We start from the raw sequence: 44616 nt of genomic DNA on the forward strand, positions 1-44616 counted from the left end.
CTCGCACCATCAGGCGGGCAAGAAAGCTGGCCGCCAGGTTGGCCGTGGCTCGGGTGTGGACTTCCGCAAGGGAGAAACGGGTGAAGAGGTCGACGGCCGAGAAGTGCTGGATCCTCTCCCCAGGGCCCAGGGTCACGGTGAGGGTATCCACCTGGATAAGGTCGCCAGGGTGACCCACCTCGTATCCCTTGGGCTTCCTTTGCGCATAGGGCCTCCTGGGCCTTCCCCCCCCCTTCCCCCGCCCCCCCCGGGCCAAAAAACCCGCCACGCTCTCCACGCGGCCGCGCCCTTCAAGGTAGACCAGGATCCGCCCCACGGTGCGCTCGCTCACCGCAAAGCCCTCCTTCCTTAGGGTCAGCCAAATCGGCCAGCGGCCCCAGGTGGGGTTCTCCTTCCTTAGGGCTTCCACCCGGATCAGCAGATCGGAAGACCAGTAAATCCTCCGCCGCAAGCGCTGCGGTTCATTTGGGGTAGGGGCCCCAAAGCGGACGTCTTGACCGAGGCTTAAGACCGGCAAGGCCCTCCTCCTGGAGGCGTTTCCGCCAGCGGTAATAGGTGGCCCGGCTGATCCCCAAAAGCTCCTGGATCTCGGGCCAGCCCACCCGGTATTTCCTGAGCGCCTCCACCTGTTTGAGCTTCCATAAGCGGTCCTGGACTGTGGGATCGCCGGCCCCGGCCTCAAGGTAGCCCTTCGGGCTGACCCGCGCTCCCCGCAAAACCTCTTTGCCAACCGTGGTAAGCTGCATCCGTGGGGACCCCCTCTCTTCTGGAGTGGTCCCCACATTTTTACTCGTCCAGTCTCACATGTGTCTGTCCGGGTTCAGAAGCTTTCAAGAAGGTGCAATCCCCCACCCCGCCCGTCCGGGACTGGCGAGAGGGGAGAAGGCGCCGAGAAGCTTAGTACGCCTTGGCGAAGACCACCCGCTTGCCGTAGGCGGAGGGCCTACCGCAACGGACGCAAAAGCCTTCTTCGGGTTCGGCCTCAAAGGGCACGCAGCGGGTGGTGGCGGTGGTTTCCTCCTGGATGGCCTTCTCGCAGGCCCGATCCCCACAGTGGAAGGCCAGGGCGAAGCCCTCCTGCACCGCCTCCTTGAACTCCTCGTAGGTGTCCACCTTGCGGGTGTGGGCCTCCCGGAAATCCAGGGCCCTTTGATAGAGGGCCTGGTGGAAGGCATCCAGCTTCTCGGGTAGCACGGTGGGGAGGGCTTCTAGAGCCAGGCGCTCCTTCCCCCCCAGGCGGCTGGCCAGCACGGCCTCGCCCGCCTCGAGGTCCTTGGGTCCAAGCTCGATGCGGAAGGGGACCCCTTTAAGCTCCCACTCGTGGAACTTGTACCCGGGGGTGTGCTGGTCCCGGTCGTCCAAATGCACGCGAAGCCCCGCCGCCAAGAGGCGCCGCTTCAGCTCAAAGGCCGCCTCCAGGACCCTTTCCCGGCTTTCCTCCCGGTAGATGGGCACGACCACCACCTGGATGGGGGCCAGGCGGGGAGGCAGGATGAGCCCTTGGTCGTCCCCGTGGGTCATGATGATGGCCCCGATGAAGCGCCAGGAAAGCCCCCAGCTGGTGGTGTGCACGTACTTCACCTGGAGGTCCTTGTCCTGGAACTTGATGTCAAAGGCCCGGGCGAAGTTCTCCCCCAGGTAGTGGCTGGTACCCGACTGCAGGGCCTTGCCATCCCGCATCAAGGCCTCGATGGTGGTGGTGTAGACGGCCCCGGCGAACTTCTCCTTTTCCGTCTTCATGCCCTCCACCACGGGAATGGCCGCGTACTCCCGGGCCAACTTGGCGTAGATGGAAAGCATCCTGCGCACCTCCTCCTCCGCCTCCTCCCGGGTGGCATGAGCGGTATGCCCCTCCTGCCACAGGAACTCGCTGGTGCGCAGGAAGGGCCGGGTGCGAAGCTCCCAGCGCACCACGTTGCCCCACTGGTTGAGAAGCTGGGGCAGGTCCCTATAGCTTTTGATCCACTTGGACCACATGTAGCCGATCACGGTTTCCGAGGTGGGGCGCACGGCCAAGGGCTCCTCCAGCTCCTCCCCGCCCGCGTGGGTCACCACGGCCAGCTCCGGGGAAAACCCCTCCACGTGCTCGGCTTCCTTCTTCAGGAAGCTCATGGGGATGAAGAGGGGAAAGTAGGCGTTTTGGTGGCCGGTTTCCTTGAACATGCGGTCCAAAACCCCCTGGATGTTTTCCCAAAGGGCATAGCCATAGGGACGCACCACGATGGTGCCCCGGACCGGTCCGTAGTCGGCGAGCTCCGCCTTCTGGATGACCTCGAGGTACCACTCGCTGAAGTCCTGGCTTTGCGGGGTTAGGCCCTTCTCCTTCGCCATACCCGCCCATCTTATCAAGGCTATAAAATGGCGGCATGGACCTCTTCGCCGTGTTCAAGGAGCTTCAGCAAAAAAGCGACACCAAGATCCTGCTGGTGGTCCTGGACGGGGTAGGGGGGCTTCCCCTCGAGCCCGGGGGGCCCACGGAGCTGGAGGCCGCCAGAACCCCGAACCTGGACCGGTTGGCGGGGGAAAGCGCCCTCGGCCTCCTCACCCTCGTCTACCCTGGCCTTACCCCAGGCTCCGGCCCCGGGCACCTGGCCCTTTTCGGCTACGACCCCTTCCGCTACCTGGTGGGCCGGGGAGCCCTAAGCGCCCTGGGCCTCGGTGTGGACTTCCGGGATGGGGACGTGGCCTTAAGGGGGAACTTCGCCACCTTAGGCCCAGATGGACAGGTTCTGGACCGCCGGGCGGGCCGCCCCAGCACGGAGGAGAACCAACGGGTGGTGGCCAAACTCCAGGAGGCCATCCCCCGCATTGAGGACGTGGCGGTCTACTTCTACACGGAAAGCGAACACCGCTTCCTGGTGGTCCTCCGAGGCGAGGGCCTGGGGGATGGCCTCACGGACACCGACCCCCAGAAGACCGGCCTCCCTCCCCTCGAGGCCCAGGCCCTGGACGAAGCCTCCAGGAAAACTGCCCGGGTGGTGAACCTCCTTTCGGCGCGCATCCGGGAGGTGCTCAGGGACGAGCCCAAGATCAACGGGGCGCTTTTCCGGGGCGCCTCAAGAAGGCCTTCCTTTCCCAGCATGGCGGAGGTCTACGGGGTCAGGGCGGCCGCCATCGCCAGCTACCCCATGTACAAGGGCCTGGCCAGCCTGGTGGGCATGGAGGTCCTGCCCGTGGAAGGGGAAGGCGATGCCCACGAGGGGAAGCTTAAGGCCCTAAGGGAAAACTGGGAGGGCTACGACTTCTTCTACCTTCACTTCAAGAAGACCGACGCCAAGGGGGAAGATGGGGATTTCCCGGGCAAGGTGGCGGAGATCGAGCGCTTCGACGCCCTTCTTCCGGAAATCCTTGCCCTAAAGCCGGACGTTCTGGCCATCACCGGGGACCACTCCACCCCTGCCCTTCTAAGGGCCCACTCCTGGCACCCTGTGCCCCTCCTCCTCAAGGCCCCTTACCTGCGAAGGGATGCTGCCCAGCGCTTCACGGAAAGCGAGGCTACCAAGGGAAGCCTGGGCCACCTGAGAGGGATGGAGCTCATGCCCCTCCTCCTCGCCCATGCGGGAAAACTTCTCAAGTACGGGGCCTAGATCCTGGTAAACTGGGAGAACATGGTTCGCCACCGCATCCGCAAGGAGGAGTTTGAAGCCCTCCTTAAGGAGGTGCCGGAAGGGGTGCGGCTTGAGCTCCTGGACGGGGAGGCCTTTACCGCCTAAAGCGCCTGGTGAAACCAGGAGAGGAGGTGGCACCCGAGGGCCTAGGGGCCCCCTCCCTCGTCTGGCGCCCCCCCGGGCCCTAGAGGTACCCTGCCCGCCGAAGCTCTTCCGCCACCGCCTCGAGGACCAGCTCGTAGGCCCGGTCCAGGTCAACGTCCTTTAAGGTGGCCCCGGCAGCGGGCACATGCCCCCCACCCCCAAGCTTCAGGGCGATGTTCTGGGCGGAAACCCCACCCCGGGAGCGGATGGACACCTTCACCCCTTCCTCCCGCTTGCGCAGGAAGACGGAAACCACGCTCCCCTCCACGTAGCGGATGAGCCCCACGAAGTCGTCGGAGTCCTCCTCCTCCCGCTTGGCATCCTCGGGAAGGTGGGCGGTGACGAGAAGCCCCCCAAAGTGGAAGGCCACGGTGGAAAGCACCTGTCCCATGAGGCGGAAGTAGGAGGGGGGGCGGAACTGAAGCCGATCCGTAAGCTCGGCCAGCTTCACCCCGTACCCCACCAACTCCGCCGCCACCCGCAGAACCTCGGGGGTGGTGTTGGCGAAGCGGAAGTTGCCGGTGTCGGTGAGGATGCCGGTGAGAACGGGGGTAGCGATCTCCGCCGTCCACTCCACCCCCAGGAGATCAATGAGGTCCTTCACCATCTGGGCGGTGGCCGCCTTGGAGGGATCCACCACGGCGATATGCCCGAAACGGGGATTGGTGCCGTGATGGTCAATGTTGATCACAAAACCCTCCACCGGCACCCCCACCACCCGGCTAGGCTCGGCGCTGTCCAGGGCCACCAAGGTAGCCCCCACGGGAAGCTTGTCCACGGGATCCGAGTACTCCTCCTCCTTCGGCAAAAAGCGCAGGAACCTAGGGGGCTCGGCCACCCAGTAGGCCTCTTTGCCCAGGGCCTTAAGGGACCGGTATAAGCCTAAGGAGCTTCCTATAGCATCCCCATCGGGGTCCACGTGGGTGGCGATGTAGATGGGGCCTTCCACCGCCTTCAAGACCTCGGCCACCAGGCGCATCTTTTCCCAGTACCTGGGATCGGGAGCGTTCCCGTCCATAGGCTATACCCTATCACGCATGGCGGGCCACCTCCGGGGAAAGAGGGGCTTGGAGCTTACAGGTGGTGACCACGTAAAACTCCTGGAGCACTTGAAGGGGGTATGCCCCCGGCATCCAGGATTCCCTGACGCATCCAGGAAAGTTGACGGCTAAAGGCCTCTTCTAGACCCTCCTCCCGCTCCACCTCCTTCTCCAAAAGCTCCGCCACCCAGGCGTTTAGGCTCAAGCCCCGCTTCAGGGCCAAGGCCCGGGCCCGGCGCACCAGCTCTGGGGAAAGCCTTAAGGTTAAGTTTCTAGAGGTTCCACCCCCCCGCCACCTCGAGGACCTGCCCGGTCACGTAGGGCTCCCGCACGAAGAAGAGCACCGCCCGAGCGATCTCCTCGAGCAGGGCCAGACGGGCCATGGGGATCTCCTGAAGGGGTTTGGACACGGAGTTTTCCGCCACCCCCGGGGCCACCACGTTGGCGGTAATCCCCGCCTGGGCAAACCGCTTGGCGATGGCCTTGGTGTAGAGGATCACCCCGGTCTTGGCGATGGCGTAGGGGGTGATGTGAGTCCGGGCGAGAAGGTTCTGGGCCCCGGCGTAGCCCAGGTTCACGATGCGCCCATACCCCTGGGCCACCATGAGGGGAAGGACCTTCTGGGTGAGGAGGAAGGTGCTGGTGAGGTTGGAGTCCAGGATCCACCGCCACTCCTCCAACGAAACCTCCTCTATGGGCTTATAGAGGTAATCCCCCACGTTGTTCACCAAAACGCCGATCCCCCCCAGGTGGTAGCGCACCTCCTCCACCAGGGCCAAGACCTCCTCCTCCCGGGTGAGATCAGCCCGCACCTTGATGGCCTTAACTCCCAGGGCCTCCGCCTCGAGGCGGGTGGCCTCCGCCAGGCCCTCCGAGGTGCGGTAGTGCACCACCACGTGAAAACCCTCCTTGGCCAAGGCCAGGAGGATGGCCCGGCCAATGCCCTTGGCGCTCCCTGTGACCAAGGCAACCCTCATCTCCCCCCTTTTACCACCAGGTGGGTTTCCAGCAAAACCCGGGTGAAGCTATTCAGCGGAAAGGAAAGGCCCTCTTCCGGCCTTACCCAGGCCCACTCCAGAATCTCCTCGCCCGGCCGCACCTCCCCTTCCCCTTGGGCAAAGTAGTTGAAGAGGAGCATGTGGGTGGGCTTGTAGAACTCCGGGCTGAAGATGGCCTCCTGCACCAGGGCGAAGCGCACCTCCCTAAGGTCAAGGCCCACTTCCTCCCGGAACTCCCGCCTTAAGGCTTTCTCGAGGCTTTCGCCCCACTCCACCTTTCCCCCGGGCACCCCCCATAGCCCCCGCCACTTCGGGGTGCGCACCAGAAGCACCCGGCCCCCTTGCTCCACCAGGGCCCCTACCGTGGGGATGGGATACTGCGGGCGATCCTCCATAGGTACCAGGCCCCAAGGTACACCGCCTGGAGGAGGACGAAGGTGAGGTAGGCCCCAGGCTGGTGAAGGGCCAGGAAGACCCCAAGAAAGAAGAGCTGGGTGGTGAGGCCCAGGTTGACCACTCCCGCCAGGGCGGCCTCGTCCCAAAAGCGCAAGGGGTCAAGGCCAAGGCGGCGGGCCAGGGCCTCCTCGAGGGCGGTCACGGCCCGGTCCTGGGGCAGGAAGAGGAAGCGGTAAACCCCCCTCAAGAGGGCGAGGAGGGGGGTCTCGGGGTCTTGGGGCTCTGGGGGAAGGAAAAGCCCCCGGGCCTTTCGGTATAGCCTTTCCAGATTAAAGTCCCAGGTCTGGACGAGGGTAAAGACCAAGAAGGCGGCAAAGGCCCACCCCCAAGCCCCGGTCCGAAAGCCCAGGGCCAGGAAGAGGAAGAGGTTCCCCAGGAAGTCCAGCTCCGTATCCAGATAGCGCCCAAGCTCCGTGACCTCCCCCCTGAGGCGCGCCAGCTGGCCATCGGCGTTGTCCAAAACGGTTTTTAGCTGGAGAAGAAAGGCTGCGGGCACATCCTGGCCCAGATGGATCAACCTGGCGGCGAGCAGGACCAAGAGCGTATGGAAGAGGACCAGGTGGTGAGGCCTAACGCGGGTGCGGTACAGCAAGAGGACCACCAGGTGGGCCAAGGGGCGGAAGAGAAGGACGTTAAGGAACTCCTGTACCGGCCTTTCCTTGGCTCCCGGTACCATGATCAGTCCTGGATGTGGGAGAGCACCCGGGCCACCACCTCCTCGAGGGTCATCCCGCTGGTATCAATCACGATGGCCTCGGGAGCAGGGACGCTTTGGGCCCGGTCTAGCTCGTCCCGCCGGATCAACTCCTTCAGCACCTCCTGGTAATCCTGTGGCCGCTCCAGGGTGCGCCGCCTGGCCCGCACCTCCGGCGTGGCCGTGAGGTAGAACTTGTGGGGCGCCTGGGGAAAGACCGCCGTACCCATGTCCCGCCCCTCGGCCACGAAGGGAGGCGGCACTTCCCTAAGCCTCTCGTTCACCCAGGCCCGCACCCCGGGATGGCGCGCCACCTGGGAAACCACGCGATCCACCTCCGGGGTGTGGAGGTAAGGGGTCAGGTCCTCCAAAGTGGAAGCCTTCTCGGCCACCACCCGGTTGCCCTGAACCTCGGGGAGCAAACGCACCCGGTAAGTTTCCAAAAGAGCCAGGATACCCGGCTCATCCCCGGGGTCCACCCCCACCCTCCGGGCCAGGTAGGCGGCGGCGCGGTAGAGGAGGCCGCTACTCAGGTAGGGCACCCCCAAGGCCTCCGCCACCTTTTTAGCCACGGAGCTTTTCCCCGAGGCGGAAGGCCCGTCGATGGTCACGATGCCCCGCATAGCCGCTTCAGGTCCTGGAAGAACCCAGGGTAAGAGATCTCCGCCCAATGGGGCTCCCAAATCCTAACCCCCACGGGGAGCGCCGCCACGGCGAAGGCCATGGCGATGCGGTGGTCGTGGAAGGGTTCCACCTCCCCCGGCTTCACCCCACCGCCTTGGATCCTAAGCCAGTCCGGCCCCTCCTCCACCCCCACCCCTAAAGCCCTGAGGTTATGGGCGATGGCGGCGACGCGGTCCGATTCCTTCACCCGTAGCTCGGAAAGGTTTGGAATATAGGTTTCCCCTTCCGCCCAGGCGGCCGCCGCCGCCAGGACGGGCACCTCGTCCACCATGAGGGGAATCAACCCCGGGTCCACGGAAACTCCCTTCAGGGGGCTATAGCGAGCCCGTATCCAGCCCACGGGCTCCCCCGCCTCCCCTTCCACCACCTGCCACTCCAGATCCGCCCCCATCTCCCGGAGCACCTTGAGAAGACCAGTACGGGTGGTGTTCAAGCCCACGCCCTCCACGGTGACCTCGGAACCCGGGGTGAGGAGGGCCGCCACCAGGAAAAAGGCGGCAGAGGAGAAATCCCCGGGCACGGTGAGGTCCCTGGCCGGAAAGGGCTCGGCCCTGCGGGTGCGGACGCGCGGGCCCTCGGCTTCCAAGGGAAGCCCGAAGTGACGGAAGAGCCTTTCCGTGTGGTCCCGGGTGGGAACAGGCTCCACCACCTCCGTGACGCCCTCGGCAAAAAGCCCGGCCAGGAGAAGGGCGCTTTTCACCTGGGCGCTGGGCACGGGAAGGGTGTAGGAAACTCCCTTTAAACCTCCACCCCGCACCGCCAGGGGGGCCTTCTTACCCCCTTCCCTTCCGTCTATAGAGGCCCCCATAGCCCGGAGAGGCTCCACCACCCGGCCCATGGGACGACGGCGCAGGGAAGCGTCCCCCGTCAAAACGGCAAAAAGGCCCCCCTGCCCGGAAAGGATGCCCAGAAGGAGGCGCATGAGGGTGCCGGCGTTGCCGCAGTCCACCACATCCTCGGGTTCCCTCAAGCGTAGCCCCTGCCCCCGCACCCGGAAGTGGGGGCCCTCCTCGAGGACCTCCGCCCCCAAGGCCTGCATGGCCCGGGCGGTGGAAAGGGTGTCCCCCGCCTTCAAAGGGTAAAAAAGCCTTCCCTCCCCCTGGGCCAAGGCGAGGAGCATGAGGCCCCGGTGGGTCACAGACTTGTCCCCGGGGACCCTCAGGCTCCCCCGCAAGGGGCCGCAGGGGGCAAGGTCCAGAAAAGGTCGGTCCATGCCCCCTAGTCTTGGGGCGAAGAAGGGGTTTGGTCAAGGCCGGAGCTAGCCCAGAAGGGAGGCCGAGCCTATGCGTGCCCTCCTCCGGAGCCTTCAGGGCTAGTCCCCAGGAGAAGGCCTGCCCCTTCCAGGAGGGCTTCCTCCCCCGGCTCCAGAAGCAAAGTGGCGAAGGGGTGGAGAACCTCATCCCCCAAGCGGGCTTCCCCCGCAAGGAGGGTGAGGATAAGAGGGGCCCCCGGCCTTAGGGCCAGCCGCCCCTTCAGGGGGTAGCGGTAGAGGCGGAAGTAGGGGGTGGAAAGGAGGACCTCCCCCCCGGGCACGGGCTTAGGAGCAAAGGAGGGAAGGGGGGTGGGCTCCAGGAGGGCCACCTCCAGGGCCTTCTCCAGGTGGAGCTCCCGGGGGCGGCCGTAATCGTAAAGCCGGTAGGTGAGGTCCGAGGGCGTCTGCACCTCGTAGACCCTCACCCCCGGGCCCAAGGCATGCACCACCCCGGCGGGCAGGTAGAGCACCTGGCCCGGGGCCACGGGAATCCGGTTCAGGATAGGGTCCAGGTTCCCGCTGGCCACAGCATCCCTAAGCTCCTCGGGGCCCACCCGCCGGGAAAAGCCGTAAACCACCTCCCCCGGGGTGAGCACGTACCAGGCCTCGTATTTGCCAGGCCTCCCTTCCTTCTCTAGGGCATAGGCATGGGGCGGGTGAACCTGCACGGAAAGCCATTCCGCTGGGTCCAGGATCTTCACCAGGAGGGGCTCCTCCGAAAGCCACACCTCTCCCACCCCTAGGCCGAAGCCCAGGGCACCTCCCCCCCAGGGACGCAGCACCGGCTTAGGACGGAAAAGCCGCACGAGGGTTAGCATAAGGGGTATGCGCGACCTGGACCGCGAGGAAACCTATCTCTCGGACCGCCGGGGCCTGGCCCTGGAGCTTCGCGACCTGGTAGGCACGGGTCCCGTGCCCACCAGGTCCTACCCCGCACCCCACGCCGCCTTGGGCTATGGGGAGGGTCACTTCGCCGCCCGGCTGTCCGGCCTCCCCGACTGGACGGAGGAGGGAACCCTGTTCGTGCTGGAAGGAGGGTACGACCTGGGAGAGGCCGCTGCCCTTTCCCTTCTGGCAGAAACGGAGCGGGTGCAGGTGGTCAAGGTGGGCCTCCGCCCCGGGGTGGAGGTCTATCTGTCCCCTAGCCCCCTGAACCCTTACCGCTACCTGCGCTTCCTCCTTCTGGCCACAGGACAGGAGGAAGCCCTCTCGGAGGTGGACAGGGCTTTGCTGGAGGAACGAAAACGCCTCACCCCGGAAATCCCCCTCGAGGAGAACCCCGCCAAGTTCCTGGCCTATACCCTGGTGGAGCGGATCCCCCTCCTCTACGCTCCCTTTCACCGCCCCTTGGAGGAAGCGGCGCAGAGCCTTTTTGCCCGCATCGGGAAAAGCCTGGCCCTCACCCCACCCCATAGCGCCCTGGAGTTTTTCCTCACGGGCCTCGAGGCCCGCCACGAGCAGGGAGACCCCCTGGCCGCCCTCCTTCTGGGAGAAGGGGAAGCGGTACGGCTGGCCAAGGAAATCCTGGAAACCCGGGTGGACGCCATCGCCGAGGTGCCCGCTCCCACGGGAAGCCGCCTGGCCCAGGCCCTGGCCCTCTGGTACCGGCTGGCCTGGACCGCCTACTACCTGGCCTTGCTCTACGGGGTGGATCCCTCCGACCCCGAGGTCCTAAAGCGCCTGCGGGAGGCCACCTGAGCCCTTGAAAGCCCATGGGGCCCTTTCCCGAGCCCAAAGACCTGCAAACGGCCATGGCCCTGCAAAGAAGCCTGGCGGAGAGGGTGGTGTTGGAAGGAAGCCTCGAGGGTGTCCGGCGGATCGCCGCCCTGGACGCCTCCCACCGGCGGGGCAAGCCCCTGGTGGCCGTGGCTGTGCTTTACCACCTGGAAAAGGGGCTCCTCTGCGTAGGCCTAGAGGTGGTACCCGAGGAAGCCCTCTTCCCCTACATCCCGGGCTTCCTCTCCTTCCGCGAGGCCCCCGCCTACCTGGAGGCTTTAAAGAACCTTCCTGAACCCCCCGAAGCCCTCCTGGTGGACGGCCAGGGCATCGCCCATCCCCGGGGCCTGGGCATCGCCAGCCACCTGGGGGTCCACCTGGACCTCCCCAGCATCGGGGTGGCCAAAAGCTTGCTCTACGGCCGCCTCGAGGCTCCCTTGCCCCTGGAGGCGGGAAGTGCGGTAAGGATTCTCTCCCCGGAAGGCCGCCCCCTGGGCTACGCCTACCGCAGCCGAAAGGGGGTCAAGCCCCTTTTCATCTCCCCGGGGCACCGGGTGGGCCTGGAGGAAGCCTTGGCCTTCGTGAAGCACCTTCCCACCCGCTTCCGCCTGCCGGAACCCTTGCGCCTGGCCCACCTCGAGGCGGGAAAAGCCCTGCGCCGGCTGGACCCGTAAACTGAAGGCCGTGGAAGCGCATCGGCCGAATCCCGTCTACCGGGCCGCCTGGTATCTGGCCCGGTTTCTCCTTCACCTCCTCTTCGGCTATCGGGCAGAGGGCGCGGAAAACGTGCCCAAAGAAGGCCCGGTCATCCTAGCCGCCAACCATCTTTCCATCCTAGATCCCATCGCCATTGGGGCTGGGATACGGCGCCCGGTAAGCTTTTTAGCCCGGGCTGATGTCTTCCGCCTGCCCTTCCTCTCCTGGCTTTTACCCCGGCTTTACGCCATTCCCGTGGAGCGGGGGCAAAGCGACCTTTCCGCCATCAAGGGCGCCATCCGCGCCCTTGAACGGGGCATGGCCTTCGGCATCTTCCCGGAAGGAACTAGAAGCCGCACGGGCAAGCTCCAGCCCTTCAAGACCGGGGTGGCAGCCATCGCCCTGCGCACCGGAAGCCCGGTGGTACCCGTGGCCGTGGTGGGCACCGACCAGGCCTGGCCCGTGGGCCGAAAGCTCTTCCGTCTGCGCAGGCCCATCCGGGTGATCTACGGCAAACCTATACCGGTTCCGAGGCTCTCCCGCTTTACCCACCAGGAGCTGGAAAGCCTGACCCGGGAGATAGAGGCCCGGGTACGGGAACTCCTGCCACCCCAGTACCGCTAGAGCCAATACTTCCGCTATCACACATTGCTATACACAGGTATACAAATAGGTCAGAGTATTGCGTGGCTGCATTCAGGCGTGCTATAGTCCTTGCGGAAGGGGAAAGAGGAAGGAGGTGAAGAATGGCAGCAAAGAAAACAGTCACCAAAGCGGATCTGGTGGATCAGGTGGCTGCCGCCACGGGCCTCAAGAAGAAGGACGTGAAGGTAGCGGTGGATGCGTTCCTCTCCAAGGTGGAAGAGGCCCTCTCGGGGGGGAACAAGGTCCAGCTCACCGGCTTCGGCACCTTTGAGGTGCGCAAGCGCAAGGCCCGCACCGGCGTGAAGCCCGGCACCAAGGAGAAGATCAAGATCCCCGCCACCCAGTATCCCGCCTTCAAGCCGGGCAAGGCCCTCAAGGAAAAGGTCAAGAAGTAAGGTATTCCCTTCCCCCGGGGGGCTAAAGCCCCCCGGGTTTATTTCGCCTCCTACCCTTTCTCTCTCTGCCGTGCCCCTAGGTATCCCAGAACACCGCGGGGGCGAGGATTTTCCGGGGCCCCCACCTGGGCTTTCGCCAAGGCGAGGGGGTATCAAGCTCCGCCCAGGGCTCCCCCTGGTTTGACCTTGGGCACCACCCGGGGGGTTTCCTTTTCCGGGCGCTCCTGGGGGGTGCTTTCCTCCTCCTCCAGGGGCAGGCCCTCCACCACCTTCTGGAACTCCTCGGCGGTGAGGGTTTCCCGCTCCAAGAGGGTCTCCGCCACCCGCTCCAGGATCTCCCGCTTCTCCTGAAGGAGATTCTTCACCCGCTGGTACTGCTCCTCAATGAGGCGGCGCACCGCCTCGTCGATGCGCTTGGCGGTTTCCTCAGAGTACTGGCGCACGTCGTACCCGCCCAGGTAGGTATCCTCCCGCACGGCGTAGGCCACCGGCCCGAACTCAGGGTGCATGCCCCACTCGGTGATCATGCGCCGGGCCAGCTCCGTGGCCTGGCGGAAGTCGTTTTCTGCCCCCGTGGTCACGTCCTCAAAGATGAGCTCCTCCGCCGCCCGCCCAGCCAGGGCCACGGCGATCTGGTCCAGGAGGCGGTTCCGGCTCCAGTGGAGCATATCCTCCCGCCTGGGCATCATGAAGCCCAAAGCCCGGCCCCTGGGCACGATGGTCACCTTGTGCACCCCGTCGGCATGCTCCAGGAAGTGGGCGGCCAGGGCATGCCCCGCCTCATGGTAGGCGGTGATCTTGCGGTCGCGGGGGGTGAGGACCAGGCTCTTCTTAGCCGGCCCCATCATCACCCGGTCGGCGGCCTCCTCGAGGTCCTTCATGGTGATCTTCTTCCGGCCTTCCCGGGCCGCCAGGAGGGCTGCCTCGTTCAAGAGGTTCTCCAGGTCCGCGCCCACGAAGCCCGGGGTGCGCTTGGCCAGAAGGGCCAGGTCCACGTCCTCCGCCAGGGGCTTACCCCGGGCGTGGATCCTGAGGATCTGCTCCCGGCCCCGGACATCCGGAGCATCTATGGCGATCTGGCGGTCAAAGCGCCCCGGGCGGAGCAGGGCCGGGTCCAGGACGTCGGGGCGGTTGGTGGCGGCCATGACGATGATGGTGGAGTCCTTCTCAAATCCGTCCATCTCCACCAGGAGCTGGTTCAAGGTCTGCTCCCGCTCGTCGTTGCCCCCGCCCACCCCGCTTCCCCGCTTCCTTCCCACGGCATCGATCTCGTCAATGAAGACGATGCAAGGGGCATGCCGCTTGGCGGTTTCAAAGAGGTCCCTGACCCTGGCCGCCCCCACCCCCACGAACATCTCCACGAAGTCGGAACCGCTTGCGGTGATGAAGGGCACCTTGGCCTCCCCGGCCACCGCCCGGGCGATGTGGGTCTTGCCCACCCCCGGGGGCCCCACCAGGAGGACCCCCTTGGGGATCCTCGCCCCCATCTCGTGGAAGCGGGCAGGGTTTTTCAGGAACTCCACGATCTCCTTGAGTTCCTCCTTGGCCTCCTCGGCCCCGGCCACGTCCTTGAAGGTGACCTTGGGGGCCTCGGTGAGGACCTTGGCCCGGCTTTTGGTGAAGCTGAAGGCGGAGTCCGAGGGCCCGGCGCGCCCGCTGCGGGAGAAGTAGAAGAGGGCGCCCACCAAAAGACCCACCAGGAGAAGGGGCCACAGGAAGCCCAAAGGGCTTTGGCCCTGGGGAGGCTCCACCCGCACGCTCACGCCCCTTTTGGTCCAGGCCTCGAGGGTCTGGTTATCCGGGGGACTGGCGGCGTAGGTGGTGAAGGTGGAGCCGTCGGTAAGGGTGCCCTGGATGCGGGTATCCCCGGCCCGCACCACCACCTCCTTCACCCGGCCCGCCTGCAGGTCCTCCAGGAAGGTGGTGTAGTTCACCCCACCCCCGGGGTTCCCCGCCGTGCCCGCCAAGCTAAAGGCCCAGGCCAAAAGGAGCAGGCCCAACACGAAGACCAAGAAGTTCAAGGGAAGCCGGGACATGTCTTCTCTTAGGGTACACGCCCCCGGGGAAATCCGGGTAGCCCAGGGCACCATGATATGGGTGTGCTCAAGTCTCTTGACTTATCCATGTGGCATGGTCTATGCTTGAAATGAGAGGTGTAGCTATGACCAAGGCAGTGGGCATTGACCTGGGCACCACCAACAGCGTGATCGCCGTCATGGAAGGCGGCAAGCCGGTGGTTCTGGAAAACGCCGAGGGGGAAAGGACCACCCCCAGCGTGGTGGCCTTCCGGGATGGCGAGACCTTGGTGGGCCGCATGGCCAAGCGCCAAGCGGTCTTAAACCCCGAGGGTACCGTCTTTGAGATCAAGCGGTTTATCGGCCGCCGCTGGGAGGAGGTCCAGGAGGAGGCCAAGCGGGTCCCCTACAAGGTGGTCCCGGGGCCCGATGGCGGAGTGCGGGTGGAGATTAAGGGCAAGCTCTACACCCCCGAGGAGATCAGCGCCATGGTCCTCCGCAAGCTGGTGGAGGACGCCTCCAAGAAGCTCGGGGAGAAGATCACCAAGGCGGTGATCACCGTGCCCGCCTACTTCAACAACGCCCAGCGGGAGGCCACGGCCAACGCCGGGCGGATTGCGGGCCTCGAGGTCTTGCGCATCATCAACGAGCCCACCGCTGCCGCTTTGGCCTACGGCCTGGACAAGAAGGGAAACGAAACCGTCTTGGTCTTCGACCTGGGGGGCGGCACCTTTGACGTCACGGTGCTGGAGATCGGGGAGGGGGTCTTTGAGGTGAAGTCCACCTCCGGGGACACCCACCTGGGCGGGAGCGACATGGACCACGCCATCGTGAACTGGCTGGCCGAGGAGTTCAAGCGGGAGTACGGGGTGGACCTTAGGGCGGACCGCCAGGCCCTCCAGCGCCTCATTGAGGCCGCGGAGAAGGCCAAGATTGAGCTTTCCAGCACCTTTGAGACCACCATCAGCCTGCCCTTCATCGCCCTGGATCCCGCCAGCAAGACCCCCCTCCACCTGGAAAAGAAACTCACCCGGGCCAAGTTTGAGGAGCTCATCGAGCCCCTCCTCAAGCGCCTCAGGGGCCCGGTGGAGCAGGCCCTGAAGGACGCCGGCCTGACCCCGGCCCAGATCGACGAGGTGATCCTGGTGGGCGGGGCCACCCGGGTGCCCGCGGTGCAGAGGGTGGTGAAGGAGCTCTTGGGCAAGGAGCCCAACCGCTCCGTGAACCCCGACGAGGTGGTGGCCATGGGGGCCGCCATCCAGGCAGGCGTCCTCATGGGCGAGGTCCGGGATGTGGTCCTTCTGGACGTCACTCCCCTCTCCCTGGGCGTGGAGACCAAGGGCGGGGTGATGACCGTGCTGATCCCCAGGAACACCACCATCCCCACCCGCAAGTGCGAGATCTTCACCACCGCCGAGCACAACCAGACCGCGGTGGAGATCCACGTCCTCCAGGGCGAGCGCCCCATGGCCGCGGACAACAAGAGCCTGGGCCGGTTCCGCCTCGAGGGTATCCCCCCCATGCCCGCCGGGGTTCCCCAGATCGAGGTCTGCTTTGACATCGACGCCAACGGCATCCTCCACGTGACCGCCAAGGAGAAGTCCACGGGCAAGGAGGCCTCCATCACCATCCAGAACACCACCACCCTCTCCGAGGAGGAGATAAAGCGGATGATCGAGGAGGCCCAGCGCCATGCGGAGGAAGACCGGCGCCGCCGGGAGCACGCCGAGCTCAAGAACACCCTGGACTCCACCCGCGTCCAAGCGGAGAGGATCCTCCAGGAGAAGCAAAGCACCCCCGAGGCCAAGGCGCGCCTCGAGGCGGCCATCGCCAGGGCCAAGGAGCTTTCGGAGAAGGATGCCTCCGACCCCGAGCTGAAGACCGCCACGGAGGAGCTTCTGAAGGCAGTGGAGGCCTACGAGAAGGCCGCCACCGCCGGGACCACCGGGGCATCCAGCCGTGGCCCTGACGACGTGATCGACGCCGACTACAAGCCCGCCGACTAAAGCCCCCCTGCCCTGGCCCCTGCCGGGGCAGGGGCTTCCCCTTACCCCCTCTTGGAGGAAGCATGGAGAAGGAACGTGAGGAAACCCAACAGGAGCAGGCCGCCCAGGTGGAGCAAGACCTTAAGGCGGTGGGCGAGGAGGCCCTGGCCCTGGAACAACGCCTCCTGGCCCTGGAGGAGGAGCTCCGAGCCCTGAAGGATCGGTACGTGCGCCTCCTTGCCGACTTTGACAACTACCGCAAGCGCATGGAGGAGGAGCTTAGGCCTAGGGAACGGGAAGGGATCCTCAGGGCGGTCAGGGCCCTTCTCCCCGTTCTGGACGACCTGGAGCGGGCCTTGGAGTTCGCCGAGGCCAACCCGGACAGCATCCTCAAAGGGGTTAAGGCGGTGCGGGAAGGCTTCTTCCGCATCCTGGCGGGGCTTGGGGTGGAGGAGGTGCCCGGGGAGGGGGAGGCCTTTGACCCCCGGTACCACGAGGCCATCGGCCTCCTTCCCGGGGAGCCCGGCAAGGTGGCCCGGGTCTTCCAAAGGGGCTTCCGCCTGGGGGAGGCCCTGGTGCGCCCGGCCCGGGTGGCGGTGGGCGAGGAGAAAAGCCCCGAAGAAGAGGGCGTGGAGTAGGCCATGAAGGACTACTACGCCATCCTGGGGGTACCGAGAAACGCCACGCAGGAGGAGATCAAGCGGGCCTACAAGCGCCTGGCCCGCCAGTACCACCCCGATGTGAACAAAAGCCCCGAGGCCGAGGAGAAGTTCAAGGAGATCAACGAGGCCTATGCGGTTCTCTCCGATCCCGAGAAGCGCAGGGTCTACGACACCTACGGCACCGCCACCCCTCCTCCACCCCCGCCCCCTGGGGGGTACGACTTCTCCGGGTTTGACGTGGAGGACTTCTCCGATTTCTTCCAGGAGCTCTTCGGCGGCGGGCTCTTCGGGGTAGGGCGAAGGGCGCGCCCCCGCCGCGGCCGCGACCTCAGGGCCGAGCTGCCCCTAAGCCTCGAGGAGGCCTTCCATGGAGGCGAACGGGTAGTGGAGGTGGGGGGAAGGCGGGTTCCCGTGAAAATCCCCCCGGGGGTGCAGGAAGGGAGCACCATCCGCCTGGCAGGCTTAGGGGGCCCGGGAGACCCTCCCGGGGACCTCCTCCTCACGGTGCGGCTCTTGCCCCACCCCGTCTTCCGCCTCGAGGGCCAGGACCTCTACGCCACCCTGGACGTCCCTGCCCCTATCGCCGTGGTGGGCGGCAAGGTGCGGGCCCCCACCTTAGAGGGCCCCGTGGAGGTCACCATCCCCCCCAGAACCCAGGCGGGCAAAAAGCTCCGGCTTAAGGGGAAGGGCTTTCCCGGACCCCATGGCCGGGGGGACCTCTACTATGAGGTGCGGGTGGTGATCCCCGAGCACCTGACGCCTGAGGAGGAGGAGCTTTGGCGGAAGCTCAAGGAGGTGCGCTATGCTGGCGCGTAGCTCCTATGTATCCTTAGAGGCTCTGGCGGACTATGGCCTCTCCCTGGGGGTGGTGCGGGCCTACGTGGAGATCGGCTTCGTGGAGCCCCTGGAGGTGGGGGGTGCCTGGTACTTCCGGGAGGAAGACCTTCTGCGCATGGCCAAGGCGGAACGCATCCGCCGCGATCTGGGGGCCAACCTGGTGGGGGCAGCCTTGGTGGTGGAGATCCTGGAGCGCGGCTAAGCACCCTTTAGGCCAGGGCCTCCAGGCGGCGGGACATCCTTCCCAATCCCTTCCCGTATAATCCAATCAAAGCGCGTTGCTCTCCCCCCCATTTGGCGAACCTCGATCGGGGCAGGTGGCTGCGTTAGATGTTTATCTACACAGATATCTTGACAATGTTCATATTAAGCGATATGATTTAGACAGTAGGAGGCAAGAGGTATGAACCTGGAACGCTGGACCCAAGCCGCCCGCGAGGCCCTGGCCCAGGCCCAGGTCCTGGCCCGGGAGATGAAGCACCAGGCCATCGACCTGCCCCATCTATGGGCGGTTCTCCTGAAAGACCCGACGGGCCTGGCCTGGCGGCTTCTGGAGAGGGCAGGGGGTAACCCCAAGGCCCTCAAGGAGAGTGCCGAGCGGGAACTGGGCCGCCTGCCCAAGGTGGAGGGGACCGAGGTGGGCCAGTACCTTTCCCAAAGGCTTGCCCGGGCCCTGGACCGGGCCGAGGCCCTTATGGCCGAGCTCAAGGACCGGTTCGTGGCGGTGGACACCTTGGTGCTGGCCTTGGCGGAGGCCTCGAGGGCCGAGCCCTCCTTGCAGGTGGGTATTCCCGAAGAAGGCTCCTTAAGAAAAGCCCTGCAGGAACTAAGAGGAGGTAAAACCGTGCAGACGGAACATGCGGAAAGCACCTACAACGCCCTGGAGCAGTACGGCATCGACCTCACCAAGCTGGCCGCCGAGGGCAAGCTGGACCCGGTGATCGGCCGGGACGAGGAGATAAGGCGCACCATCCAGATCCTCCTCCGGCGCACCAAGAACAACCCGGTGCTCATCGGCGAGCCCGGGGTGGGCAAGACCGCCATCGTGGAGGGGCTGGCCCAGCGGATCGTGAAGGGGGATGTGCCGGAAGGCCTTAAGGGCAAGCGGATCATCTCCTTGCAGATGGGCTCCCTCCTGGCCGGGGCCAAGTACCGGGGCGAGTTTGAGGAGCGCCTGAAGGCCGTCATCCAGGAGGTGGTACAGAGCCAAGGGGAGATCATCCTCTTCATCGACGAGCTCCACACCGTGGTGGGGGCGGGCAAGGCCGAAGGCGCCGTGGACGCCGGCAACATGCTGAAGCCCGCCCTGGCCCGGGGGGAGCTTCGGCTTATCGGGGCCACCACCCTGGACGAATACCGGGAGATTGAGAAGGACCCCGCTCTGGAAAGGCGCTTCCAGCCCGTTTACGTGGACGAGCCCACGGTGGAGGAGACCATCTCCATCCTGCGGGGCATCAAGGAGAAGTACGAGGTCCACCACGGGGTGCGCATCTCCGACAGCGCCATCATCGCCGCCGCCACCCTCTCCCATCGGTACATCACGGAAAGGCGCCTCCCCGACAAGGCCATTGACCTCATCGACGAGGCCGCAGCCCGCCTGCGCATGGCCCTGGAGAGCGCCCCCGAGGAGATCGATAGCCTGGAGCGGAGGAAGCTCCAGCTGGAGATTGAAAGGGAAGCCCTCAAGAAGGAGAAGGACCCGGATAGCCAGGAGAGGCTCAAGGCCATTGAGGCCGAGATCGCCCGCCTCTCGGAGGAGATCGCTAGGCTCAGGGGGGAATGGGAGAAGGAGCGGGAGATCTTGCGCGCCCTAAGGGAGGCCCAGCAGCGCCTGGACGAGGTGCGGCGGCAGATTGAGCTGGCCGAGCGCCAGTACGACCTGAACCGGGCCGCGGAGCTCCGCTACGGGGAGCTTCCCCGCCTCGAGGCCGAGGTGGAGCGCCTGTCCCAGGCCCTTAAGGGGGCGCGCTTTGTCCGCCTCGAGGTCACGGAGGAGGACGTGGCCGAGATCGTGGCCCGCTGGACGGGGATCCCCGTGGCCAAGCTCCTGGAAGGGGAAAGGGAAAAGCTCCTCCGCCTGGAGGAGGAGCTCCACAAGCGGGTGGTGGGCCAGGATGAGGCCATCCGGGCCGTGGCCGACGCCATCCGCAGGGCCAGGGCCGGGCTTAAGGACCCGAACCGCCCCATCGGGAGCTTCCTCTTCCTTGGGCCCACGGGGGTGGGGAAGACGGAGCTGGCCAAGGCCATCGCGGCCACCCTCTTTGACACGGAGGAGGCCATGGTGCGCATTGACATGACGGAGTACATGGAGAAGCACGCGGTCTCCCGCCTCATCGGGGCCCCTCCGGGCTACGTGGGGTACGAGGAAGGGGGCCAGCTCACGGAGGCCGTGCGGCGGAGGCCCTACACCGTCATCCTCTTCGATGAGGTGGAGAAGGCCCACCCCGACGTCTTCAACATCCTCCTGCAGATCCTGGACGACGGCCGACTCACGGACTCCCATGGCCGCACCGTGGACTTCCGCAACACCGTGATCATCCTCACCTCCAACCTGGGAAGCCCCCTGATCCTCGAGGGCATCCAGCAAGGCAAACCCTACGAGAGGATCCGGGAGGAGGTCTTCGCCATCCTGCAGAGGCACTTCCGCCCCGAGTTCCTGAACCGCCTGGACGAGATCGTGGTCTTCAGGCCCCTCACCCGGGAGCAGCTGCGGGAGATCGTGGAGATCCAGCTCCAAAGCCTCAGGGCCCGCCTGGCGGAAAAGCGCATCACCCTCACCCTCACCGAGGCCGCCAAGGACTATCTGGCCGAGCGGGGCTACGACCCCGTCTTCGGGGCCAGGCCCCTGAAGCGGGTGATCGCCCGGGAGCTGGAAACCCCCCTGGCGGTGAAGATCCTGGCCGGGGAGATCAAGGAGGGGGACGCCGTGGTGGTGGACGTCGGGCCCACGGGGCTGGTCTTCCGCAACCCCGAGCGGGTAGAGGCCTGAGAAAGGAGGCGGCATGAGCGTGGTGGAAGTCCTGCAAAAAGCCTACCAGGATGAGCTCCTGGATGCCCTGCGGGCGGAGCGGGCGGCGGAAAGGGTGCCCTACCCCCACCTCCGGGCCCTCCTGGAGGAGGTGGTCCGTAGGGAGCGGGCCCATGCCGAGGCCATCGCCGAGGCCCTCCGCCGCCAAGGCGCCTCCCTCCCCCCGATGCCCCAGGTGGAGGAGGAGGGCTGGGAGGCGCTCCTCCGCCTTCTTTCCGAGGAAGGCTTTGACCGGGCCTACTACCTGGAAAGCACCTTTCCCGAGCCGGACCTCGAGGCCCTCTTCACCCGGCTGGGCCACGAGGAAAGGCTTAACCAAGAAGCCGTGCGCAAAGCCGTGGCCCTTTTAGGAGGTGGCCTATGATCGGAAAGGAAGAAATCCAGCGCATCAAGGAAACCCTGGCTATCGCAGAGGGGCCCATCCTCTCCCTCTACCTGGACATCAACCCCGCCAAGCCGGAAAACGCCAACCGGGCCTATGCCCTAAGGGCCAAGGACGCCATGAAGGCCCTGGGGGTACCCCAGGACCTGCAGGATAGGGTACTGGAAGTGTTGAAAAACCAGGTTCTGGAGGCCAAGACCGCCGTTTTCTTCGCCAAGGACAAGCCCTTTGAAACCCTCCTGCTCCAGGTGGAGCTGCCCCTGGTCTCCAGCCTCAAGACCACCTTCCTGGGGGAAAAGGAAAGCCGTTTCCTCACGGACGGGGCCTTAGCCCACTACGGCGAACCCTTCCTCCTCCCCCTCATCTACGCCCTGGACGAGTACGAGCGCTACGGGGTGGTCTACCTGGACCAGGAGCGCTGGCGGGTGTTTGAAATCTTCCTGGGCGAAATCCAGGAAGTGGGGGATGCCTTCCTCGCCCTGGATACCGAGGCCTGGCGGCGGCTTTCCCTGGACGCCCCGGGGCGCCGCTTCAACCTGGGGAGGATCTCCCGGGGCGGGGCGGGGCAGGACCTCTTCGCCAAGCGCCTGGCCGCTTGGGAGGAGCGCTTTTACAAGACCCTGAGCCACGAGCTGGAGAAGCTGGTGGAGGAACGGGGGTTCACCCGCCTGATCCTCATGGGCCCCGAGGAGCACACCAAGCTCTTCCTGGGTTACCTGCCCAAGCGCCTTAAGGAGAAGCTGGTGGCCCTGCTTCCCTCCCTGCCCCACCCCGGGGCCAGTCCCGGCCAGGTGCTCAAGCGGCTGGAGCCCGTCCTGGAGGAGATCGAACGGAAGGGGGAGGTGGAACTTCTCAAGAAGCTGGAGGAAGCCTACCCCAAAGCGGTCTTCGGCCCCGAGGTGCTTGAAAGGGTGCAGGAGGGACGGGTGGAGCTCTGGGTGCTTCCCTGGCACCTGGACCAGACCGCCTACGCCTGTGACGGGATCTTCTTCCCCGATGAGGCCCGGGCGCTAGCCACCTGCGAAAAACCGGAGGCCAAGCCCCTGGCCGTGGTCCTGCCCGAGCTGGCAGCAGGCTACGCCGCCAAGCTGGAGTTCGTGCGGGGCGAAGCGGAAAAGCAGCTTCTGGAGCGCGGAGGCATGGCCGCGCTCCTGAGGTGGTGAAAAGGAGGTGAGGAGGATGATGCGGTTTGATCCTTTCAGGGAGTTGGAGGAGTTGCAGGAGCGTCTGGCAAGGGCCTTCGGCGCCACCCCCCAGCAGGGGCCCAGGGTGTACGCCCCTCCGGTGGACGTGATGGAGGATGAGGCTGGGCTTCACGTGCTGGTCTACCTTCCCGGGGTGGACCCGGAGAAGGTGGAGGTGGTGGCCGAGGAAGGCACGCTTTCCGTGAAGGCGGAGCGGCCCTTCGAGAAGCGGGAGAACGTGGCCTACCACCGCCTCGAGGGCCCCTACGGCACCTTCGCCCGGAGCTTCAACGTGCCCAGCACCTTTGACCTCTCCCGGGTCCAGGCCCGCTTCCGCCACGGCGTCCTGCACCTTTTGGTACCGAGGGCCGAGGCCACCAAGCCCAAGAGGATCCAGGTGCAGGTGGAATAGGAGGTGAGGTATGCGGCGGACCACGCGGTACATCCTGGCCACTTCCAACCCCATGGGCGACCTCGAGGCCCTGGAGAAGCTGGTGAAGCTGGCTCCCGACACGGGGGCGGATGCCCTGGCCATCATAGGCAACCTCATGCCCAAGACGGCGAAAAGCCGCGACTACGCCGCCTTCTTCCGCATCCTTTCCGAGGCTCATCTCCCCATCGCCTACATCCCCGGGCCCCAGGACGCCCCCATCTGGGAATACCTCCGGGAGGCCGCCAACATCGAACTGGTACGGCCCGAGATGCGCAACGTCCACGAGACCTTCACTTTCTGGAAGGGTCCCTACCTGGTGGCGGGCATCGGCGGGGAGATCACCGATGACGGCGAGCCCGAGGAGGGCGAGGCCCTGCGCTACCCCGCCTGGGTGGCGGAGTACCACCTGAAGACCCTCTGGGACCTCAAGGACTACCCCAAGATCTTCCTCTTCTACACCAATCCCTACCACAAGGGCCTTGGGGAAGGGGGGTCCCATGAGGTGGCCCACCTGGTCAAGACCCATAACCCCCTCCTGGTGATCACCGCCGGCAGGGGCCAGAAGCACGAGATGCTGGGGGCAAGCTGGGTGGTGGTGCCGGGTGACCTCTCCGAGGGGGAGTTCAGCCTCCTGGACCTGAGGGCGAGGAAGTTGGAAACCGGAAACGTGCGTTAAGCCCCTCCAGGGTTTCCCAGGGGGCGAAACCACCGAAACCCTGGGGGGCGCTGTAGAATGAGGCGAGGTGGATCATGGAAAAGGAAAAGCTCATCCAAGGGTTGAACGAGGATCTGGCCCACGAGTACCAGGCCATCATCCAGTACATCACCTACGCGGCCACGGTTGCGGGGATCCATCGGCAGGAGCTTAAGGAGTTCTTCCTGGCGGAGGTCCAGGACGAGCTCCGCCATGCCCAGCTCCTGGCGGACAAGATCACGGCCCTGGGGGGGAAGCCCACCACCCAGCCAGCCCCCGTGCCCGAGGCCGCCACGCCCCGGGCCATGCTGGAAGCGGTGCTCCAGGCGGAGAAGGAGACCATCGCCCGCTACGTGGAAAGGATGAAGCAGGCCGAGGCCTTGGGGGATTATGGCCTGGCCAACGACCTCCAAGAGATCATCTCCGAGGAGACGCGGCACAAGGAGGAAACGGAGAAGCTCTTGAGGGGCCACTGGAAGGAGTGAGGCCCTCCCGGCCTGGACCTAGCGCAAGACAAGGGAGGAGGTATGCGCTTCACCGAGCTTGCCGAGCGCTTCCTGGCCCTCGAGCCCCAGCTCCCCGAGGGGCCGGGGAAGGAGGCCCTTTCCCTGCTCCACGCCATGCTCCAGGAGGTCTGGCGGCAGGTGGGAGCGGGACCCCGGGAGGGCGGCGGGCTCGAGGAGCTCCGCAACCTCTACAAGAAGGCCCCCAAGATGGAGGCCCCCCGGGTGGCCCCAGGGCTTGCCGTGGGGGAGAAGGCTCCGGACTTCGCCCTTCCCGACGCGGAGGGCCGGCTTGTCCGCCTTTCCGACTTCCGGGGCCGCCCGGTGGTTCTGGCCTTCTACCCTTTGGACTGGAGCCCAGGGTGCAGCCAGCAGCTGGACCTCTACCAGGCGGAACTGGAGGAGTTCCATAGGCGAGGGGCGGTCCTTTTGGGGATCTCGGTGGACTCCCTTTACTCCCACGGGGCCTGGGCCTTTGTCCGTGGCCTCACCTTTCCCCTCCTCTCCGACTTCCACCCCAAGGGGGAGGTGGCCCGGCGCTACCGGGTCTGGCGGGAGGTAGACGGCTTTAGTGAGCGGGCCCTCTACGTGGTGGACGGCGAGGGGGTCATCCGCTACGCCCACGTCTCCCCATACCTGCACCACATCCCCCCGATCGAGGAGCTCTTCCAGGCCCTGGACGCCTTGAGGGGAGGTTAGGGATGGAGCCGGTGGTGCTCTACGGGACTTCCTGGTGCGCCCAGACCCAGCTTCTGCGCCGCCACCTGGAGAGGCTCGGGGTGCCTTACCGCTACGTGGACCTGGAGCTCCACCCCGAGGTCCACCCGACCCTCCGCTTCCTCACCGGGGGGCGGCTTTCCCACCCCGTGGTCTACGTGGGGGGTGAGGTCCTGGTGGAGCCCACCCTGTCCGAGTTGGAGCGGGCCCTTTGGCGCAGGGGGTACCTGTGGCGTCCGTGGTGACCTGTCCCCGTTGCGGGGCCCAAAACCGTATCGGAAAGGCCCCAAAGGGCACCTTCCCCGTCTGCGGGGCCTGCAAGGCCTCCCTGCCCTGGGTGGTGGAGGCGGACGAGGAGAGCTTCGCCCAGGAGGTGGCGGGGGCGGCCCTGGTCCTGGTGGACTTTTGGGCTCCCTGGTGCGGCCCCTGCCGCCTCCTTTCCCCCGTGCTGGAGGAGCTTGCCCGGGAGCATGCGGGCAAGCTGAAGGTGGTCAAGGTCAACGCGGACGAGAACCCCCGTCTAGCGGGCCAGTACGGGGTGATGAGCCTCCCCACCCTGGTTCTCTTCCAAAACGGGCACCCGGCGGCCACCTGGGTAGGGGCGAGCCCTAGGCGGGTTCTGGAGGAAAGGCTTAGGCCGTATCTGGAAAGGAGGTGAACCATGCTGGAGAAGCTCTGGCCCTTCGGCCGGAACCGGGTGCGCAAGGCCTTTGAGGAAGCGCTAGAGAAGGTTTTCAAGGAGGAGGGCGAAACCCTGGAGCCCCTTTCGGAGCTTGCCGAGCACGAGGACCACTATCTGTTGCGGGTGGAGGTTCCGGGCCTGGGCCCCGAGAACCTGGAGGTGCGCCTCGAGGGGGACCAGCTGGTGGTGGAAGGGGAGAAAAAAGAGGAAAAGCGCACCAAACACCTCTCGGAGATCGTCTACGGGCGCATCTACCGCGCCTACCTCCTCCCCAAGGACGCCAAGAAGGAAGGCATTGAGGCCAAGCTCCACAAGGGCGTGCTGGAGGTGAGGATCCCCCGGGAGAAGCGCCCGCCCGAGCCCCCCGTGAGGATCCCCGTGCAGGAGGGGTAAAGACCCCACCAACCCTTGGCCTTCCGCCTTGGATTGGTTGATTTTTTATCAGGTCTCTTGACAATGCCATTGTCAAGTCTTACCCTGGTGTGAGGAGGTGAGCGGGTATGCTGATGAAAATAGCCGAGTTTGAGAAGCTCTTCCGCCTGGCTGCGGGCCTGGATGTGGACAAGAACGACCTTAAGCGCCTTTCGGACTTTCTCCGCAACAAGGTCTACGACCTGCTGGTGGTAGCCGAGCGTCACGCCAAGTACAACGGCCGGGACATCATCTTTGAGCCGGATGTGCCCATTACCAAGGGGCTTCAGGAAACCCTCAAGGAGTTCCGCGCTATGGACACCACCTTGGAGCTCAAACCCGTTCTGGACACTCTGGCTACCCTTCCCCCTTTGGATCTGGAGATCTCCGAGGACGTGCGCAACCTGCTTCCCGAGATCGCCGGGGCTCTGGTGGTGGCCTACGCCCGGGTGCTGAAGGAGCTGGACCCCATGCTTAAGAACCCGCAAACCGAACACCATGAGCGGGCTGAGCGGGTCTTTAACCTCCTTCTCTGAGGATGAGCCAGGATCTACCCCTTTTTCTCTACCGCCGGGCCACCCGGCTGGTCTTCAATCTGGTGCTGGTGGCCCTTCTTATCGGGCTTTTCGTGGGGGTGGGGCGCACCTTCTTGGAGCTGGGCCTCACCCTGAGCGAGCCCACGGTGCGCCTGGGCCTCAAGGAGCTGATCACCAACGTCCTTAGCCTGGTGATCGTCCTGGAGCTGGTCCGGGTCTTCGTAGATTATTTCGAACTTGAGAGGGTGCGCCTCGAGGTTCTCCTGGAAATCGGCGTGGCCCTGGCCCTGCGGGAACTTCTTCTCCTCCTCTTCGCCGAAAAGCTCTCCGGGCTGGACCTCTTCTTCTGGACCCTGGGCATTTTGGCCCTGGTGGCCGGGCGCACCCTGGCCGTGCAGTTTTCCCCCAGGAGGCAGGCATGAGGGTAGAGGAAGCAATCCTTCCCGGCGTGGGGCGGAAGTACACCATCACGGTGCAAAGCGGCGACCGGATCGTCATCGTGGTCCACCACTCGGGGAAACGGGAACTGCAGTACTTTGAAGCCGGAGGCGAGGGGGATGAACCCGCCATGGCCCTGGACCTGACGGATGAGGAGGCCCGGGAGCTGGGGGCCATTCTGGCGGGGGTGCTCTTCCACCCCGAGGCGGTGGGGGACACCCAAAGCAAGCTTGGGCAGAAGGTCATTGAGTGGATCAAGGTCCTGCCCGGTTCCAAGCTCGCGGGCAGGCGGGTGGGGGAGCTTACCCTGCCCCCCGGAGCCCACCTCCTGGCCGTGGACCGCCCTGGGGCTCCCCTCATCCCTAACCCCAGCCCCGACACCCTTCTGGAAACGGGAGACACCCTGGTGGTGGCGGGAAGCCGCGAGGCCGTGGAAGCCTTGAAAAGGACCCTCTGATGCACCCCTCCGTGGAGGCCTTCGCCTTGGCCGCAGGGCTTTTGGCCCTGGGGGCGGCTTTAGTCCACCGCTTTGGCTTTCCCCCCTTGCCCGTCTACCTCCTCACGGGGTTGCTGGTGGGCCAGCGCCTGCCCGTGCAGGACCTGGAACCCTTACCCTCCCTAGGCCTTCTCCTTCTCCTTTTCTCCGTGGGCCTGGAGTTCGGCCCCGACCGGCTTAAGGGGCTCTCGGGGAAAGCAGTCCAGGCGGGTTTTTACGATGCCTTGGCCCTGCCCCTGGGCTTCCTCCTGGGGCTTTTGGCGGGGCTGGACCTCCGCGGCGCTGCCCTTTTGGCCGGGGCCATCTACGTGAGCTCCAGCGCCGTGATCGTCAAGCTCATCATCGACCTGCGTCGGGTGGCTAACCCCGAAAGCGAGGTGGTTCTGGTCACCCTTGTTCTAGAAGACCTTGTGGTCATCCTCTTACTTGCCCTCCTCGGAGGCCAAGGACCGGAAGGGGTGATAGTAAGCCTTTTGCTAGGCGGAATCTACCTATTTCTAGCCAACCTTTTCGGATACCGACTGGTATCCTTTTTAGAAAGTCTTTCAGACGAACTCGTCCTGCTTTTGGGGGCTGCCTTTACCACTGGAACAGCCCTTCTTTTCCATGCCCTCGGGGTTTCCGAGAGCCTGGGCGCCTTCCTGGCGGGAAGCCTGGCGGCCTCCTTGGGACTTCGCGAGCGGTTTGAGCGGCTCTTCGGTCCCGTGCGGGACCTGGGGGTGGCCCTTTTCTTCCTGGTGGTGGGGGCCAGCGCCCGGGATCTCTTCCAAGGCTTGACCCCGACGCTGGTGGTCTTGGCCCTCCTGGGCCTTTTGGTCAAGCTTCCCCTTAACTTCCTGGGAGGGGCCCGGGCAGGGCTTTCCCGCAAGCGCCGGCTCTATAGCGCCTTCTACCTGGTGCCTCGAGGGGAGTTCAACCTGGTCTTGGGGGCCTTAGCGCAAGCCCAAGGTTACCCCCTGGTGGCCCAAGTGGCGGTGCTTTTGGTGCTCCTATCCGTTCCTTTGGGAGCCTTGCTCATCCGTTTTGCCCCTGAGCTCGGAAGGCTCCTCCTACGGGAAACCCCTAGTCCCCGCCGCCCGGCCCGCTCCTCTTAGCGCCACCTGCTATATACTCCTCCTATGGAAATCTTTTTCCAGCTCTTTTGGCTCTTTTTTATCCTTTCCGTCCTCACCCCTTACCTGCAACAGCAGATGCTCCTGGGGGCGCGGGCCAGGAAGATGGCCGAGCTGGAGCGCAAACGGAAAAGCCGGGTCATCACCCTCATCCACCGCCAGGAAGCCGTAAGCTTCCTGGGCATCCCCATAAGCCGCTTCATCAACATCGACGACTCGGAGCAGGTCCTAAGGGCCATCCGCCTCACCGACAAAAACGTGCCCATAGACCTCATCCTCCACACCCCAGGGGGCCTGGTCCTGGCGGCGGAGCAGATCGCCGAGGCCCTCTTGCGCCACCCCGCCAAGGTCACGGTCTTTGTGCCCCACTACGCCATGTCCGGGGGTACCCTCATCGCCTTGGCCGCCGACGAGATCGTGATGGACGAAAACGCCGTCCTCGGTCCCGTAGACCCCCAGCTTGGGCAGTACCCCGCGGCGAGCATCCTCAAGGTCTTGGAGAAGAAGCCCCTAAGCGAGGTGGACGACCAGACCTTGATCCTTGCGGATGTGGCTGAGAAGGCCCTAAAGCAGGTGAAGGCTACGGTGAAGAACCTCCTCCTTAAGCACATGCCGGAGGAAAAAGCCGAGGAAGTGGCCCATCTCCTTTCCCAGGGCACCTGGACCCATGACTACCCCATTGATGTGGATCAGGCTAGGTCCTTGGGCTTGAACATCTCCACCGAGATGCCCCTCGAGGTCTACGAGCTCATGGACCTCTACCCCCAGGCCCAGGGGGGTAAGCCCAGCGTGCAGTACGTGCCCGTACCCTATCGTCACCAGCAGCCCGGGAGGCCATAGGGTGTTTCCCCTCTACGACATCAACCACGCCCGCAGGCCCGCTTTCGTGGTCAAGGGCCTGGTGTTTCTCAACGCCTTAGCCTTTTTGTGGCAACTTTCCGTGGGCCTGGAGTGGTCTGCCCAGGCCTACGGCTTTATCCCTGCCTTGTTCTTTCAGGACCCTGTGGGCCAAGGCTACCGCCTCCTCACCAGCATGTTCCTCCACGGGAGCTTTTTTCATATTCTTTCCAATATGTGGTTCCTCTGGGTCTTCGGGGACAACGTGGAGGACCGCATGGGCCACGGGCGCTTCCTCCTCTTCTACCTCCTGGGGGGGCTAGCCGCCGCCTTGGCCCAGGGGCTTTTCTCCCTCACCTCCACCATCCCCATGATCGGGGCCAGCGGGGCGGTCTCGGCGGTGCTGGGGGCGTATTACATCCTCTTCCCCAGGGCCTACGTGGTCTCGGTGATCCTCTTCGTCTTCCCCCTCTTCGTCACCTTCCCCGCGGGGTTCTACATCGGGTACTGGGCCTTTCTTCAACTCTTCCAGGGGCTTTTGGGCCTACCCGGGGTGGCCTGGTGGGCCCACCTGGGAGGCTTCCTCTTTGGCCTCCTCCTGGCCCGGCGGTTCCTTCGCCCATAAGCATTCCACCCAACCCCCTAGGTAGGATTCCCAGCCGGACCCAGTACTCCCCTTGCCTCGAGGGCTTTTCCGGAACACCGCCTTAGCTTGGGCCAGGGAGGGGTGGCCTCACTCTTCCTCCCGTCCACGAAGCTCATCCACGTGGGTACCCTGCCACAGGGGCACCCCTAAGCGGTAGGCCGCCCTGCCCAGAAAATGGGCCCCTATGGGCGCGGTGGAAAAAAGGAACACCACCAGCAAAACCGCCTTAAAGGCCACCAGCCCCTCCCCGAAACCCACGGCCACGCCTAAAAGGATCAGACCTAATCCCAGGGTGGCCGCCTTGGTGGAGGCGGACATGCGGATATAGAAGTCCGGGAAGCGCAAAAGACCCAGGGCTGCCACCAAAAAGACCAAGGTTCCTATGAGGAGCAAGAGGTCCGCAAGAAGGCTCATCCGCGGCTCCTTTCCATAAAGCGGGCGAAAGCAATGGTGGCCAAGAAGGAGACCAAAGCCAACACCGTAGCTACATCCACGAAAAAGGATTGTCGGGTAATCAGGGCGTACACCAAGGCCAGGCCCATGAACCCAAAGCCCACCATCTCCAGACCCAACACCCGGTCCGCCAAGGACGGACCCTGAAGGAGACGGTAGAGGGTTAGAGCCAGGGCCAGGGTGAGAAGGAGAAGAGCCAGTTCCTTCACCGGGTCACCTCCAGCACACGTCTTTCAAACTGCTCCTTCAGCTCCACCTTGGCCGCGGAGGGGTCCTCAGCGTACATACTGTGTACGAAAAGAAACTTTCGGTCCCGGGAAACGTATAGGCTCAAGGTCCCAGGGGTAAGGGTGATCATGTTGGCGAAGAGGGCAATCTCCAGGTCGCTTTCGGCATCCAAGGGCACCGCCAAGATGCCCGGCCGCATACGGAAACGGGGGGAGAGGACCTCCCGGATCACCCGCAGGTTGGAAAGCACCACCTGCCAGAGAAAGTAGAGGATTAGCCAAACCGCCCGCCACACCTTCACCGCCCACCTCCCAGGACCGCCTTTATGTAATCCGAGGGGTCTAGAAGCTCCCATGCCGCCCGCTCCGCCAAGGCAAAACCGTAGCCCGCCCCCAGGCCGATAAACACGGTGATAAAGGAAAGCAAAGCGGTACCCACCACCATGGTGCGAGGTACGGAGGCCCGCAGCAAGGCCTCCTGTCTTTCTTGAGGGAGGGGTTTCCAGAAGGCCTCACGCCAGATCTTCATCATGGACATCAAGGTAAAAAGCCCTACCAGGAGCGAAACCCCCACGATAGCATACTCCCCGATTTCCATTCCTCCCACCACCAGGAACAGCTTGGCAAAAAATCCAGAGAAGGGGGGAACCCCCGCCAGGGAAAGCGCGGGGACAACGAAGAGAAGGGCGAGATAGGGCCGAAACCGGTAAAGGCCCCCCAGTTCCTCCAGGTGGAAAGAGCCCAAAAGCCTTTGCGCCAGGCCCGCTACCAGAAAGAGAGCTGCCTTGACGAAGATGTGGTGGACGATGTAGAAGATACCACCCGCGATCCCCAAGGGGGTAAAGAGCCCAAGCCCCATGATCATGTAACCAATCTGGCTGATGATGTGGAAGGAGAGAAGGCGGCGCACCTCCATCTGGGCCAAGGCTCCCAAAACCCCGGTGACCATGGTAAAGCCGGCAATCCAAAGGATAAGGCGGTGCCAAAGCTCAGGCTCCTGATAAAAGAGCACGGTAAAAAGCCGAAAGAGGGCGTAAACCGCCACCTTGGTGGGCAGGGCAGCAAAGAAGGCCGCCACCGGCAAGGGAGGCGTGTGGTAGGAAGCAGGCAGCCAAAAGAAAAGAGGGAAAAGGGCAGCCTTTATAGAGAGGGCCAGGAGGAAAAACCCTGCCACCACACTTGTCCGGGTGGGCTCCACCTGGTCAATGCGGAGGTGGAGGTCCGCCAGATTTAAGCTTCCCGTCAAACCGTAAAGCAGGCCCGCACCCATGAGGTAAAAGAGGGAAGAGAGGAAGTTAAGGGCAAAGTACTTGAAGCCGCCCAAAAGCTGGGCCCGCTCTCCCCCCAGGGTCAGGAGGACGAAGGAGGATAGGAGCATGACCTCGAGCCACACATAGAGGTTGAAAACATCCCCCGTGAGGAAGGCACCCTGTACGCCAAAAAGCATGAACTGGAGAAAGCCAAAATAGCCCAAGGATTTCCGCCCCGGATCTATGCCCCTGAGGGAGTATAGGGTAACAGCAAGCCCTACCAAGGCCGCGGTGAACACCATGAGGGCTGCAAAGGTATCCAAGACCAACACAATGCCAAAGGGGGCCGGCCAGCCACTTAAGGCCGTGGACTGGATACCTTTCACCTGCACGTAACCTAGGAGGAAAACTCCAAGCCCCAACTGGGCCAGGGCTGAGGCCAAAGCCACCCCATCTCCCAAGGGCGAGCGCCGCAGGAAAAAGGAGAGAAGCCCGCCCAAAAGAGGCAGAAGAAGAGGGAGTACCAGCAGGAGGTCCTTCATCGGTCCGTCCCCCGAAGCTCGTCCAAATCATCGGTACCCAGAACCTGGTGTACCCTGTAGGCCAGCACTACGGCAAAAGCCAACACCCCCAGTCCGATGACAATGGCCGTAAGGATCATGGCCTGAGGCAGGGGATCCGCATAGGGAGGCTCCAGAACCTTGGCCCCCAGGGGGATGATTGGGCTATGCCCCCGCACCAGGCCAGGACTCAAAAAGACAACCAGGTTGGCGGCATTGGATAGAAGAGCCAAGCCCAAGAGGAAGCGGGCCAGGCTCCCCTGAAGTACAAGGTAGACTCCAACACCCACCAAAACACCTACCAAGAAGGCTAGGAGGACCATCATTTTCGCACCCCTTCCTCTTCCTGGGCCCAAAGAACCGCCAAAACCGCTCCGACCACCCCCAGATACACCCCCAGGTCAAATAAAAGGGGAGTGCCCAGTTTTTGGCCCAAAATCTCTACCCAAAGACCGGCGAGGAAGGGCAGCCCGTGCCAAAAGGCTGGGAAGCCGGATAAAAGGGCAACCACCACGCCCAAGGCCGCCAGCTCAGGAGGGGCCAGGGGTAAAAGTGCCCGGGCCCGCCCTACCCCGAAAGCCAAGGCATAGACGTGGAAACCAGAAGCGGCCACCAAACCACCAATAAACCCACCCCCGGGAAGGTTGTGACCCCGGTAGAACAAATACAAGGAGAAAAGAAGCATCAGAAGGAGAATCCATCGGGCAAGACCTCTAAGTACGGGGGTTTCCATTCTTCCTCCTGAGGAGAGCGAAGGCTCCAAGCCCCGCCAACACCAGCACCACCACCTCGCCCAAGGTGTCCAGGGCACGGAAGTCCACCAGGATCACGTTGACCACATTGCGCCCAAAGGCACTCACATAGCTTTCCTCTGCAAAAAACTGGGAAACCGGGGGCAGCTTGGCTTGCCCTGAGGTAAGCAGAATCCCCCAGGTTACAGCCATGCCTACGCCTACCCCCAAAAGGGCCTTCCACGGTACCGTCTTCTCCTTAGCAAAGCGAGGCATGGCGGCAAAGACAAAAGCGAAAACCAAGACAGTAAGGGTTTCCACTAAAAGTTGTGTCATGGCCAGGTCGGGGGCCCCGTAGAACAAGTAGATTAAGGCTATGCCATACCCCACCAGTCCTAAGGCCACCACGGCGAAGATAGGAGAACGGCTCCGCGCGGTGTAAAAAGCGGCCACAGCCATGAGCAAGAGAACCAGAGCCTCGTAAGGGCGGACCCCACCAAAAGAGGGCCACTCCACCGGCAAGCGAAGGGCCGGAAGCAACGTAACCAAAAGACCTGCACCGAGTACCGTGGCCGTGTAGAGGCGCACATACCCATGCTGCAAAAGGGTAGTCTGCCACTTGGCCAACCTTTCCAGGCCCAGGATAAGGCGGTCATAGGCTTGGTCGGCCCCCCAAGGAAGGGACAGGCGACGGAGGCTACCCCGAAGGGAAAAAGCCCCTACACCTGCCAACACCGTGGCTAAGGACAGGAAAAGAACCGGGTTGAGCCCACCCCAAAGGTAGACCCGTACGGGAACCTCCCTTCCCGCGACGTCCGCCACCGCAGGGGCCACCAAGAGGCGGCCTACCTCGGAGGCGCCAAGGCCTAAGACCAGACCCGCCAGGCCCAGCACCAGGGGGCCGGACCATAAGGGCCAAGGAGACTCGTGGGGAGAAAGATGGGCGGGCTTTTTGCCAACGAAGGGCTTGACCCCAGCGAGAAGGGCCACTCCTACCAGGAGGAGGCTGGTCAGGAAGGCAGCGACAAGGAGGAGGGTCCCTTCGAGGGCCTTGTAGAGAAACTCCTTAGCCACAAAGCCCATGGTAGGTGGCAGGCCCACCATAGAAGCGGCGGCCAACAACCCCCCCAGGGCAGTCCAGGGCATGGCCCCAGCAAGACCCCCCAGGTTTTCCACTTTTTTCTCCCTCGCCCCATGATCTACCGAACCCGCCACCAGAAAGAGGGCTCCCTTATACAGGGCATGGGCCAAAAGCACCAACACCATGGCCTTTATCGCCCCTTCCGAACCCACCCCCAGGAGAAAGGTGAGGAGCCCCAAGACGCTCACCGTGGAATAGGCCAGCACCCGCTTGATCTCCTGGGAGGTAAGGGCGGAAAAAGCACCGAGGAGCATGGTCACACCCCCAACAGCCGTCAAAAGCCCATGCCAGACCTCTGTACCCCCCAGGACGGGATGGAAGCGGGCAAGAAGGTAAACCCCCGCCTTCACCATGGTGGCGGAGTGCAGGTAGGCGCTCACAGGGGTGGGAGCCTCCATGGCATTGGGCAACCAGAAGTGGAAGGGAAACTGAGCGGATTTAGCAAAGGCTCCAAGGGCCAGGAGGAGGAGAATGGGGAGATAATAAGGGTGCTCCGTGAGATCCTGAGCAAGGAGGGCCTCCAGACTGTAACTCCCCCCGGCCAGGGCCAAAAGAACCAACCCTCCCAAGAGGAAAAGCCCACCAAAAACCGTCACGAAAAGGGCTTGAAGCGCCGCTCTTCTAGCAGAAGGTCTCTCGTGCTCCAAGCCCACCAGGAGGAAGGAGGTGAGGCTGGTGAGTTCCCAGAAGACAAAAAGGGTGATCAGGTCCCCGGCCAACACCAGCCCCAGCATGGACCCCATAAAGGCCAGGATGAATACAAAAAAGCGGTCCTGATAGGGGTGGCTCTCCAGGTAGCTGGCTCCGTAGAGGAGGACAATAGCTCCGATGCCTGAGATCAGCAAGGCAAAGAGCAGGCTGAAGCCATCCAGGTAAAAGGCGAAGGCGATCCCCAGTCCTGGCACCCAGGACCAAGCCTCCCGCACCCGCTCCCCTGCCAAGAGCTCGGGTAAGAAACGCAAAAAGTAAAGGAAAAGGCCAACAGGAAGGAGAAAAAAGAGGTACACCACCCGCTGCCCTAAAGTGCGCATAAGAAAGGGAGCCAAAGCTCCCAACAGGAAAGGGGCTAAGGAAGCGAAAACCACGGCTTCCAATATACCCAAGGGGGTTAAGAAAGGGCAAGTTCAGGGCAAGGTCAGGTACGCGGCGTAAGCGGAAAGGACCTTGGCCAGGTACTCCCGGGGCTCATCCCGCTCCTGGAAGCGAAGGAAGGCGTAAAGACCACCTTCCCGGGCAATGCCCCTCAGGGTGTAGCCAACGCCTCCGTTATAGGCGGTTACGGCGCAGGCCACCTGTTCCAGGCCCCTATAGGCGGCGCACCTATCCATAAGCCAGCGCAGATAGCGGGCGGCGTAGCGGATGCTGGCCTCGGGGTCAAAGGGATCGGCAGGAGGCTCTCCCAGCATCCGGGCCACATCCGCCCAGGTGCTCCTTAGGAACTGGCCCAGGCCCAAGGCCCCCGTGGGGCTTACCGCCAGGGGGTCAAAGCGGCTTTCCACGTGGAGGAGGGCATAAAGCAGGTTGGGGTCTAAGCCCTCCTTCCCGGCATAGCCCTCCACCCATTCCCGGTAGGGGCGGGGGTAGGCCAAGAGGGTGGGCCAGGCGGCCCGGATGCCCTCCCGGTAGGCCCCCAGGCGGTAAAGGAGAGGGACCAGGGCCGGCCATTCCTGGGGCCTTTGCCAAAGGGCGTAGCGCACCACCCCCCGGGCCCAGGCCTCCTTGCCGAAAGCCACCAGGGCCTCCACCAGGGAAGCCTCGGGAGGCGGCGAGGAAGAAGGGGCCGGGGGTGGAGGAAGAGGCTCCTTCCCCAGAAGAAGGCCCAGCCCACCCTGCACCAGGTTCAGGACTTCCCTCCGGGATTCGGCTAAGCCCAGCTCCCCCGCCAGGAAGTAGGCCCGAAGGGCAGCGTCGTCGGCATAAGGGCTACCCCCCCGGCCTAGGTCCAGGTAGAGGGCCAGGGCTTGGCGCACGAGGCCTTGGCGCTCCAGGATTCCCGCGGCCCGCCAGAGGCCTTCTGGGGTGCTTCGCCGGTAGGCCTCCACCGCCTCGAGGGTCCTTCCCATTTCCTCCAGGATCCGCCCCTGGGCGTAGCGGCTTTCCGGGTGGTCATAGCGGGCCAAGGCCTCCAGGGCCTCCTCGAGGTGTTCCCCTGACGGGGAAGCAGCCCTTCGCCCAAGCCGCCACAGGGCGTAACCCAGGCCCAGGTATCCCCTGGGGTCCCGCCTGGCCCACTCCCGGTAAAAGGGCAAAGCCTCCCCATAGCGCCCTAGCCGGAAAAGGGCCTGGGCGCGGAGGTCGGGACGCACCCCTTCGGGAAGGACCTTCAGGAGAGCCTCATAGGCCCTCCCCCGAAAAAGAGCCAGCCAAAGCCTCTCCCCCTCGCCCAAGGACAGGAGGGCCTCCACCGCCTCCCTTTCCGGAAGAAGCCTCTCCCAGGCGGAAAAGGCCCGGGGGTCTTGGGCTTCTAGGAGAAGGCGGGCCGCCTTTCGCCAAGCATCCTTGGCCTCCCAGCCCGGCTCAAAGGCCTTAACCCCCTCCAGGAAGAGGGCATAGCGCCAGGCATACTCCGCCCGTTCTGCCAGGGGCACCTCCTCCCGGTCCACAAGCAACCAGCCCGAAAGCATCCGGGCATACCCTTCACCGCCCAGGGCCACCTGGCGCACCTCCTCCGCCACGCCCCTTTCCAGGCTGGCAAAGGGCTCAGGCAAAGCCTGGCTCCGGCAAGAGGTAAAGGCAATCCAGGAAAGGACCAGAAGCCACCGCACACCCCCACCCTAAGGGAAAAAGGTGAGAAAACCAAAGGCCTTGGCAAGCCAAGGCTTCCCTTAGGTATAGCCCCCTGGCAAAACCCGGGGGGGTGGGCGTAGCCTGGTAAGGCCTATGGGTATGGAAGGCCGTATTCCCCCCCACAACCTCGAGGCGGAACAGAGCGTCCTGGGGGCCATTCTCCTGGATTCCGATGTGCTGGACGAGCTGGAAGGCCTCCTCCCCTCCCCCGAGGCCTTTTACGCGGAGGCCCACCGCAAGATCTACGCCGCCATGCAGACCCTCAGGTCCCAGGGGAAGCCCGTGGACCTGGTGACCCTGGCGGAGGAGCTATCCCGCCGGGGGGAGCTGGAAGCCCTGGGAGGGGTCAGCTACCTGGTCCAGCTTTCCGAGGCCACCCCCACTGCCGCCTACGCGGAGCACTACGCCCGCATCGTGGCGGAGAAATGGACCCTACGAAAGCTCATCCAAGCGGCAGGCGAGGCCATGCGCCTGGCCTACGAGGAGACGGGAAGCCTGGACGAGATCCTGGACACCGCGGGCAAGAAGATCCTCGAGGTGGCCCTCACCCAGACGGAAACCGAGGCCCGCTCCATCCGGGAGCTGGTCCACGAAACCTTTGAGCACATCGAGGCCCTCTTCCAGAACAAGGGGGAGGTCTCCGGGGTCCGCACCGGCTTCAAGGAACTGGACCAGCTCATCGGTACCTTGGCCCCGGGCTCCTTAAACATCATCGCCGCCCGCCCCGCTATGGGAAAGACCGCCTTTGCCCTCACCATCGCCCAGCACGCCGCCTTGAAGGAGGGCATTGGGGTGGGCATCTACTCCCTGGAGATGCCCGCCTCCCAGCTCACCCTGCGCCTCATGTGCTCGGAAGCCCGCATCGACATGAACCGGGTGCGCCTGGGCCAGCTCACGGACCGCGACTTCTCCCGCCTGGTGGACGTGGCGGGAAGGCTTTCCGAAGCCCCCATCTACATCGACGACACCCCAGACCTCACCCTGATGGAGCTCAGGGCCCGGGCCAGGCGGCTTAGAAGCCAGTACGAGGTGGGCCTTCTCATCATCGATTACCTCCAGCTCATGTCCGGCCCCGGGGCGGGCAAGCAGGGGGAGAACCGGCAGCAGGAGATCGCCGCCATCTCCCGCGGGCTTAAGGCCCTCGCCCGGGAGCTCAACGTGCCCGTGATCGCCCTAAGCCAGCTTTCCCGGGCGGTGGAGGCCAGGCCCAACAAGCGCCCCATGCTTTCGGACTTGCGAGAGTCGGGTTGCTTGGCTGGAGACACCTTAGTCCAGCTGGCCGATGGCTCAAGAAAACCCATACGCGAACTGGTAGGCAGGTCCGGGTTTCACGTTTTGGCCCTTAACGAAGCCACCATGAAGCTGGAAGCAGCCATGGTAAGCCGGGCCTTTGCCACAGGGGTAAAACCGGTCTTCGCCCTCACCACGCAACTGGGACGCCAAATCCGCGCCACCGCCAACCACAAGTTCCTAACCTCAAAGGGATGGAAGCGCCTGGATGAGCTTCGGCCTGGGGATTGGGTAGCCTTACCTCGGAGGCTAGATGTGGCCACCCAACAAACCCTTGGGGACGAGGAACTCGCCCTTCTCGGGCACCTCATCGGGGATGGTTGTGCCCTACCCCGTCACACTCTGCAGCAGGCATCAGGGCTTTCCCAGCGGGAACTCTACCGCGCCGTGGGCATGGCCTACGCAGGCAGCACGCTCTTTAGGCAAAACCTAAGCCGGGACCGGGCCGTGCGAATGGCCCACGCTGTGAAATCGGTGGCCTTAAGCCAGATGGCTACCAGCGATGTTTACTGGGACAAGGTAGCCTCCATCCAGCCAGACGGAATAGAGGAAGTATTTGACCTCACTGTCCCTGGCTTACACAACTTCATTGCCAACAACATCATCGTCCACAACTCCATCGAGCAGGATGCGGACCTCGTGATGTTCATCTACCGGGACGAGTACTATAACCCCCACTCGGAAAAGGCGGGGATCGCCGAGATCATCGTGGGCAAACAGCGAAACGGCCCCACGGGCACGGTGGAACTTCAGTTCCACGCCGCCCACGTGCGCTTCAACGACCTGGCCCGGGAGCCCTAGGAGTGGCCCGCCTGCAAAAGGGTAGCCGCCCCTTGGGCCAAGGCCTCCTTCAGGTCCCGGTGGCCCAGGGAAAGGCCCAAGGCAAGGGCCTCGAGGTAGCTTTCCTCAATAAGGGCAATCTCTATGGCGATGATCTTCTCAAAAGCCTCCACCGCGCTGTAGACCTCCGGGCCACGGAGGGCGGTGCGCAGGTGCTCGAGGGAGAGTTCCTGCACGATGCCTATGGCCGGAACCATAGCCCTGGGGCCGATGCCAAACCGGGCGTGCACCAGGCCAATCCGCCTGCGGCCTTCCGCATAGGCCCGGTCGTAGGTGCCCCCGAAGAGCTCGGCATACCAGCGGGCAAAGGTGCCATAAAGCCGCTCCACCCTTCCGGGCACCGCGTGGAGGATCTCCGCCAGCTCCGGGTCCCGGCCCAGGTAGTCGTAAAAGGCCAGGGCCACCTCGGGGGCCAGGGGAATCATAAGGGCCCCCAGTTCGCGGAGCATGGCCGCATGTTCCTCGGTAAAGCCAGTGCGCCGCTTGAGAAGGTCCAGAAGGGCCCCGGGGTCCACGGGACAAATGTACCTTTCCCCACCCCCCTTCGTCTAGGGCAAAGACCCCAGGGGATAAGGCTCCCCTGGGGGGCAACCCAGCCGGATCATCAGAGTAGAGATTACTCCGTGCTCACCCCCTGCTCCACCTGCTGGTTCACGGGCTCCACCATGCGGAAGTGCTGGGCAGGATCCTCCAGAAGCTTCTCCAGGCGGGCCGCCTTCTCCTCCCGCTTGGCCTCCTTGAGGACCCGGATGTAGGCGGAAAGAAGCTCCCGCACATCCTCTATCCCCCTCAGGTCCAGGGGCTTCACCGCCACCTTGGCCCCCTTGGCCAGGCGGCGCTTCATGGCCTCCTCCGTGAGGCCCATCTCTGGCCAGTGGCGGAGGTAGACCCGCCCCCCAGTCATGCCCGAGCAGATCCAGGGCCCGGGGTCCCCCAGGACCAAGGCCCGCCCCCGGGTCATGTACTCAAAGGCAAACCCCTTGGCCTGGGCCCGGGCCGCCAGGTTGCCGAGCTCGTCCCTCAGGGGCCTTTCCGGCTCCCCGCCCAGGATGACATCCGCCCCGGAAAGCCGGATGCAGAAGCGGCTATCTGCCACCCCCTCCACGATGAGGAGGCCCCCTATGGCCCCGTAGGCGAAGCTCTTGCCCACGGAGCCATCCACATAGGCCCCGTAGGGGTTCCGGCCCTTGAGGATGGCCACGGTGCCCCCAAAGGCGCTCTTGGCCACCCCGTCCTGGGCCCCTCCTTCCACCACCACCTTCATGCCCTCGAGGTTAAAGGCCGCCAGGCCATTCCCGGCCACGCTTCCCGCGTCAAAGCGGAGCTCCACCTCGGCGTCAAATCCCTTGCCGTAAAGGCGCCTTCTTGCAATCTCCCCCGCCAGGTGAGCCCCAAGAGCCCGGTCGGTGGAGTTCACCGGGCCCTCCTGGAAGACCAGCTTGCGGCTTCCCTCCCCATAAGCCCCCATCACCACCTCAGTGATGGTGCGGGTGAGCTGGTTCAGGGGCTTCCTGAGCACATGGGCCGAGGTGTCCTTAAGCCACTCGGGCTCCTCCACGGGCAGGAAGAAGTAGGAAAGGTCCAGCTCCTCCAGGTGGTCCCGCTGGTAGAGGAGGTCCACCCGGCCCCTCAGCTCCCTAAGGGAGCGAGCCCCCAAGGCGGCCACCAGCTCCCTTAGGGCCTCCCCCTTGGCCTCAAAGAAACGGGTGAGGTGCTCCACCGCCCGGTCCAGGTCCTGGGGCACGAAGCGCTTTAGCCCGTGGGCCAAAGCCTCCTCCACCGTCTCGATCTGGGTGGTGATGCCCACGTGGCAGGTATCCAACTGGCATCCCCGGCAGATGGTGCAGCCGATGGCCACCATGGCCATGGTGGCCATGCCCACCCGGTCCGCTCCCAGAAGGACCATGCGGAGCACATCGTAGGCGGTCTTAAGGCCACCATCCGCCCAGATCTCCACCCGGTCGCGAAGCCCGGCCCGCACCAAGGCCCGGTGGGCCCGCCGCACCCCGATCTCCACGGGAAGCCCCGCATACTTGAGGGCATGGAGCCTGGCCGCCCCCGTCCCCCCCTCAAACCCCGAGAGGGTGATGACATCCGCCCCTGCCTTGGCGATCCCCACGGCGATGGTGCCGATCCCGGGGATGACGGGTACCTTCACGGAAACCAGGGCCTTGGGGTTTACCGTCTTCAGTTCCTCAATGAGCTGGGCCAGGTCCTCGATGGAGTAAAGGTCGTGGTTGTTGGAAGGGCTGATGAGGTCCACCCCGGGCACAGCGTTGCGGGCGGCGGCCACCTTGGGGGAAACCTTCTTCCCCGGCAGGTGCCCTCCCTCCCCCGGCTTGGCCCCCTGGCCGATCTTGATCTCGATGACCGTGGCAGAGTTCAGCATGTAGGCGTGGACGCCGAAGCGGCCCGAGGCCACCTGCTGGCCGCGCCAGTGGGTGTACTTGCCCAGCATGTCGGGGATCTCCCCACCCTCCCCGTTGATGCAGAGCATGTTGAGGCGCTTGGCCGCCTCCACATAGGCGCGGAAGGAGGCCTCCCCTTGGGAACCGAAGCTCATGGCGCTGATCAGGAAGGGCAAGGAGTGGCCCCCCACGGAGAGGTCCACCTCCTCGGGGGAGACCTCGCTCCTTTCGGGGAAGCGCACCTCCAAGAGTTGCCTAGCCGCCACCGGGCTTTCCCGCTCCAGGGAGCGGACCTTTTCCTGGAAGTGGCTATAAGGGGCCTGGCCGCTTGCCACCTCCTGGGCCGCCTTGTAGATCCTGGGGTTGAAGCGGAAGTCCTTGGCGGGCATGACCTTTTCCGCTCTCAGGAAGCCCTCCCGCTCCAAAAGGGTGCGCTCCAGCTCCAAAAAGCCGTATCCTCCGGTCTCCGAACCCAGGAAGTTCCGGGTGCCGAAGTAGTTGGCCAGCTCCGGCTTGAGCCCGATGGCGCTGAAGATCTTCCCGTAGCCCCGAAGCTCGTGGATGCCCATGGTGGAGGTGACCTTTTCCAAACCCTTGCGCAGGGCCTCGAGGACACCCGCCACCCCCTTCCTCCCCTCCAGGGCCCGGGCCTTCTCCTCGAGGAGCCATGGAGCCACCGCCTCCGCCCCCAGGCCCAGGAGGAAGGCCACGTCGTGAAGGTTCCTCACCCCTCCGGAGTGCACCAGGATGGAGGTACGCCGCCTCAGGGCGACTCCCTCGGCATCCCGCTTCATGAGGGCCCGGTTCACCGCCGCCACCGCCAGGCCGATATCGATCCAGATCCCACCCTGGAAGGCCTCCCGGTCGGAGAGGATGAGGACCTCGGCCCCTTCCTCCACCGCCTTAACCGCCTCCTCCTCCAGGCGCTTAAGCCCAAGAAGAAGCCCCTCCTCCACACCGAACTTGGGCACGAGGGTGGCGGTCTTGAAGCGGGATTTCACCTCAGCCAGGGTCAGGGTGCCGAAGCTTTCCGCAAGGCCCTGGTCCTCCTCCAAGACGATGGGCAAAAGAAGCTCCTCCACCCTTCCCCCACCCCGTCCGTCGGGAAGAGGGCGCCGGCCCAGGAGGGTGCGGGTGGAGAAGTGTTCGATCTCCCGCTCCCGGTCGATGGCCGGGTTGGTCACCACCGCCACGGTCTCCTTGAAGAACTCGGAAAGGTTGGGCTTCTCCGGGTTCAAGGCGGCCAGGGGACCGTCGTAGCCCAGAGAGCCGATGGGTTCGTTGCCCGTCTTGGCCAGGGCCTCGAGGTAAGCTCCATCCCACCGGTCCCAGCCGAAGGCCCGCTCCAAGCCCAACGGGGGCGGGGCCGGCTTCTCCTCCACCTGGGGCTCGCTCCCCCCGGCCACGGGGGGCGGAGCCTGGCGGATGGGCCCCGAAAGGTGGACCCGGTACCCTGCTACCGGGGTGCGGGCGGCGATCCGCTCCAGCACCAGGCGCTGGTGGCGGTCAAAGGGAAGGACCCGGGGGCCCTCCGGGGTCAGGCGCAGGTAAACCTTTTCCCCGGGAGCCAGGGGCTTGGGTTCGCCCACAAACTCCTCGGCGTTGAAAACCCCCCTTTCGGAGGAGAAGACGATCTCGTAAGGCGTTTCGAACTGCCAGAGGGGCCTCAAGCCCATGGCGTCGGTGGCGAAGACCGCCTCGTCCCGGTGGCGGCTCACGATGGCGGCAGGCCCCTGGGCCAGGGGGCCAAAGCGCTGGCGCAGGGCCAGGTACAGGTCCTGAAGCTCAGGGGCGAGCCCCTTCACCTCCCCCAGCACAGGGGGGAAGACCAGGTCCATGGCCTCGGGCAGGGAAAGCCCGTAGCGGTAGATGAGCCCCTCCAGCATGCGGTTCAGGTCCTGGGAGTCCGAGCCCCCGGTGCGGGGGATGCCCAGGTAATCCAGCTCCCGCCTGAGGCGCTCGATGGTATTGATCTCCCCGTTGTGGCCCAGAAGGCCAAAGGGCTGGACCTGCTCGAAGGTGGAGAGGGTGTTGGTGGAGTAGCGGTTGTGGCCCAGGGCGATGGTGCTCTTGAACTCAGGCCGGGAAAGCTCGGGGTAGTAGCGCTTCAAAAGCTCCGCTGCCCCCCGCACCTTGTAGACCACGCTGTAGGTGGAAAGGGAAACCACGTGGACGGGGAAGCTGGCCTCGAGCCTCAGGCCCAGCTCCCACAGGGGACCGTCCCCATCGGGGCTAAGCCCCGCCACCTGGAGGAAGATGGGCTCCGTGCGACGGCCCACGGGGCCCAGAACCTCGCTCACCACCTCCCCGCGGCGGAAGAGGACCGGGCGCACCCCAAGGGGCTGGCCCTCCCGCCTCAGGAGCTCGTAGAACTCCTCGAGGCGCCCCGCCTCGGTTTTGGGCAGGAAAAAGTGCCCCACGAAGAAGCGGGGGTTAAAGGCCAGCTCCGGCTCCAGTCCCGCCCCCTCCAGGAAGCGGGCCCATAGCTCCCGGGGGATATCGGTCTGGATGCCTGTCCCATCCCCTTCTCCCCGGATGGCCCCTGCCCGGTGGGCCATGCGGTAAAGGCTTTCCAGGGTCCTCCGCACGATGCGGTGGGAGGGCTTGCCGCTTTTCTCCGCCATGGCGATGATGCCGCAGGCATCCTGGCCTAAGGGGATATCCGGGTAGGCTTCCTTCCAGGTCATCTTGGGGCTCCTTCTTTACGCTTGGGGTTTGGTGTAGGCAAAGGTATGCACGTCGTTCTTGGGATTATACACCCCCCTGGGGGTAGGGTCAAGGCGTTTGTTCCAACAGGGCTTTACCCAAAACTCCTTCCTCGCCCTCCCTTAGCCTGCTTCAAGAGTTCTTGGGTGACTTCATAGTTGAGCAGGCGAACCAGGCCCCTCAGGAGCAGGTACGGACCATCCCTCTCGCTGGGCAGCCCCAGCTTGCCCCCGAGCTGCAAAAGAAACCCCTTGAACGGATCCCCCAACCGCTCAACTTCCCAAAGGAACACCGCCA

General features: G+C 64.6%; 47 protein-coding genes and 1 pseudogene. 26 read left to right on the forward strand and 22 right to left on the reverse strand.

From position 1 onward, the window contains the following. Both F604_RS11995 and proS read right to left on the reverse strand, forming a co-directional pair. Positions 1 to 746 (reverse strand): annotated as a pseudogene (locus F604_RS11995) (helix-turn-helix domain-containing protein); the annotation flags it as partial. Positions 747 to 897: 151 nt separating this feature from the next. Beyond that, on the reverse strand, positions 898 to 2331 hold the full coding sequence (gene proS, locus F604_RS0106745) for a proline--tRNA ligase (RefSeq protein WP_019550976.1): 1434 nt from the start codon (positions 2329 to 2331) through the stop codon (positions 898 to 900). A gap of 35 nt (positions 2332 to 2366) precedes the next feature. On the opposite strand from proS, the gene F604_RS0106750 reads away from it, so the two are divergent. Then, on the forward strand, positions 2367 to 3587 hold the full coding sequence (locus F604_RS0106750; protein WP_019550977.1) for a 2,3-bisphosphoglycerate-independent phosphoglycerate mutase: 1221 nt from the start codon (positions 2367 to 2369) through the stop codon (positions 3585 to 3587). A 205-nt stretch (positions 3588 to 3792) separates the two neighbouring features. Here the strand turns inward: F604_RS0106750 and F604_RS0106760 are convergent, their stop codons facing one another. The 8 genes from F604_RS0106760 to F604_RS0106795 all read right to left on the reverse strand — a co-directional run bounded on the left by F604_RS0106760 (position 3793) and on the right by F604_RS0106795 (position 9694). Continuing rightward, positions 3793 to 4770 carry a DHH family phosphoesterase gene (locus F604_RS0106760; RefSeq protein ID WP_019550979.1) on the reverse strand — a complete coding sequence of 326 codons (978 nt, stop codon included), beginning with the start codon at positions 4768 to 4770 and terminating at the stop codon, positions 3793 to 3795. Positions 4771 to 4826: 56 nt separating this feature from the next. Beyond that, the gene (locus tag F604_RS12000; protein ID WP_019550980.1) at positions 4827 to 5033 is read right to left on the reverse strand and encodes a hypothetical protein; all 207 of its coding nucleotides are present in this window, start codon (positions 5031 to 5033) and stop codon (positions 4827 to 4829) included. 31 nt (positions 5034 to 5064) lie between these two features. After that, on the reverse strand, positions 5065 to 5769 hold the full coding sequence (tmpR, locus tag F604_RS0106770; RefSeq protein WP_019550981.1) for a bifunctional dihydropteridine reductase/dihydrofolate reductase TmpR: 705 nt from the start codon (positions 5767 to 5769) through the stop codon (positions 5065 to 5067). Next, positions 5766 to 6185 carry an NUDIX domain-containing protein gene (locus F604_RS0106775; protein ID WP_019550982.1) on the reverse strand — a complete coding sequence of 140 codons (420 nt, stop codon included), beginning with the start codon at positions 6183 to 6185 and terminating at the stop codon, positions 5766 to 5768. The genes tmpR and F604_RS0106775 overlap by 4 nt, the downstream gene beginning before the upstream one ends. Continuing rightward, positions 6149 to 6922, reverse strand: a complete 774-nt coding sequence (locus F604_RS0106780) for a CDP-alcohol phosphatidyltransferase family protein (protein ID WP_019550983.1) — start codon at positions 6920 to 6922, stop codon at positions 6149 to 6151. Before F604_RS0106780 ends, F604_RS0106775 begins: the two co-directional genes overlap by 37 nt. Before the next feature lie 2 nt (positions 6923 to 6924). After that, positions 6925 to 7563, reverse strand: coding sequence for a (d)CMP kinase (cmk, locus tag F604_RS0106785; protein ID WP_019550984.1), 639 nt, complete (start codon positions 7561 to 7563; stop codon positions 6925 to 6927). Further along, positions 7548 to 8837, reverse strand: coding sequence for a 3-phosphoshikimate 1-carboxyvinyltransferase (aroA, locus tag F604_RS0106790; protein WP_019550985.1), 1290 nt, complete (start codon positions 8835 to 8837; stop codon positions 7548 to 7550). Before aroA ends, cmk begins: the two co-directional genes overlap by 16 nt. 68 nt (positions 8838 to 8905) lie before the next feature. Then, positions 8906 to 9694, reverse strand: coding sequence for a class I mannose-6-phosphate isomerase (locus F604_RS0106795; RefSeq protein WP_019550986.1), 789 nt, complete (start codon positions 9692 to 9694; stop codon positions 8906 to 8908). A 7-nt stretch (positions 9695 to 9701) separates the two neighbouring features. On the opposite strand from F604_RS0106795, the gene F604_RS0106800 reads away from it, so the two are divergent. From F604_RS0106800 to F604_RS0106815, 4 genes are all read left to right on the forward strand, one after another. Continuing rightward, positions 9702 to 10574 (forward strand): SIS domain-containing protein, encoded by an 873-nt coding sequence (locus F604_RS0106800; RefSeq protein ID WP_019550987.1) that lies wholly within the window; start codon positions 9702 to 9704, stop codon positions 10572 to 10574. Positions 10575 to 10588: 14 nt separating this feature from the next. After that, entirely contained in the window at positions 10589 to 11266 is a 678-nt protein-coding gene (locus F604_RS0106805) for an endonuclease V (RefSeq protein WP_019550988.1), read from the forward strand. Between the two features lie 10 nt (positions 11267 to 11276). After that, a complete protein-coding gene (locus tag F604_RS0106810; RefSeq protein WP_019550989.1) occupies positions 11277 to 11912 on the forward strand; it encodes a lysophospholipid acyltransferase family protein in 636 nt (211 codons plus the stop codon). A gap of 122 nt (positions 11913 to 12034) precedes the next feature. After that, entirely contained in the window at positions 12035 to 12328 is a 294-nt protein-coding gene (locus F604_RS0106815; protein WP_019550990.1) for an HU family DNA-binding protein, read from the forward strand. 152 nt (positions 12329 to 12480) lie between these two features. On the opposite strand, the gene ftsH is transcribed toward F604_RS0106815, so the two are convergent. Next, positions 12481 to 14364: an ATP-dependent zinc metalloprotease FtsH gene (gene ftsH, locus F604_RS0106820; RefSeq protein WP_019550991.1), complete on the reverse strand. Its 1884-nt coding sequence runs from the start codon at positions 14362 to 14364 to the stop codon at positions 12481 to 12483. Positions 14365 to 14489: 125 nt separating this feature from the next. On the opposite strand from ftsH, the gene dnaK reads away from it, so the two are divergent. The 20 genes from dnaK (at position 14490) to F604_RS0106920 (ending at position 29905) form a co-directional block, all read left to right on the forward strand. Continuing rightward, positions 14490 to 16349 carry a molecular chaperone DnaK gene (gene dnaK / locus F604_RS0106825; protein ID WP_019550992.1) on the forward strand — a complete coding sequence of 620 codons (1860 nt, stop codon included), beginning with the start codon at positions 14490 to 14492 and terminating at the stop codon, positions 16347 to 16349. A gap of 62 nt (positions 16350 to 16411) precedes the next feature. Beyond that, positions 16412 to 16966: a nucleotide exchange factor GrpE gene (locus F604_RS0106830; RefSeq protein WP_019550993.1), complete on the forward strand. Its 555-nt coding sequence runs from the start codon at positions 16412 to 16414 to the stop codon at positions 16964 to 16966. 3 nt (positions 16967 to 16969) lie between these two features. After that, a complete protein-coding gene (locus F604_RS0106835) occupies positions 16970 to 17806 on the forward strand; it encodes a DnaJ C-terminal domain-containing protein (protein ID WP_019550994.1) in 837 nt (278 codons plus the stop codon). Then, positions 17793 to 18029, forward strand: coding sequence for a chaperone modulator CbpM (locus F604_RS0106840; protein WP_019550995.1), 237 nt, complete (start codon positions 17793 to 17795; stop codon positions 18027 to 18029). The genes F604_RS0106835 and F604_RS0106840 overlap by 14 nt, the downstream gene beginning before the upstream one ends. A 201-nt stretch (positions 18030 to 18230) precedes the next feature. Next, a complete protein-coding gene (clpB, locus tag F604_RS0106845; protein WP_019550996.1) occupies positions 18231 to 20816 on the forward strand; it encodes an ATP-dependent chaperone ClpB in 2586 nt (861 codons plus the stop codon). 13 nt (positions 20817 to 20829) lie between these two features. Next, on the forward strand, positions 20830 to 21219 hold the full coding sequence (locus F604_RS0106850; RefSeq protein WP_019550997.1) for a ferritin family protein: 390 nt from the start codon (positions 20830 to 20832) through the stop codon (positions 21217 to 21219). Beyond that, positions 21216 to 22400 carry a VLRF1 family aeRF1-type release factor gene (locus tag F604_RS0106855; RefSeq protein ID WP_019550998.1) on the forward strand — a complete coding sequence of 395 codons (1185 nt, stop codon included), beginning with the start codon at positions 21216 to 21218 and terminating at the stop codon, positions 22398 to 22400. Before F604_RS0106850 ends, F604_RS0106855 begins: the two co-directional genes overlap by 4 nt. 16 nt (positions 22401 to 22416) lie before the next feature. After that, entirely contained in the window at positions 22417 to 22833 is a 417-nt protein-coding gene (locus tag F604_RS0106860; RefSeq protein WP_026329040.1) for an Hsp20/alpha crystallin family protein, read from the forward strand. Positions 22834 to 22843: 10 nt separating this feature from the next. Then, positions 22844 to 23530, forward strand: a complete 687-nt coding sequence (locus tag F604_RS0106865; RefSeq protein WP_019551000.1) for a metallophosphoesterase family protein — start codon at positions 22844 to 22846, stop codon at positions 23528 to 23530. 74 nt (positions 23531 to 23604) lie between these two features. Further along, entirely contained in the window at positions 23605 to 24033 is a 429-nt protein-coding gene (locus F604_RS0106870) for a ferritin-like domain-containing protein (RefSeq protein ID WP_019551001.1), read from the forward strand. 42 nt (positions 24034 to 24075) lie between these two features. Continuing rightward, positions 24076 to 24750 (forward strand): peroxiredoxin, encoded by a 675-nt coding sequence (locus F604_RS0106875; RefSeq protein WP_019551002.1) that lies wholly within the window; start codon positions 24076 to 24078, stop codon positions 24748 to 24750. 2 nt (positions 24751 to 24752) lie between these two features. After that, entirely contained in the window at positions 24753 to 25013 is a 261-nt protein-coding gene (locus F604_RS0106880; RefSeq protein WP_019551003.1) for a glutaredoxin family protein, read from the forward strand. Continuing rightward, a complete protein-coding gene (gene trxA / locus F604_RS0106885) occupies positions 24998 to 25426 on the forward strand; it encodes a thioredoxin (RefSeq protein ID WP_026329041.1) in 429 nt (142 codons plus the stop codon). Before F604_RS0106880 ends, trxA begins: the two co-directional genes overlap by 16 nt. 3 nt (positions 25427 to 25429) lie before the next feature. Beyond that, a complete protein-coding gene (locus F604_RS0106890) occupies positions 25430 to 25843 on the forward strand; it encodes an Hsp20/alpha crystallin family protein (RefSeq protein ID WP_019551005.1) in 414 nt (137 codons plus the stop codon). A 107-nt stretch (positions 25844 to 25950) separates the two neighbouring features. Beyond that, positions 25951 to 26397: a DUF1931 family protein gene (locus F604_RS0106895; protein ID WP_019551006.1), complete on the forward strand. Its 447-nt coding sequence runs from the start codon at positions 25951 to 25953 to the stop codon at positions 26395 to 26397. Positions 26398 to 26399: 2 nt separating this feature from the next. After that, positions 26400 to 26819, forward strand: a complete 420-nt coding sequence (locus F604_RS0106900) for a phosphate-starvation-inducible PsiE family protein (RefSeq protein WP_019551007.1) — start codon at positions 26400 to 26402, stop codon at positions 26817 to 26819. Further along, entirely contained in the window at positions 26816 to 27292 is a 477-nt protein-coding gene (locus F604_RS0106905) for a cation:proton antiporter regulatory subunit (protein ID WP_019551008.1), read from the forward strand. The genes F604_RS0106900 and F604_RS0106905 overlap by 4 nt, the downstream gene beginning before the upstream one ends. Then, positions 27292 to 28425: a cation:proton antiporter gene (locus F604_RS0106910; protein WP_019551009.1), complete on the forward strand. Its 1134-nt coding sequence runs from the start codon at positions 27292 to 27294 to the stop codon at positions 28423 to 28425. Before F604_RS0106905 ends, F604_RS0106910 begins: the two co-directional genes overlap by 1 nt. A 24-nt stretch (positions 28426 to 28449) precedes the next feature. After that, positions 28450 to 29283: an SDH family Clp fold serine proteinase gene (locus F604_RS0106915; protein WP_019551010.1), complete on the forward strand. Its 834-nt coding sequence runs from the start codon at positions 28450 to 28452 to the stop codon at positions 29281 to 29283. A gap of 1 nt (position 29284) precedes the next feature. Further along, the gene (locus F604_RS0106920; protein ID WP_019551011.1) at positions 29285 to 29905 is read left to right on the forward strand and encodes a rhomboid family intramembrane serine protease; all 621 of its coding nucleotides are present in this window, start codon (positions 29285 to 29287) and stop codon (positions 29903 to 29905) included. A 108-nt stretch (positions 29906 to 30013) separates the two neighbouring features. Here F604_RS0106920 and mnhG read toward each other — a convergent pair whose 3' ends face one another. The 8 genes from mnhG to F604_RS0106960 all read right to left on the reverse strand — a co-directional run bounded on the left by mnhG (position 30014) and on the right by F604_RS0106960 (position 37053). Next, positions 30014 to 30340: a monovalent cation/H(+) antiporter subunit G gene (gene mnhG / locus F604_RS0106925; protein WP_019551012.1), complete on the reverse strand. Its 327-nt coding sequence runs from the start codon at positions 30338 to 30340 to the stop codon at positions 30014 to 30016. After that, positions 30337 to 30588, reverse strand: a complete 252-nt coding sequence (locus tag F604_RS0106930; RefSeq protein WP_019551013.1) for an MrpF/PhaF family protein — start codon at positions 30586 to 30588, stop codon at positions 30337 to 30339. Before F604_RS0106930 ends, mnhG begins: the two co-directional genes overlap by 4 nt. Further along, the gene (locus tag F604_RS0106935; RefSeq protein ID WP_019551014.1) at positions 30585 to 30908 is read right to left on the reverse strand and encodes a Na+/H+ antiporter subunit E; all 324 of its coding nucleotides are present in this window, start codon (positions 30906 to 30908) and stop codon (positions 30585 to 30587) included. Before F604_RS0106935 ends, F604_RS0106930 begins: the two co-directional genes overlap by 4 nt. Beyond that, positions 30905 to 32398: a proton-conducting transporter transmembrane domain-containing protein gene (locus F604_RS0106940; protein WP_019551015.1), complete on the reverse strand. Its 1494-nt coding sequence runs from the start codon at positions 32396 to 32398 to the stop codon at positions 30905 to 30907. Before F604_RS0106940 ends, F604_RS0106935 begins: the two co-directional genes overlap by 4 nt. Then, positions 32395 to 32742 (reverse strand): NADH-quinone oxidoreductase subunit K, encoded by a 348-nt coding sequence (locus F604_RS0106945; RefSeq protein WP_019551016.1) that lies wholly within the window; start codon positions 32740 to 32742, stop codon positions 32395 to 32397. Before F604_RS0106945 ends, F604_RS0106940 begins: the two co-directional genes overlap by 4 nt. Then, positions 32739 to 33149, reverse strand: coding sequence for an MnhB domain-containing protein (locus F604_RS0106950; RefSeq protein ID WP_026329043.1), 411 nt, complete (start codon positions 33147 to 33149; stop codon positions 32739 to 32741). Before F604_RS0106950 ends, F604_RS0106945 begins: the two co-directional genes overlap by 4 nt. Then, on the reverse strand, positions 33130 to 35319 hold the full coding sequence (gene mbhE / locus F604_RS0106955; protein ID WP_155984161.1) for a hydrogen gas-evolving membrane-bound hydrogenase subunit E: 2190 nt from the start codon (positions 35317 to 35319) through the stop codon (positions 33130 to 33132). The genes F604_RS0106950 and mbhE overlap by 20 nt, the downstream gene beginning before the upstream one ends. A 93-nt stretch (positions 35320 to 35412) precedes the next feature. Beyond that, positions 35413 to 37053, reverse strand: coding sequence for a transglycosylase SLT domain-containing protein (locus F604_RS0106960; protein WP_019551019.1), 1641 nt, complete (start codon positions 37051 to 37053; stop codon positions 35413 to 35415). 121 nt (positions 37054 to 37174) lie between these two features. Here F604_RS0106960 and dnaB point away from each other — a divergent pair, with 121 nt between their 5' ends. After that, on the forward strand, positions 37175 to 39166 hold the full coding sequence (gene dnaB, locus F604_RS0106965; RefSeq protein WP_026329044.1) for a replicative DNA helicase: 1992 nt from the start codon (positions 37175 to 37177) through the stop codon (positions 39164 to 39166). Here the strand turns inward: dnaB and F604_RS0106970 are convergent. From F604_RS0106970 to F604_RS13110, 3 genes are all read right to left on the reverse strand, one after another. Then, entirely contained in the window at positions 39163 to 39720 is a 558-nt protein-coding gene (locus F604_RS0106970; protein ID WP_019551021.1) for a protoglobin domain-containing protein, read from the reverse strand. The two genes, dnaB and F604_RS0106970, sit on opposite strands and share 4 nt — an antisense overlap. Before the next feature lie 101 nt (positions 39721 to 39821). Beyond that, positions 39822 to 44300: a glutamate synthase-related protein gene (locus tag F604_RS0106975; protein ID WP_019551022.1), complete on the reverse strand. Its 4479-nt coding sequence runs from the start codon at positions 44298 to 44300 to the stop codon at positions 39822 to 39824. A 113-nt stretch (positions 44301 to 44413) separates the two neighbouring features. Beyond that, positions 44414 to 44616 (reverse strand): hypothetical protein (locus F604_RS13110; RefSeq protein WP_019550792.1); only part of this gene is annotated, 203 nt, incomplete at its 5' end.

The organism is Thermus scotoductus DSM 8553, assembly GCF_000381045.1.
Classification (GTDB): Bacteria; Deinococcota; Deinococci; order Deinococcales; family Thermaceae; genus Thermus; species Thermus scotoductus.

Excerpts from the sequence above, each read along its gene's own strand:
- F604_RS0106890 (WP_019551005.1), top strand. The coding sequence starts at position 25,430 with ATGCTGGAGAAGCTCTGGCCCTTCGGCCGGAACCGGGTGCGCAAGGCC.
- ftsH (WP_019550991.1), bottom strand. The coding sequence starts at position 14,364 with ATGTCCCGGCTTCCCTTGAACTTCTTGGTCTTCGTGTTGGGCCTGCTC.
- F604_RS0106915 (WP_019551010.1), top strand. The coding sequence starts at position 28,450 with ATGGAAATCTTTTTCCAGCTCTTTTGGCTCTTTTTTATCCTTTCCGTC.
- mnhG (WP_019551012.1), bottom strand. The coding sequence starts at position 30,340 with ATGAGCCTTCTTGCGGACCTCTTGCTCCTCATAGGAACCTTGGTCTTT.
- F604_RS0106945 (WP_019551016.1), bottom strand. The coding sequence starts at position 32,742 with ATGATGGTCCTCCTAGCCTTCTTGGTAGGTGTTTTGGTGGGTGTTGGA.
- F604_RS0106860 (WP_026329040.1), top strand. The coding sequence starts at position 22,417 with ATGATGCGGTTTGATCCTTTCAGGGAGTTGGAGGAGTTGCAGGAGCGT.
- aroA (WP_019550985.1), bottom strand. The coding sequence starts at position 8,837 with ATGGACCGACCTTTTCTGGACCTTGCCCCCTGCGGCCCCTTGCGGGGG.
- F604_RS0106950 (WP_026329043.1), bottom strand. The coding sequence starts at position 33,149 with ATGGAAACCCCCGTACTTAGAGGTCTTGCCCGATGGATTCTCCTTCTG.
- F604_RS0106855 (WP_019550998.1), top strand. The coding sequence starts at position 21,216 with ATGATCGGAAAGGAAGAAATCCAGCGCATCAAGGAAACCCTGGCTATC.
- cmk (WP_019550984.1), bottom strand. The coding sequence starts at position 7,563 with ATGCGGGGCATCGTGACCATCGACGGGCCTTCCGCCTCGGGGAAAAGC.
- F604_RS0106865 (WP_019551000.1), top strand. The coding sequence starts at position 22,844 with ATGCGGCGGACCACGCGGTACATCCTGGCCACTTCCAACCCCATGGGC.
- F604_RS0106795 (WP_019550986.1), bottom strand. The coding sequence starts at position 9,694 with ATGCTAACCCTCGTGCGGCTTTTCCGTCCTAAGCCGGTGCTGCGTCCC.
- F604_RS0106815 (WP_019550990.1), top strand. The coding sequence starts at position 12,035 with ATGGCAGCAAAGAAAACAGTCACCAAAGCGGATCTGGTGGATCAGGTG.
- F604_RS0106835 (WP_019550994.1), top strand. The coding sequence starts at position 16,970 with ATGAAGGACTACTACGCCATCCTGGGGGTACCGAGAAACGCCACGCAG.
- F604_RS0106750 (WP_019550977.1), top strand. The coding sequence starts at position 2,367 with ATGGACCTCTTCGCCGTGTTCAAGGAGCTTCAGCAAAAAAGCGACACC.
- F604_RS0106940 (WP_019551015.1), bottom strand. The coding sequence starts at position 32,398 with ATGAAGGACCTCCTGCTGGTACTCCCTCTTCTTCTGCCTCTTTTGGGC.
- F604_RS0106840 (WP_019550995.1), top strand. The coding sequence starts at position 17,793 with ATGCTGGCGCGTAGCTCCTATGTATCCTTAGAGGCTCTGGCGGACTAT.
- F604_RS0106800 (WP_019550987.1), top strand. The coding sequence starts at position 9,702 with ATGCGCGACCTGGACCGCGAGGAAACCTATCTCTCGGACCGCCGGGGC.
- proS (WP_019550976.1), bottom strand. The coding sequence starts at position 2,331 with ATGGCGAAGGAGAAGGGCCTAACCCCGCAAAGCCAGGACTTCAGCGAG.
- F604_RS0106775 (WP_019550982.1), bottom strand. The coding sequence starts at position 6,185 with ATGGAGGATCGCCCGCAGTATCCCATCCCCACGGTAGGGGCCCTGGTG.
- F604_RS0106760 (WP_019550979.1), bottom strand. The coding sequence starts at position 4,770 with ATGGACGGGAACGCTCCCGATCCCAGGTACTGGGAAAAGATGCGCCTG.
- mbhE (WP_155984161.1), bottom strand. The coding sequence starts at position 35,319 with ATGCGCACTTTAGGGCAGCGGGTGGTGTACCTCTTTTTTCTCCTTCCT.
- F604_RS0106875 (WP_019551002.1), top strand. The coding sequence starts at position 24,076 with ATGCGCTTCACCGAGCTTGCCGAGCGCTTCCTGGCCCTCGAGCCCCAG.
- dnaB (WP_026329044.1), top strand. The coding sequence starts at position 37,175 with ATGGAAGGCCGTATTCCCCCCCACAACCTCGAGGCGGAACAGAGCGTC.
- dnaK (WP_019550992.1), top strand. The coding sequence starts at position 14,490 with ATGACCAAGGCAGTGGGCATTGACCTGGGCACCACCAACAGCGTGATC.
- F604_RS0106975 (WP_019551022.1), bottom strand. The coding sequence starts at position 44,300 with ATGACCTGGAAGGAAGCCTACCCGGATATCCCCTTAGGCCAGGATGCC.
- F604_RS0106895 (WP_019551006.1), top strand. The coding sequence starts at position 25,951 with ATGCTGATGAAAATAGCCGAGTTTGAGAAGCTCTTCCGCCTGGCTGCG.
- F604_RS0106805 (WP_019550988.1), top strand. The coding sequence starts at position 10,589 with ATGGGGCCCTTTCCCGAGCCCAAAGACCTGCAAACGGCCATGGCCCTG.
- F604_RS0106830 (WP_019550993.1), top strand. The coding sequence starts at position 16,412 with ATGGAGAAGGAACGTGAGGAAACCCAACAGGAGCAGGCCGCCCAGGTG.
- F604_RS0106850 (WP_019550997.1), top strand. The coding sequence starts at position 20,830 with ATGAGCGTGGTGGAAGTCCTGCAAAAAGCCTACCAGGATGAGCTCCTG.
- F604_RS0106910 (WP_019551009.1), top strand. The coding sequence starts at position 27,292 with ATGCACCCCTCCGTGGAGGCCTTCGCCTTGGCCGCAGGGCTTTTGGCC.
- F604_RS0106870 (WP_019551001.1), top strand. The coding sequence starts at position 23,605 with ATGGAAAAGGAAAAGCTCATCCAAGGGTTGAACGAGGATCTGGCCCAC.
- F604_RS0106880 (WP_019551003.1), top strand. The coding sequence starts at position 24,753 with ATGGAGCCGGTGGTGCTCTACGGGACTTCCTGGTGCGCCCAGACCCAG.
- clpB (WP_019550996.1), top strand. The coding sequence starts at position 18,231 with ATGAACCTGGAACGCTGGACCCAAGCCGCCCGCGAGGCCCTGGCCCAG.
- F604_RS0106905 (WP_019551008.1), top strand. The coding sequence starts at position 26,816 with ATGAGGGTAGAGGAAGCAATCCTTCCCGGCGTGGGGCGGAAGTACACC.
- F604_RS0106900 (WP_019551007.1), top strand. The coding sequence starts at position 26,400 with ATGAGCCAGGATCTACCCCTTTTTCTCTACCGCCGGGCCACCCGGCTG.
- tmpR (WP_019550981.1), bottom strand. The coding sequence starts at position 5,769 with ATGAGGGTTGCCTTGGTCACAGGGAGCGCCAAGGGCATTGGCCGGGCC.
- F604_RS0106780 (WP_019550983.1), bottom strand. The coding sequence starts at position 6,922 with ATGGTACCGGGAGCCAAGGAAAGGCCGGTACAGGAGTTCCTTAACGTC.